The organism is Acinetobacter sp. ANC 5600 (assembly GCF_002018395.1).
In the GTDB taxonomy this organism is placed as follows: Bacteria; Pseudomonadota; Gammaproteobacteria; order Pseudomonadales; family Moraxellaceae; genus Acinetobacter; species Acinetobacter amyesii.
In genome coordinates this window covers 171,199-228,869 of the sequence record NZ_MVKW01000004.1, presented here as the reverse complement: position 1 = coordinate 228,869, position 57,671 = coordinate 171,199, and the positions used below count along the sequence as shown (strand labels likewise).

The 57,671-nt window shown below is 40.1% G+C and carries 55 protein-coding genes (1 of these 55 running past the window's edge); 29 read left to right on the top strand and 26 right to left on the bottom strand.

Annotated elements, in window-relative coordinates; genetic code table 11:
- Positions 1-102: 102 nt before the first annotated feature.
- Positions 103-696, bottom strand: coding sequence for a Maf family protein (locus tag B1201_RS10700; RefSeq protein WP_078193512.1), 594 nt, complete (start codon positions 694-696; stop codon positions 103-105).
- Positions 696-1,079, bottom strand: a complete 384-nt coding sequence (locus B1201_RS10695; RefSeq protein WP_078193708.1) for a DUF2237 family protein — start codon at positions 1,077-1,079, stop codon at positions 696-698. The genes B1201_RS10700 and B1201_RS10695 overlap by 1 nt, the downstream gene beginning before the upstream one ends.
- Before the next feature lie 140 nt (positions 1,080-1,219).
- Between B1201_RS10695 and B1201_RS10690 the strand changes: the two genes are divergently transcribed.
- The 4 genes from B1201_RS10690 to B1201_RS10675 all read left to right on the top strand — a co-directional run bounded on the left by B1201_RS10690 (position 1,220) and on the right by B1201_RS10675 (position 4,960).
- On the top strand, positions 1,220-2,407 hold the full coding sequence (locus tag B1201_RS10690) for a phosphoglycerate kinase (protein ID WP_078193511.1): 1,188 nt from the start codon (positions 1,220-1,222) through the stop codon (positions 2,405-2,407).
- Between the two features lie 151 nt (positions 2,408-2,558).
- Positions 2,559-2,834, top strand: coding sequence for a hypothetical protein (locus tag B1201_RS10685; RefSeq protein WP_078193510.1), 276 nt, complete (start codon positions 2,559-2,561; stop codon positions 2,832-2,834).
- A 122-nt stretch (positions 2,835-2,956) separates the two neighbouring features.
- The gene (gene fba / locus B1201_RS10680) at positions 2,957-3,994 is read left to right on the top strand and encodes a class II fructose-bisphosphate aldolase (RefSeq protein WP_078193509.1); all 1,038 of its coding nucleotides are present in this window, start codon (positions 2,957-2,959) and stop codon (positions 3,992-3,994) included.
- A 111-nt stretch (positions 3,995-4,105) separates the two neighbouring features.
- Positions 4,106-4,960 carry an EamA family transporter gene (locus tag B1201_RS10675; RefSeq protein ID WP_078193508.1) on the top strand — a complete coding sequence of 285 codons (855 nt, stop codon included), beginning with the start codon at positions 4,106-4,108 and terminating at the stop codon, positions 4,958-4,960.
- A 338-nt stretch (positions 4,961-5,298) separates the two neighbouring features.
- Here B1201_RS10675 and B1201_RS10665 read toward each other — a convergent pair whose 3' ends face one another.
- Both B1201_RS10665 and nfsB read right to left on the bottom strand, forming a co-directional pair.
- On the bottom strand, positions 5,299-5,532 hold the full coding sequence (locus B1201_RS10665) for a hypothetical protein (RefSeq protein WP_078188692.1): 234 nt from the start codon (positions 5,530-5,532) through the stop codon (positions 5,299-5,301).
- Positions 5,533-5,647: 115 nt separating this feature from the next.
- A complete protein-coding gene (gene nfsB, locus B1201_RS10660; protein ID WP_078193507.1) occupies positions 5,648-6,301 on the bottom strand; it encodes an oxygen-insensitive NAD(P)H nitroreductase in 654 nt (217 codons plus the stop codon).
- A gap of 252 nt (positions 6,302-6,553) precedes the next feature.
- Here nfsB and hpaI point away from each other — a divergent pair, with 252 nt between their 5' ends.
- Together hpaI and B1201_RS10650 are read left to right on the top strand one after the other, a co-directional pair.
- Complete coding sequence (hpaI, locus tag B1201_RS10655; protein ID WP_078193506.1) at positions 6,554-7,348, top strand: 4-hydroxy-2-oxoheptanedioate aldolase; 795 nt, start codon at positions 6,554-6,556, stop codon at positions 7,346-7,348.
- Between the two features lie 327 nt (positions 7,349-7,675).
- Positions 7,676-7,894 carry a transposase gene (locus B1201_RS10650; protein WP_078193505.1) on the top strand — a complete coding sequence of 73 codons (219 nt, stop codon included), beginning with the start codon at positions 7,676-7,678 and terminating at the stop codon, positions 7,892-7,894.
- Between the two features lie 51 nt (positions 7,895-7,945).
- Here the strand turns inward: B1201_RS10650 and B1201_RS10645 are convergent, their stop codons facing one another.
- Entirely contained in the window at positions 7,946-9,355 is a 1,410-nt protein-coding gene (locus tag B1201_RS10645; protein ID WP_078193504.1) for an LLM class flavin-dependent oxidoreductase, read from the bottom strand.
- A 303-nt stretch (positions 9,356-9,658) separates the two neighbouring features.
- Here B1201_RS10645 and B1201_RS10640 point away from each other — a divergent pair, with 303 nt between their 5' ends.
- A complete protein-coding gene (locus B1201_RS10640) occupies positions 9,659-10,906 on the top strand; it encodes an SfnB family sulfur acquisition oxidoreductase (RefSeq protein ID WP_078193503.1) in 1,248 nt (415 codons plus the stop codon).
- A gap of 12 nt (positions 10,907-10,918) precedes the next feature.
- Positions 10,919-12,178 carry an acyl-CoA dehydrogenase family protein gene (locus tag B1201_RS10635; RefSeq protein WP_078193502.1) on the top strand — a complete coding sequence of 420 codons (1,260 nt, stop codon included), beginning with the start codon at positions 10,919-10,921 and terminating at the stop codon, positions 12,176-12,178.
- Positions 12,179-12,412: 234 nt separating this feature from the next.
- On the opposite strand, the gene B1201_RS10630 is transcribed toward B1201_RS10635, so the two are convergent.
- Together B1201_RS10630 and B1201_RS10625 are read right to left on the bottom strand one after the other, a co-directional pair.
- Entirely contained in the window at positions 12,413-13,132 is a 720-nt protein-coding gene (locus B1201_RS10630; protein WP_078193501.1) for a UDP-2,3-diacylglucosamine diphosphatase, read from the bottom strand.
- Positions 13,133-13,270: 138 nt separating this feature from the next.
- Positions 13,271-13,780 carry a peptidylprolyl isomerase gene (locus B1201_RS10625; protein WP_078193500.1) on the bottom strand — a complete coding sequence of 170 codons (510 nt, stop codon included), beginning with the start codon at positions 13,778-13,780 and terminating at the stop codon, positions 13,271-13,273.
- A 168-nt stretch (positions 13,781-13,948) separates the two neighbouring features.
- Between B1201_RS10625 and B1201_RS10620 the strand changes: the two genes are divergently transcribed.
- Both B1201_RS10620 and B1201_RS10615 read left to right on the top strand, forming a co-directional pair.
- Positions 13,949-15,676 (top strand): glutamine--tRNA ligase/YqeY domain fusion protein, encoded by a 1,728-nt coding sequence (locus B1201_RS10620; RefSeq protein ID WP_078193499.1) that lies wholly within the window; start codon positions 13,949-13,951, stop codon positions 15,674-15,676.
- A 135-nt stretch (positions 15,677-15,811) separates the two neighbouring features.
- Positions 15,812-16,723 (top strand): bestrophin family protein, encoded by a 912-nt coding sequence (locus B1201_RS10615; protein WP_078193498.1) that lies wholly within the window; start codon positions 15,812-15,814, stop codon positions 16,721-16,723.
- A 9-nt stretch (positions 16,724-16,732) separates the two neighbouring features.
- Here the strand turns inward: B1201_RS10615 and B1201_RS10610 are convergent, their stop codons facing one another.
- Positions 16,733-17,656 (bottom strand): LysR family transcriptional regulator, encoded by a 924-nt coding sequence (locus B1201_RS10610; RefSeq protein ID WP_078193497.1) that lies wholly within the window; start codon positions 17,654-17,656, stop codon positions 16,733-16,735.
- Between the two features lie 96 nt (positions 17,657-17,752).
- On the opposite strand from B1201_RS10610, the gene B1201_RS10605 reads away from it, so the two are divergent.
- Both B1201_RS10605 and B1201_RS10600 read left to right on the top strand, forming a co-directional pair.
- Positions 17,753-18,817, top strand: a complete 1,065-nt coding sequence (locus tag B1201_RS10605) for an aldo/keto reductase (protein WP_078193496.1) — start codon at positions 17,753-17,755, stop codon at positions 18,815-18,817.
- A gap of 79 nt (positions 18,818-18,896) precedes the next feature.
- Positions 18,897-19,355, top strand: coding sequence for an SRPBCC domain-containing protein (locus tag B1201_RS10600; RefSeq protein WP_078193495.1), 459 nt, complete (start codon positions 18,897-18,899; stop codon positions 19,353-19,355).
- Between the two features lie 139 nt (positions 19,356-19,494).
- Here the strand turns inward: B1201_RS10600 and B1201_RS10595 are convergent, their stop codons facing one another.
- Positions 19,495-20,031, bottom strand: coding sequence for a lecithin retinol acyltransferase family protein (locus B1201_RS10595; protein ID WP_078193494.1), 537 nt, complete (start codon positions 20,029-20,031; stop codon positions 19,495-19,497).
- Between the two features lie 135 nt (positions 20,032-20,166).
- Between B1201_RS10595 and B1201_RS10590 the strand changes: the two genes are divergently transcribed.
- Positions 20,167-20,943 carry a phosphodiester glycosidase family protein gene (locus B1201_RS10590; protein WP_228144778.1) on the top strand — a complete coding sequence of 259 codons (777 nt, stop codon included), beginning with the start codon at positions 20,167-20,169 and terminating at the stop codon, positions 20,941-20,943.
- 56 nt (positions 20,944-20,999) lie between these two features.
- Here the strand turns inward: B1201_RS10590 and B1201_RS10585 are convergent, their stop codons facing one another.
- From B1201_RS10585 to putA, 4 genes are all read right to left on the bottom strand, one after another.
- Positions 21,000-21,248 (bottom strand): hypothetical protein, encoded by a 249-nt coding sequence (locus B1201_RS10585; protein ID WP_078193493.1) that lies wholly within the window; start codon positions 21,246-21,248, stop codon positions 21,000-21,002.
- Positions 21,249-21,511: 263 nt separating this feature from the next.
- Entirely contained in the window at positions 21,512-21,736 is a 225-nt protein-coding gene (locus tag B1201_RS10580) for a hypothetical protein (protein WP_078193492.1), read from the bottom strand.
- Positions 21,737-21,988: 252 nt separating this feature from the next.
- Positions 21,989-23,071 (bottom strand): tRNA (uridine(54)-C5)-methyltransferase TrmA, encoded by a 1,083-nt coding sequence (trmA, locus tag B1201_RS10575; RefSeq protein WP_078193491.1) that lies wholly within the window; start codon positions 23,069-23,071, stop codon positions 21,989-21,991.
- A 229-nt stretch (positions 23,072-23,300) separates the two neighbouring features.
- Positions 23,301-27,032 carry a trifunctional transcriptional regulator/proline dehydrogenase/L-glutamate gamma-semialdehyde dehydrogenase gene (gene putA, locus B1201_RS10570; protein WP_078193490.1) on the bottom strand — a complete coding sequence of 1,244 codons (3,732 nt, stop codon included), beginning with the start codon at positions 27,030-27,032 and terminating at the stop codon, positions 23,301-23,303.
- A gap of 133 nt (positions 27,033-27,165) precedes the next feature.
- Between putA and B1201_RS10565 the strand changes: the two genes are divergently transcribed.
- On the top strand, positions 27,166-27,660 hold the full coding sequence (locus B1201_RS10565; RefSeq protein WP_078193489.1) for an Lrp/AsnC ligand binding domain-containing protein: 495 nt from the start codon (positions 27,166-27,168) through the stop codon (positions 27,658-27,660).
- Between the two features lie 62 nt (positions 27,661-27,722).
- Here the strand turns inward: B1201_RS10565 and putP are convergent, their stop codons facing one another.
- Positions 27,723-29,225, bottom strand: coding sequence for a sodium/proline symporter PutP (gene putP / locus B1201_RS10560; RefSeq protein WP_078193488.1), 1,503 nt, complete (start codon positions 29,223-29,225; stop codon positions 27,723-27,725).
- 422 nt (positions 29,226-29,647) lie between these two features.
- Here putP and aspA point away from each other — a divergent pair, with 422 nt between their 5' ends.
- The 5 genes from aspA to B1201_RS10535 all read left to right on the top strand — a co-directional run bounded on the left by aspA (position 29,648) and on the right by B1201_RS10535 (position 37,602).
- On the top strand, positions 29,648-31,096 hold the full coding sequence (gene aspA, locus B1201_RS10555) for an aspartate ammonia-lyase (RefSeq protein ID WP_078193487.1): 1,449 nt from the start codon (positions 29,648-29,650) through the stop codon (positions 31,094-31,096).
- 317 nt (positions 31,097-31,413) lie between these two features.
- The gene (locus tag B1201_RS10550) at positions 31,414-31,770 is read left to right on the top strand and encodes a hypothetical protein (protein WP_078193486.1); all 357 of its coding nucleotides are present in this window, start codon (positions 31,414-31,416) and stop codon (positions 31,768-31,770) included.
- Between the two features lie 179 nt (positions 31,771-31,949).
- Positions 31,950-35,417 carry a transcription-repair coupling factor gene (gene mfd, locus B1201_RS10545; protein WP_078193485.1) on the top strand — a complete coding sequence of 1,156 codons (3,468 nt, stop codon included), beginning with the start codon at positions 31,950-31,952 and terminating at the stop codon, positions 35,415-35,417.
- A gap of 222 nt (positions 35,418-35,639) precedes the next feature.
- The gene (locus B1201_RS10540) at positions 35,640-36,074 is read left to right on the top strand and encodes an HIT domain-containing protein (protein ID WP_067762788.1); all 435 of its coding nucleotides are present in this window, start codon (positions 35,640-35,642) and stop codon (positions 36,072-36,074) included.
- 61 nt (positions 36,075-36,135) lie between these two features.
- Positions 36,136-37,602 carry an adenylate/guanylate cyclase domain-containing protein gene (locus B1201_RS10535; protein WP_078193484.1) on the top strand — a complete coding sequence of 489 codons (1,467 nt, stop codon included), beginning with the start codon at positions 36,136-36,138 and terminating at the stop codon, positions 37,600-37,602.
- A gap of 174 nt (positions 37,603-37,776) precedes the next feature.
- On the opposite strand, the gene fdx is transcribed toward B1201_RS10535, so the two are convergent.
- The 8 genes from fdx to B1201_RS10495 all read right to left on the bottom strand — a co-directional run bounded on the left by fdx (position 37,777) and on the right by B1201_RS10495 (position 43,951).
- The gene (gene fdx, locus B1201_RS10530) at positions 37,777-38,115 is read right to left on the bottom strand and encodes an ISC system 2Fe-2S type ferredoxin (RefSeq protein ID WP_078193483.1); all 339 of its coding nucleotides are present in this window, start codon (positions 38,113-38,115) and stop codon (positions 37,777-37,779) included.
- 16 nt (positions 38,116-38,131) lie between these two features.
- A complete protein-coding gene (hscA, locus tag B1201_RS10525) occupies positions 38,132-39,991 on the bottom strand; it encodes a Fe-S protein assembly chaperone HscA (protein ID WP_078193482.1) in 1,860 nt (619 codons plus the stop codon).
- 39 nt (positions 39,992-40,030) lie between these two features.
- Positions 40,031-40,546 (bottom strand): Fe-S protein assembly co-chaperone HscB, encoded by a 516-nt coding sequence (gene hscB / locus B1201_RS10520; RefSeq protein WP_078193481.1) that lies wholly within the window; start codon positions 40,544-40,546, stop codon positions 40,031-40,033.
- Positions 40,547-40,649: 103 nt separating this feature from the next.
- Entirely contained in the window at positions 40,650-40,970 is a 321-nt protein-coding gene (gene iscA, locus B1201_RS10515) for an iron-sulfur cluster assembly protein IscA (protein ID WP_078188668.1), read from the bottom strand.
- A gap of 37 nt (positions 40,971-41,007) precedes the next feature.
- The gene (iscU, locus tag B1201_RS10510) at positions 41,008-41,394 is read right to left on the bottom strand and encodes a Fe-S cluster assembly scaffold IscU (protein WP_078188667.1); all 387 of its coding nucleotides are present in this window, start codon (positions 41,392-41,394) and stop codon (positions 41,008-41,010) included.
- Between the two features lie 104 nt (positions 41,395-41,498).
- Positions 41,499-42,716: an IscS subfamily cysteine desulfurase gene (locus B1201_RS10505; protein WP_078193480.1), complete on the bottom strand. Its 1,218-nt coding sequence runs from the start codon at positions 42,714-42,716 to the stop codon at positions 41,499-41,501.
- A 1-nt stretch (position 42,717) separates the two neighbouring features.
- Positions 42,718-43,191: an Rrf2 family transcriptional regulator gene (locus tag B1201_RS10500; protein ID WP_078188665.1), complete on the bottom strand. Its 474-nt coding sequence runs from the start codon at positions 43,189-43,191 to the stop codon at positions 42,718-42,720.
- Positions 43,192-43,303: 112 nt separating this feature from the next.
- On the bottom strand, positions 43,304-43,951 hold the full coding sequence (locus B1201_RS10495) for a hypothetical protein (protein ID WP_078188664.1): 648 nt from the start codon (positions 43,949-43,951) through the stop codon (positions 43,304-43,306).
- Between the two features lie 205 nt (positions 43,952-44,156).
- On the opposite strand from B1201_RS10495, the gene B1201_RS10490 reads away from it, so the two are divergent.
- From B1201_RS10490 to B1201_RS10475, 4 genes are all read left to right on the top strand, one after another.
- Complete coding sequence (locus tag B1201_RS10490; protein WP_078193479.1) at positions 44,157-44,627, top strand: phasin family protein; 471 nt, start codon at positions 44,157-44,159, stop codon at positions 44,625-44,627.
- 166 nt (positions 44,628-44,793) lie between these two features.
- Entirely contained in the window at positions 44,794-45,066 is a 273-nt protein-coding gene (locus B1201_RS10485; RefSeq protein WP_078188662.1) for an HU family DNA-binding protein, read from the top strand.
- A 132-nt stretch (positions 45,067-45,198) separates the two neighbouring features.
- Positions 45,199-47,064, top strand: a complete 1,866-nt coding sequence (locus B1201_RS10480; RefSeq protein WP_078193478.1) for a SurA N-terminal domain-containing protein — start codon at positions 45,199-45,201, stop codon at positions 47,062-47,064.
- A 263-nt stretch (positions 47,065-47,327) separates the two neighbouring features.
- Positions 47,328-48,245 carry an alpha/beta fold hydrolase gene (locus tag B1201_RS10475; protein WP_373684742.1) on the top strand — a complete coding sequence of 306 codons (918 nt, stop codon included), beginning with the start codon at positions 47,328-47,330 and terminating at the stop codon, positions 48,243-48,245.
- A 76-nt stretch (positions 48,246-48,321) separates the two neighbouring features.
- On the opposite strand, the gene B1201_RS10470 is transcribed toward B1201_RS10475, so the two are convergent.
- Positions 48,322-49,191 carry a DUF2797 domain-containing protein gene (locus B1201_RS10470; RefSeq protein ID WP_078189198.1) on the bottom strand — a complete coding sequence of 290 codons (870 nt, stop codon included), beginning with the start codon at positions 49,189-49,191 and terminating at the stop codon, positions 48,322-48,324.
- Positions 49,192-49,225: 34 nt separating this feature from the next.
- Here B1201_RS10470 and B1201_RS10465 point away from each other — a divergent pair, with 34 nt between their 5' ends.
- Both B1201_RS10465 and B1201_RS10460 read left to right on the top strand, forming a co-directional pair.
- Positions 49,226-49,696, top strand: a complete 471-nt coding sequence (locus B1201_RS10465) for a DUF6231 family protein (RefSeq protein WP_078188659.1) — start codon at positions 49,226-49,228, stop codon at positions 49,694-49,696.
- Positions 49,697-49,807: 111 nt separating this feature from the next.
- On the top strand, positions 49,808-50,434 hold the full coding sequence (locus B1201_RS10460; protein WP_078193477.1) for a YidB family protein: 627 nt from the start codon (positions 49,808-49,810) through the stop codon (positions 50,432-50,434).
- A gap of 86 nt (positions 50,435-50,520) precedes the next feature.
- Here the strand turns inward: B1201_RS10460 and B1201_RS10455 are convergent, their stop codons facing one another.
- The 3 genes from B1201_RS10455 to B1201_RS10445 are packed head-to-tail and all read right to left on the bottom strand — an operon-like array spanning position 50,521 to position 52,476.
- Complete coding sequence (locus tag B1201_RS10455; protein ID WP_078193476.1) at positions 50,521-51,129, bottom strand: OB-fold-containig protein; 609 nt, start codon at positions 51,127-51,129, stop codon at positions 50,521-50,523.
- Between the two features lie 16 nt (positions 51,130-51,145).
- Positions 51,146-51,472 carry a Rieske (2Fe-2S) protein gene (locus B1201_RS10450; RefSeq protein WP_078188656.1) on the bottom strand — a complete coding sequence of 109 codons (327 nt, stop codon included), beginning with the start codon at positions 51,470-51,472 and terminating at the stop codon, positions 51,146-51,148.
- Positions 51,472-52,476: an adenosine kinase gene (locus B1201_RS10445; protein ID WP_078193475.1), complete on the bottom strand. Its 1,005-nt coding sequence runs from the start codon at positions 52,474-52,476 to the stop codon at positions 51,472-51,474. The genes B1201_RS10450 and B1201_RS10445 overlap by 1 nt, the downstream gene beginning before the upstream one ends.
- A gap of 277 nt (positions 52,477-52,753) precedes the next feature.
- On the opposite strand from B1201_RS10445, the gene B1201_RS10440 reads away from it, so the two are divergent.
- The 4 genes from B1201_RS10440 to B1201_RS10425 all read left to right on the top strand — a co-directional run.
- Positions 52,754-53,203 (top strand): GNAT family N-acetyltransferase, encoded by a 450-nt coding sequence (locus B1201_RS10440; RefSeq protein WP_078188654.1) that lies wholly within the window; start codon positions 52,754-52,756, stop codon positions 53,201-53,203.
- Between the two features lie 172 nt (positions 53,204-53,375).
- Positions 53,376-54,143 carry a hypothetical protein gene (locus B1201_RS10435; RefSeq protein WP_143221698.1) on the top strand — a complete coding sequence of 256 codons (768 nt, stop codon included), beginning with the start codon at positions 53,376-53,378 and terminating at the stop codon, positions 54,141-54,143.
- Positions 54,144-54,284: 141 nt separating this feature from the next.
- Positions 54,285-57,224, top strand: coding sequence for an insulinase family protein (locus B1201_RS10430; RefSeq protein WP_078193473.1), 2,940 nt, complete (start codon positions 54,285-54,287; stop codon positions 57,222-57,224).
- A gap of 18 nt (positions 57,225-57,242) precedes the next feature.
- Positions 57,243-57,671, top strand: partial view of a phospholipase A gene (locus B1201_RS10425; protein ID WP_078193472.1) — the 5' end (the start) only. It continues 729 nt past the right edge of the window; the window shows 429 of its 1,158 coding nt (coding positions 1-429); it begins with the start codon at positions 57,243-57,245; the stop codon falls past the right edge of the window.

Here is a 57,671-nt window from a genome sequence, read left to right as displayed (position 1 = left end):
TCAGTTCTTGGTTGTAATAAATAAGTAAGTGACTTTTTAATCATTAGCCCATAAAGAGCTAATGATTTGCTTATTATGCTGTAACAAATAAAGATTTTAAAATTATGGGACTAAGATCTTAAGCTCACGCAAAATATTGCAGAGTTTAATCATCGGCATACCCATGAGTGTAGTTTGGTCTTGCCCGATCATTTCTTCAAATAAGCTAATCCCTAAACTTTCACATTTAAAACTGCCAGCGCAGTGTAACGGTTGTTCAACCTGAACATAACGTTCAATTTCAGGCAAGCTAAGTTTGCGAAACTTCACTTTATAGTGCTCGACAAGGGTTTGTTCAAAACCTGTCGATTTTTGTTGGACACTGAGTGCCGTACTGAAATAAACGATTTTGTCAGAATTGGCTTGAAGCTGCTTAATGGCTTTTTCATCGCAAAGCGGTTTACCGATAAAAATATCTGGTGCGCCTTCGCGCCATGCGACTTGGTCAGAACCAATCACAATCGCGTCTGGGTGTTGGTTTGCAATTGCTGAAGCTTTTTCAAATGCCAGTCGCTTTGCCAACTCATCAGCGTGGTTCTCACCACGAGGTGTTTCGTCTATATCTGGTACGATTGAGAGGTAATCAATCCGTAAACGGTCCATTAGGTCTTTACGGGTTTGGCTGCTAGAAGCCAAAATGATTTTGGAAGTACTCATTACACTGCATATTCCATAAGTACATCAAGCGGTACATAAGACAGCACCGCTTGGTGACACGCTTGTATTTTAATAGGTGGGGCAAATCCTTCTTGATACGCTTCCACCCAGCGAGTCACACAGATACACCAGAAGTCACCAGGTTGTAGTCCTGGAAAACCAACTTCGGGTAAGGGTGTGATTAGGTCATTGCCAACTTTTTGGGAAAAGTTTAAAAATTCAGATGTCATTTGTGCACACATCGTATGCTGACCAAGGTCTGTTGTTGCTGTATGGCAAAAGCCATTTCTAAAATATCCGGTAATCGGATCAAAACAACAGCTTGCCAAGGGTTCGCCTAAAACATTTAAACGATTAATATTTGGGTCTGGATGAATCGACATAAGCGCTGAATCTTTATAAGGCTTTTCGCTATCATAACAAAACTTTGGCTCGACATAGCTTTTCTGCAAAAGAAGCTAACGTTTTTCTGCATAATCATTTAAAATCGTCGCGTTTTGATATCAATAAAAGAGAGTAATGCATGAACTTTCAGCGTATGACTGACCTAGATTTGGCGGGTAAACGTGTTCTGATCCGTGAAGATCTTAACGTACCAGTTAAAAATGGCGTGATTACAAGCGATGCACGTTTACGTGCGGCGTTGCCAACAATTAAAGCAGCTTTAGAAAAAGGTGCTGCTGTAATGGTGTATTCACACTTAGGTCGTCCTGTTGAAGGTGAGCCTAAAGCAGAACAGTCTCTAGCACCTGTAGCCGCTTATTTAACAGAAGCTTTGGGTCAAGATGTTCAATTGATCACTGACTATTTGGATGGTGTTGACGTTGTGCCAGGTCAAGTGGTTTTACTTGAAAACTGCCGTTTCAATGTAGGTGAAAAGAAAAACAATCCTGAATTATCTGCTAAATATGCAGCACTTTGTGATGTTTACGTTATGGATGCATTTGGTACGGCTCACCGTGCAGAAGCATCGACTGAAGGCGTAGCACGTTGTGCAAAAGTGGCTGCCGCAGGTCCTTTACTTGCTGCTGAGCTTGATGCGCTAGGCCGTGCACTTAAAACTCCTGCAAAACCAATGGTTGCGATTGTTGCAGGCTCAAAAGTTTCTACTAAATTAGATGTATTAACTTCACTATCTGACATCTGTGATCAATTGATCGTGGGTGGTGGTATTGCCAATACATTCTTAGCTGCTGCGGGCTTCAATGTTGGTAAATCACTTTGTGAAAATGACTTGATCGATACAGCAAAAGCCATTGCTGCAAAAGTATCAGTACCACTTCCAACAGATGTTGTTGTTGCTGATGCTGCTGAAATTGATTTTGCAGACTTCCTCGGTTCATTAGCTGCTGCTAAAGCTGTCGTGAAAAAAGTTGAAGATGTAACAGACAACGACATGATTTTGGATGTGGGCCCTGAAACTGCAAAAGCATTTGCTGAGATTTTGAAAACTTCAAAAACTATTCTATGGAATGGTCCAGTAGGTGTGTTTGAAGTTGATCAATTCGGCGAAGGCACTAAAGCATTGTCTTTAGCGATTGCTGAATCTGAAGGCTTCTCGATCGCGGGTGGTGGTGACACGCTTGCTGCAATTGATAAATATGAAGTTGCAGACAATATTGGTTACATCTCGACTGGTGGTGGTGCTTTCCTTGAATTCGTTGAAGGTAAAACTCTTCCTGCTGTAGCAGCGCTTCTTGACCGTGCTTAATTTAGTATTATTAATCAGATAGTACAGTATTAAAAAAGGTTGGCTTCGGTCAGCCTTTTTTTATCGCCCATTCATTTTGCCGTCATCAAAGTGCAATATTTCTGCAATAAAATTCATCGCAACACCTAATTCGCAGTAGTAGGAAACAACGATGAACTTAAAACTTGCACTTGCTGTACTTTTAATCGCACCATTAACTTTGACAGCTTGTGCTAAAAAAGAGTCTGCACCAACGGAATCAGAAGCATCTGCTGTTGCCGTAGACAATGCTCAAACAACGCCAGAACAACAAAAAGCCATTGATGAACTTGATAAGCCAGTATTGGATGAAAAGAACCAAGATGTTCCTGCTGAAATTGCAAATGCACCTGCAGACGAAGCAACAGCTGACGCTGAAACAGCCGCTTCAGCAGCAGCAGCTCACTAAGATTGTTGTCTTTATTTAAAAAGTCCCTGCAAATGCAGGGATTTTTTTTTAAATAGTGTTATTTGTTGCTGAATTGAAATGATTGAGCATGTAGAATATGCGGCATTACCTGGGAGGATATTATGGCTCTTATTTCATTGCGCCAGCTCTTGGATCACGCCGGCGAACATGCTTACGGCGTACCAGCATTCAACGTAAACAACTTAGAACAAATGCGTGCAATTATGCTTGCAGCAGATGCAACAAATTCACCTGTAATTGTACAAGCATCTGCGGGTGCACGTAAGTATGCAGGCGCTCCGTTCTTGCGTCATTTGATTTTGGCAGCAATCGAAGAATGGCCACATATTCCTGTGGTTATGCACCAAGACCATGGTACTAGCCCTGATGTATGTCAACGTTCTATTCAACTTGGCTTCTCATCAGTGATGATGGACGGTTCTTTAGGTGAAGACGGTAAAACGCCAACTTCATACGAATACAACGTAGACGTGACTCGTCGTACTGTTCAAATGGCACATGCGTGTGGCGTTTCAGTAGAAGGCGAAATCGGTTGTTTAGGTAGCCTTGAAACTGGTATGGCTGGTGAAGAAGATGGTGTAGGCGCTGAAGGCGTACTTGATCATTCTCAGCTTTTAACTTCAGTTGAAGAAGCGCGTTCATTTGTAGCTGATACCAATGTTGACGCACTTGCAATTGCAGTGGGTACTTCACACGGTGCGTACAAATTTACTCGCCCACCTACAGGTGACATCTTAGCGATTGACCGTATTAAAGAAATTCACGCTGCGTTACCAAATACGCATCTTGTAATGCACGGTTCAAGCTCTGTGCCACAAGAATGGTTAGCTGTAATTAATGAATTCGGTGGTAACATCGGCGAAACTTATGGTGTTCCAGTAGACCAACTTGTAGACGCAATCAAACACGGTGTTCGTAAAATTAACATCGATACTGACTTACGTCTTGCATCTACAGGTGCTATGCGCCGTATGATGGCTGAAAAACCAGCTGAATTTGACCCACGTAAATTCTTCTCTGCAACTGTTGATGCAATGAAACAAATTTGTATCGATCGTTATGAAGCATTTGGTACAGCGGGTAATGCTGACAAGATTCGTCCAATTTCTTTAGAGAAAATGGTGAGTCACTATAAATAATTTGTCTTGAGATAGATTATTTTTGAAGAAAAGCCCACAATTAAGTGGGCTTTTCTTTGATTTGAACTTAGAAATATTGCTTTAAATACAACTCAAGAATAAGAGCGTGTCATGGAATTGATCTTTGCTGCCGCGATTTGCAGTGTTCTCGTTTCAGTAATTCTAAAACTCTGTCGTGATCGGGGTTTTAACCCTGCACAAATGATCACATGGAATTATGCATCTGCGAGTATTTTATGTTTTCTATGGTTTAAGCCGGATCTAGCTCATATTTCGATTAATAAAACGCCGTGGGTTTTAATTGCGGCTTTGGGTGTATTATTGCCGACGATTTTTTATTGCTTAGCACGCTCACTGCAAACAGCAGGTATTTTAAAAACCGAATTGGCTCAGCGCTTATCTGTTGTGCTTTCTCTTAGCGCAGCCTATTTTATTTTCAGTGAATATTTTAATGCTATTAAGCTCATTGGTATTGCACTTGGTGTACTTGCGGTATTGCTGATTTTATTTTCACAGCGCAAGGGAAGCATTGATGGAAAGCAGGGGATTTTATTTTTATTAAGCGTTTGGGCAGGCTATGCACTGATTGATGTGCTATTAAAATTTGCTTCAGGTTTGGGCATGCAGTTTGCGGTGACTTTAAATTTGGTGTTTATTTGTGCATTTTTACTTTCGAGCATTTATAACATCGTACAGCACGGCAGTTTGGGGCAGACCAAAAATATCCTCGCTGGATTGGGCTTAGGTCTCTTGAACTTTGCCAATATCGCACTGTATGTGAAAGCCCACATGTTGCTTAAAGACACACCTGCAATCGTGTTTGCTGGAATGAATATTTTGGTCGTGGTTTTAGGTGTGGTTGCGGGCCTTATCATCTTTAAAGAAAAATTGAGAGTCGCAACCGTATTTGGTTTGATTGCAGGGATCATGAGTGTGGTTTGCTTAGCATATGCCATGTCTGTCTAAGATAATTTTTAGCAAAAACGATCGGGTGCTGTAGTACATCATCCCATTCAGCCAGGCCCATGAGCAGTCCTTGATCTCGACACGTTGGACACTCAGGGCAGTGGAGGTCGGTATATTGATAAGTATGCAGATACATTTGATGGCAATGACCGCATTCAAACTTCATCGGCATTTGTAGTAAATATGACATGTCCCACCTCTGCTTGATTTGTTGTTCTGATTCAATTTATTCAGCAAAGTTCAGACCAATTTATAAATTTTCTATTTTCACATTGTTGCTAAATATGTCGTTATTAAAAAAGCCCTCGTATTGAGGGCTTTTAGTTTTAGATGCTTAGTTAACGTGTGAGTTGTTGAAATCGTTGTAAGGTATTTTCAAAATAACATTTACCCACTGCAACGGGGTGTTTTAGGAAATCTTGAGTTTCAATCGTGCCTTGTAACTGACCCGGTTGTTTACAGTTTGGGCAGTTTGGATAGCTATGAAGCATATCGCCCGCATATTTTTGTAAATAAACCGTATTGCACGCTTCGCAATGAAATTTCATAGGTAATTTTATAGCTGTAGGCATAGGGAGAGACCTGAGTATATTTTGAGCAGAATATACTCGATAATTGTTTAAATAATAAGTCCCGAAATGACAAAAAAGAGGCAAAATTGCCCCTTTCGTCGGTTTTATGGAAAGCTTAGAGGTGTGTAAAAATTTCTTCAGCATTCAGACGTGATTTAGGTAATTTCGCATTGAAATCATTTTCGCTACGATAGCCTAAAGTCATCAGTACAGAAGGAATCAAGTTTTGTTCAACTAAGCCCAATTCTTCAGTGATGATCGCTTCGTCAAATCCACCAATTGGAGTTGCATCCACACCTTCAATGCCTGCTGCCAAAAGCATTTGACCTAAAGCAATAAATGTTTGGTTTTCAGCCCAACGTTGAATATCACCTTTTTCATTACGATAATAATCGACATAACCTGTACGACTGTCTTTTTGACCTTGTTTGGCTTTGTCATCTTTAAAGCGACCACTACGATCATCCTGATTTAAAAGATTATCTAAATGCTCTGCAGTAATGTCTGCTTTAGTACAGAATAAAATCGTATGTGATGAATCTAAAACTTTTGGGGCATTGTAGGCATATTTTCCTACTAAGGCTTTGGCAATGCGTTGCTTGGCTGCATCATGATCTGCAATAAAAAAATGCCAAGGCTGAATATTAATGGAAGATGGTGTTAAACGGAGTATTTGTAATAAACGCTCAAATTGTTCCTGTGGAATTTTTTTAGCAGGATCATATGCTTTCGTGGTATAGCGTTGTTTTGATACGTTTAACAGATCCATCGAATATCTCCAGATATAGTTTGCTGTAGTTTAGCGGATAAATGGCCAAATGGTCTAAGGAGAAAATTTTCCAAGGATAGATCTTAGTCGTATATGCTGGACTCAATGGCTAAAAATTAACAGATTTAAGCTGTATGAAGTGCGAATTAGAGTTATATAAAATCATAAGATAGATAAATGCTATTGGTAGTTTTTGCCAAAAGGCGTTTAATCAATTGTAGTTAATCATAGTTTAAGCATGAGACAGCAGCGATGGATTACACCAATCATTTCAAGAAAAAATTAAAAACCGAACAGCAGATTGGTTTGTGGGTCGGTTTAGCCGATGCTTATGGTACTGAAATAGCTGCAAATGCAGGTTATGACTGGTTGCTAATTGATGGTGAGCATGCGCCAAGTGACTTGCGGACGACATTGTCGCAACTGCAAAGTATTGCAGCATATCCTTCGCAGGCTGTGGTTCGCCCTCCAATTGGTAGTGTGCAACTGATTAAACAATTGTTGGATATCGGTGCGCAAACCTTGCTGATACCTATGGTCGAAACTGTTGAACAAGCTCAACTTATGGTTAAGGCAGTACGTTATCCACCCGAGGGTATTAGAGGCGTTGGTGCAGCATTAGCACGTGCAACACGTTGGAACAGTATTCCTGACTATTATGCAAATGCACATGAAAATATCTGTTTACTGATTCAGATTGAGTCAATTGAAGGGATTAAAAACTTAGATGAAATACTGAAAATTGATGGCATCGATGGGGTGTTTATTGGTGCCGTGGATTTGTCGGCGACGATGGGTTATCAAGGGAATCCGAATCATCCTGAAGTACAAAAAACCGTGATTGATGCGATTCAGCGCATACGTAAGGCGGGTAAAGCTGCAGGTATTTTGTCGACACAACATGATGTGACTCAGAAATATATCGAGTTAGGCACAGAATTTGTTGCCGTGGGTGTCGATACCAGTGTGCTCATGAATTCGTTACGTGAACTTTTATCGAAATACAAAAATGATACCCCAGTTACGAAAACAGAAGGTGGTTACTAAGCGATACAGCCTTCGTTATATTATTCACTGTATGGGTAATTAATTTACTCGATGGTTAAAATTTTAATTCAATAATTTTAGCAAAAGTAGTGGCTTAGAGTATATGTAAACTCTACTTTTGCTAATCAAAGCGCAATATTGTATACTTCTGCTTAACTCGAAGCGGGTAATGTTCCTGCTTATCTTTTTTATTTAGCTGATTGTGATTTATCTGTATTCAAGCTTCTGACTTGAATCTTATCTTTGTAACTACAGAATTATTATTCCAAACCCGATTGATTAATCTCTTTGTTCTGTCACAAAAAGCTCACATGTTGAGTAAATCTTTTGAATATTTTAAATACTTGGCAAACTGCCAAAGCTGTAAATGGCGATGAAATTAATGTGAAATTGGTGCCTTTGAAACGTCAACAAAATACCAATGCTGGTTTAATTTGGGTTGATGTTGGGCAAATGATTGAATTAGAATCAGGTGAGACATTTAACCTGAATCTAGATGGTAAAAGCTTCTATACTGGCCCAAACCAGCTATATCGCTTAGCCTGAAAGCAAAAAACAGCAGATCTTCTGCTGTTTTTTTTGCCTAAAAAAAGCGGCTTAAGCCATTTCAAAGTGTTGATGCTTGTTCGCAACTTGAGCGTGATTTTTATATCGGTATTGCGCCGCACGGTGGTTGTCGGGCAATTTCGCGCCTTGGCCGAAGAGTTTTTCACGCAAGGTTCCGTCAGCATATTCTGTTTGATATACACTACGACGTTGTAATTCTGGTACCACGTATTCCACAATATCTTCAAAACTCTTATGCGCCAATATGTAGGCTAAGTTAAAGCCATCGATACCAGTGTACTCAATCCACTCTTGTAAGCGGTCTGCCACGGTTGCTGGAGAGCCGACAATAACAGGTCCGTTACCGCCGACACTGGTCCATTTTGCAATTTCCTCAATCGTCCAAATTTTATCAGGATCTGCTTCTACATAAGATTGCAGCATAGATTGAATGGCATCGGTTTGAATGTATTCCACTTGATCTGTTGGTTTAAACTGAGAAAAGTCGACACCTGACCAGCCAGAAGCCAGGGTCAAGCCGCCGTCATAGCTGCCATATTGCTGATATTCACGGAACTTAGCTTGGGCTTTTTCATCGGTCTCATCAACCACTATGGCCAGCATGGTATAGATCAGGACAGAATGGGGATCTTTGCCTTCTTTTACTAAATTATGCCGAATACCATCGGCCAGTTTTTTTACTGCAATTTGAGTCGGTGCCGAGATGAAAACACATTCTGCATTTTGACTGGCAAACTGCTGTCCGCGTGCGGATGCGCCAGCTTGATATAAAACCGGTGTACGCTGGGGTGAAGGTTCGCAAATATGAATGCCAGGAACAGTAAAGTATTTTCCTTCATGTTGAATTGGATGCACTTTGCGGTGATCAGCAAAGATACCATTTTGTTTATCGCGCAGCACGGCATCATCTTCCCAAGAGCCTTCCCAAAGTTTATAGAGGACTTCTAAGTATTCATCTGCAATGTCATAGCGGTTGTCATGACTGACTTGGGTTTTTAGGCCTAAATTTTTAGAGCCGCTTTCTAGATATGAAGTCACAATATTCCATCCGGCACGGCCTTTCGTCAGGTGATCTAAAGTGCTCATACGTCGTGCAAAAGGATAGGGATGTTCAAATGAAATCGAAGTCGTGACACCAAAGCCTAAGTGCTTGGTGACAGCTGCCATTGCTGGAACAATTTGCAAAGGATCATTCACAGGTACTTGGACAGCGCCAGTCAGCGCATGTTCAGCAGAACCGTGGTAGACATCATAAATACCCAAAACATCTGCTATAAATACGCCATCAAATTTTCCGCGTTCTAAAATTTTAGCTAAGTCGGTCCAATATTCTAGGTTTTTGTATTCTGTAGAACGGTCTAATGGATGACGCCATAGACCGGGTGACTGATGTGCAATACAGTTCATTTCAAAGGCATTGAAGCGAATATTTTTAGACATGATTTTTTACTGGGTTATTTAATCTCTTGCATAAGAGGGTATATAAAAATACAGCTGCATTTATTAATAAAAAGTCAAAAACAAATCTGAATAAATGCTAATCATAATTTTTGAATACTTCATATATTCATATGGATAAGCAGATATTTTTTTGTTTGGTACGGCTTATAAAGATTTTGTTTGACAATTAAAAATGTAAATTCCATGTCATGAAAACTGATTTGTTTTGATGATAATTCTATAAATAATCAAAATAAAAAGTGCTAGCTTATTTGAATAATATCTAAACTGAGCATTTTAATAATGACTTCAAAAATTGAAATTAAACTAAAAGAGGCGCAAAACATTCCGCGCGATTTCTATCAATCTAACGGTTTAGCGCATATTATTCGATCTGATCAAGAAGCTATCGAGGTTGCTGAACAATTAGCAGTGGAATTTACCAAAGAATCAGCTAAACGCGATCATGAACGCCGCTTACCTTTACAGGAAGTACAGCAATATTCAGCATCAGGTTTGTGGGGCATTACTGTACCGCGTCAATTTGGTGGTGCAGGAGTGAGTTATAAAACCCTTGCAGAAGTGGTCAAAATTATTTCTAGTGCAGACTCATCCCTAGGACAAATTGCTCAAAACCATTGGGCCTTTGTCGAGCATATTCGTTTGGATGCAAATCCATCACAGCAAGAGTTTTTCTTTGATCAAGTCTTACAAGGTAAACGCTTTGGCAATGCATTTTCAGAAAAAGGTTCCAAAACAGTTGCAGAATTAACAACAGCCATTGAGTTTAAAGATGATCATGCGCTCATTAATGGTCAAAAATTCTTTGCAACAGGCGCTTTGCTTGCACATTGGATACCTGTTGTTGCTGTGAATGATGGAAAGCCTTATGCAGCCTTAGTACCCCAGCATACGCCTGGTTTAACCATTATTAACGACTGGAGTGGTTTTGGACAAAGAACGACAGTCAGCGGTTCTGTACTGTTAGACAATGTCAAAGTGGATTTAAATCACATTGTACCCATTCATCAAGCTTTTGAACGTCCAACGGCTGCGGGCGCTATTTCTCAATTCATTCAATCTGCTGTCGATGCTGGTATTGCGCGCGGTGCGATTAATGAAACGATTCAATATGTGCGCCAACATGCACGTCCTTGGATTGACTCAGGCTTAGAAACGGCGGTGCAAGATCCGTATACGATTGCCAACATCGGCGAGTTGAAAATTAAACTCCGAGCTGCAGAGGCAGTGTTGGCTTTGGCGGGTGAAGCGATAGACCGAGCCGTAGAGAACCCAACAGAAGAAACGGTGTCAGAGGCAACACTACTGACAGCAGAATCTAAGGTCCTGACGACTGAAATTGCGTTACTTGCGGCGAATAAACTATTTGAACTCTCAGGCACACGATCAACGTTGTCTGAGCTGAATTTAGACCGTCATTGGCGTAATGCGCGCACGCATACTTTGCACGATCCCGTACGTTGGAAGCTGAATATTGTAGGCAACTACTATTTAAATGATGTACCACCGCCGCGCCATGCTTGGAGTTAAGAGGAGAAGATTATGACGATTCAAAATAATAAACAGCCCTTATCTTTAGGTGCTGACTATGATCAAGTGGCCGCTAAGTTCCGTCCGATTTTTCAGAGAATTGCAGAAGGCGCTTTGGCGCGGGAACAAAATAGGAAACTGCCGTATGATGCAATTTCATGGTTAAAACAAGCTGGATTTGGTGCGGTCCGTGTACCCGTGGCTTTTGGCGGTGACGGGGTTTCACAAAAACAGTTGTTTCAGTTGTTAATTGAATTGGCTAAGGCCGATTCTAATGTTGTACAGGCATTAAGAGGTCATTTTGCTTTTGTAGAAGACCGTTTAAATGCGCAAAAAACACAAGATCAAACGGTTTGGTTTAAACGCTTTCTGCAAGGCGATTTGGTCGGTAATGCTTGGACAGAAATCGGAAAAGTTGAAATTGGAGATGTTGTTACCCGAGTTACTGAAAATGCGCAAGGTCAGCTAAGGGTCAATGGTCAAAAATACTATTCTACCGGAACAATCTTTGCAGATTGGATCGATCTATTCGCTTTAGATGAAACAACGAATCAACATGTTATAGCCGCAGTTTCAACACATGACGCTGGCATACAAGTATACGATGACTGGGATGGCTTTGGCCAAAAAACCACAGGTAGCGGCACACTGAATATTCAAGATGTCAGTATTGATCGTGATCATATTTTGCCATTCGATCAGCGCTTTAAATATCAAACGGCGTTCTATCAGGTCGTGCATTTGGCAACGCTGGCAGGTATAGCACAAAATGCTGTGGACGTTTTCAGTAATGAAGTCCGTGAACGCACACGTATTTACAGCCATGGTAATGCTGATTTAGTTCGAGATGATGCACAAATTTTACAAGTGATTGGTAAGGCGTCGGCACAGTCTTATGCAGCTGAAGCAATTACACTTCGTGCAGCAGAAGCTTTAGATGTCGCATATTTAAGTCATTTTCAGTCTGATACCCAGTTGGATCAGCAAGCGAATGACCGTGCGGAGCTAGAATCCTCTAAAGGGCAAGTGGTCATATCAGAGTTGGTACTAAATTTGAGTAGTGAGTTGTTTAATGCCTTGGGCGCTTCAGCAAGCTCGACAACTAAACAGTTAGACCGCTTTTGGCGTAATGCTCGTGTAGTGTCATCGCATAATCCACTTATTTATAAACAGAAAGTCATTGGTGATTGGGAGATTAATCAAACGCCGCTACCATATGTATGGCAAATTGGTAATAGTCCAGCAGTTGAGCAACCTGTCATTGCTGCTTAATTAATATCTGAAGATGTTCACTGTGGATGAAAGTAGTCCATAGTGAATTCCTCGTGAAATTATTTTTAAGTTTAAACCTTGTTTTTTTAAGATTTTAAATGACGTTGATCTGCTATATGTAGGATGCAGTTCAATTGATAATCTTTTGAGATAGTCTGGTAAAAGGCTATGTCTTGATATCTGGATGTGTTGTTTTAACCAAATATGACGACAGGATTAACTAAAGTCTAAGGGTTAGTAAGACCATTTTTTTAATTTTAAATCACTCACAGATGGGTTTTCACCAACCTCTAATATTTGAGCTTGTTCTGCGCGCCAGTCCCCTAAAACGATACGTAGTTTGCCATGCACATCATGTATTTGGGGCCGGTGGGTATGTCCATGAATCAGTAGATCGGCTTCGTCTAAAGCTTTTTCTACAGCTTCAGCATTTACATCCATGATTGCATAAGATTTAACTTGCTTAGTTTCTGTACTTTTTTTGCGGAATCCATTGGCGATTTTTTGTCGAATGCTAAGCGGTAAGCTTTTTAAGAAACCTAAAAGCAAAGGATTACGAATCACTTTACGAAACTTTTGGTAAGACACATCATCGGTGCAAAGTAAATCGCCATGTTCGAGACGAATTTTATAGTTGCCAATGTGGAGATAATCAACGTCTTGTAATAATTGACCGTGAAATTTATTTAAAAACTTTTGACCCAATGCAAAGTCACGATTACCCACTTGGAAATAAATTTGATTTCCCAAAGAAGTAAAATCTTTAAGCGCTGCAATGATTTCGTCTAACCATGGGGCAGTAAAGTCATCACCAATCCAAGCATTAAACCAATCACCTAAAATATACAGCTGGGTATTTTGAGTTTTGTATTGTTCTAACAAAGCTAAAAACCCCCGAACGAGTCGAGGGTGTTCAGGTGACAAATGTAAATCAGCGATAAACAGATAGGTCACGAATCTTTTCCTTATTCTAAAAATCCCTCCCAGCCTCCCTTTAGAAAAGGGAGGAGTTCCGACATTTATTTCATATTGAAACTCCCTCCGTTATTAAAGGGACTTGCGCAGCAATGCTACTCAGGGAGGATTTAAAAATTACTCAGAAATGATTTTAGCTGATTCGATTACAACGTTCTCTAGAGGAACGTCTGCGTGGTAGCCACGGTTACCAGTACGAACGCTTTTGATTGCGTCAACAACGTCAAGACCTTCAACTACTTTACCAAATACTGCATAGCCCCAACCTTGCGCTGTTTTACCAGTGTGGTTAAGGAAGGAGTTGTTTTTCACGTTAATGAAGAATTGAGCTGAAGCAGAGTGAGGTGCTTGAGTACGTGCCATAGCGATCGTACCAACATCATTGCTTAAACCGTTGTCAGCTTCGTTTTCAATAGAATCACGAGTTGTTTTTTCTTTGAAGTTTTCATCCATGCCGCCGCCTTGGATCATGAAACCATCAATAACACGGTGGAAAATCACGCCGTCATAGAAACCATCGCGAACATACTGTAAGAAGTTTTCAGCAGTTTTAGGTGCTTTTTCAGTGTTAAGCTCAAGAACAATACGACCTTTATTGGTGTTTAATTCGACTTGAGGAAAACTCATTGTGTAATCTCCTGTACATGGACATGAAAGCCATGGGTTTTTTGGTTGTGAGAAGCATAAGCAAACTGTAAACTACAAGGCAAGTAAAAACGTTACTTTCTTTGTTAAAAATAAAGAAAAGCGTTTTAATTATCCTAATTTTATCTTTATAGAAGTGATTTTATTACCATGAAGCCAAACGATGTTGTTTCATCCCTGCCTAACAATCCGACAACCAAGAACAATGCCCCTGTCGAAGCTGCGCAGCAGGAACAACAGCCAGGCTTAGATTTTGTACGTCAAGTCATTACAGATGATTTATCTGCAGGTCGTACCGAACAAGTTGTAACACGTTTCCCACCAGAGCCAAATGGCTACCTACATATTGGTCATGTAAAAGCTATTTGTCTAAACTTTGGTATTGCTCAAGAATTCGCAGGTCTATGTAACCTCCGTTTTGACGATACAAACCCGGATGCCGAAGAGCAAGAGTATGTAGACGGTATTGCCAATGACGTGAAATGGCTAGGTTTTGAGTGGAACGGCGAGCCACGTTATGCATCAAGCTATTTTGATCAGCTTTACACTTGGGCAGTGCAATTGATTGAACAAGGTGATGCTTATGTGGATTTGCAGAGCCCTGAAGAAATCAAACTAAACCGCGGTAATTTTGTGGAGCCGGGTAAAAACTCGCCGCAACGTGATGCTAGCGTAGAAGAAAACTTAGCGCGTTTTGAACAAATGCGTAATGGTGAGTTGGGAGAAGGTCAGGCAGTACTACGTGCCAAAATTGACATGACTTCACCTAACATTCATATGCGTGATCCTATTTTGTATCGTATTTTGCATTCTGAACATCACCAAACTGGTGATAAATGGAAAATGTACCCAATGTACGATTATGCGCATCCATTATCAGATGCCATTGAAGGGGTTACGCATTCACTGTGTACACTAGAGTTTGTTGATCACCGTCCATTTTACGACTGGGTTGTCGAGAAAGTTAAATCACCATCTGTACCACATCAGTATGAATCAAGCCGCCTAAATGTAGATTACACCATTACCTCTAAACGTAAATTACGTAAATTGGTTGAAGGTGGATTTGTGAATGGTTGGGATGACCCGCGTATGCCTACCGTTGTGGGTATGCGCCGTCGCGGCTTTACCCCAGAAGGTCTGCGTGACTTCTGTAAACGTGTTGGCGTAACTAAAGTCGATGGTAGTATTGTTGATGTTGCAATGCTTGAATACTGCATCCGCCAGTCTCTAGAAAATACTGCTTCGCGTGGTATGGCAGTGTTGAATCCACTCAAAGTGACTTTAACTAACTTGCCTGAAGCAATGGATTTAGTGCATGCACGTCATCCAAATGTAGACATGGGTGACCGTATCATTCCGTTGACTCAAGACATTTACATTGATCGTAAAGACTTTGAAGAAGTTGCGCCTAAAGGCTTTAAACGTCTGATTCCGGGCGGTGAAGTGCGTTTACGTCATGCGTATGTCATTAAGTGTGATGAAGTGATTAAAGATGAGAACGGTGAAGTGGTTGAATTGAAATGTTCAATCGACCCTGAAACTTTAGGTAAAAACCCTGAAGGCCGTAAAGTGAAAGGTGTTGTACATTGGGTTTCTGCAAGCAAGGGTATTGCTGCGGAAGTTCGTATCTACGACCGTTTATTCACTGAATCAGACCCTGAAGTGGGTGATGACTTCCTTGCAAACTTAAATCCAGAATCACTTAAAGTGGTTCAAGCGGTCATTGAGCCTGCATTGGCAGAAGCAAAACCTGAAGATCGTTTCCAATTTGAACGTGAAGGTTACTTTGTTGCAGATCAGTTTGATCATACAGCTGAAAAACCAGTGTTTAACCGCATCTTAGATTTGAAAGACAGTTTTAAACCGGGTAAATAAAATCTTAGTTTTTAAAGGGATTCATCTTTGAATCCCCAATAGGTTAAGATCAAGTAGGTTAAGATTAAGCTCAACTTCGGTTGGGCTTTTTTCATGCTTGAGATGGTTCATTAAGGCAGTACAGAGGGGAAATAAGTGATCATTCGAAATAAAAATAATAGCTTTAAACTTTTATTTGCATGGCATGGCACGATACTCCCAAAAGTCATGCCTGCGTTGGCTGTCGTCGTGAGTTTGTCGGCGATTTTGGTGTATCTAAGCGCTGCACACTACCTGAATACGCCTGAAGTTCCAGCCATCGGATTTACCATCTTTGGGGTGATTCTGTCGATTTTTTTGAGCTTTCGAAATACTGCCTGTTATGACCGTTGGTGGGAAGGGCGCAAGCTTTGGGGCTCATTGATTGCCAATACACGCCACATGATTCGTGATAGCCATGTCCTTGAAGATGAGCAAAGAACCGTGTTGATGTACCGCATCATGCTGTTTTGCAATTTGTTACGTGATCGCTTACGCCATGAATCACAAGATATTGCACATTTTAAAGACGGCGTAGCTTTGATGGATCAGCAATGGCAGCAATGCCGAGACAATATCAATGCACCACAGTATTTACTTGAAATTATTCAAAAAGATTTAGTCAAAACCTATAAACAAGGTCAGATTACAGACATTATTTACAGCACGCTCACACGTCATACTGTAGCGATGGGTGATATCCATGCAGGCTGTGACCGTATCATGACCACGCCATTACCATTTTCCTATTCGGTGCTTTTGCATCGCGCAGTGTATTCATTTTGTCTGATTTTGCCATTTAGCCTAGAGGCCAGTTTAGGGATATGGACAACTGTCATTGTGGCTTTGATTGCATATTTATTTTTAGGTTTGGATGCGTTAAGTGCAGAACTGGAAGAGCCTTTTGGCTTGCAGGAAAATGATTTACCGCTGGACTCGATTGTACGAAACATTGAGCGTGAAATGTATAGCAGCTTAGAAGTTGAACTTCCGCCGCTGATTAAGACTTTTAACAGTAATTTAAGATAAATTTTTGGCCTAATTTTCAGATAAATTCGGCGATACGTACCAAGCATATTGATGCTGAAAATAATCGTCCAAGTGTCGCATAAAAGCCTGTACTTTAGGCGGAACAAAATGTCGATGCGGAATTACCACATAGATTGCAGTACTTTGAACAGGGATCTTGGGTAGAACTTGGATAAGTCGGCCAGAGAGTAGATCGTCCTCCACATGCCAGATGGAGTGGTTTGAGATGCCTAAACCTGCAAGTGCTGCTTGGCGTACGCCTTCACCTGAGTTGATATGAACTTGTCCTGAAACAGGTATATTTATGTTGTGTTGATCTTGGACGAATGTCCAAAGCTGCGAAACACCCTTAGGGTATTTCTGTAAAATGCATTGGTGTATAGAGAGCTCTTCTAGGGAGTGAGGTTCGCCATGTTGTTCGATATAGCTAGGCGAGGCACACAAAATACGACGGTTTAAGCTGAGCGGTTTAGCAATCAGTGATGAGTCTTCTAACTGTCCAATACGTATCGCAACATCTAAACCTGCGGAGACCAAATCTAAATTTTGATCGGTCTGTTCAATATCCAAAGTCAATGTTGGATGCAACTTGGCAAAGGCTGCAAATACTGGCCCTAAAATACGATTTCCAAAAACTTCTGAACATGTGATTTTTAATACGCCGCTGAGTTGTTGTGGTTCAGGCTGAAATTGGCTCAGGAGAGAATTAAATTGTTCGAATAAGGGAAAACCTTGCTGCAATAAAACAGCACCTTCCTGTGTTAAATGTAGCTGCCGTGTAGTGCGATGAAATAAGCGCAGCCCTAAACTTTGTTCGAGTCTGTGTAGACGGCTACTAGCGACAGAAACAGAGAGATTGGCCTCTTTAGCGGCTTGACTGATTGAACCCAGTGTCGCCATTCGTGTGAATAACTCGAAATCTTCAGTTAGCATTATCAATATAATCAAGAAAGTCTTTCTTGATATTCAGGGTTTTTCTGATAAATATCTGTGCCTATTCTGTGTATAAATCAAACACAGGAAATATCTATGAACTATCACAATCTAGGGCAATCTGGCTTACAAGTTTCAGAGTTCGGCTTTGGTGCAGGTACATTTGGCGGGCAAGGCCCAATTTTCTCTGCATGGGGGCAAGCGAGCTTAAATGAAGCTCAGCGCATGATTGATCTGTGTATTGATCAAGGCGTGAATTATTTCGATACCGCAGATGCTTATTCTAATGGTGCCTCTGAGCAGATGCTCGGTGCATTACTTCAATCAAAACGCCAAGAGGTGATTATTTCCAGCAAAGTGGGTATTCGATTGAATGATGGAATCAATCAAGGTGGATATTCTAGAAACTATTTAATACAAGCCGTGGAGGCGAGTTTAAAACGGTTAGGCACAGATTATATTGATGTGCTGCAGCTGCATCAGTTTGATAGCACGACGCCACTTGAGCAGCTGATGCGCAGTTTAGATGACTTGGTAGGTAGTGGAAAAGTTCGCTATATCGGTGCATCGAATTTTTCAGGCTGGCAGCTTATGAAAGCACAGTCGATTGCCCAACAGCATGGCTATGAAAAGCTAAGTGTGCATCAAGTCTATTATTCTTTGATTGGACGTGACTATGAATGGGAGTTGATGCCTGCGCAGCATGATCAACAGATTGGTGCAGTGGTTTGGAGTCCGCTAGGCTGGGGGAGATTAACAGGAAAATTTGATCGTGAGCATGCGATTCCAAAGCAAAGTCGGCTGCATGAAACAGCACAATTCGCACCGCCAGTTCGACATGAAAAGTTATTTGCAGTGTTAGATGTAATGCAAGAAATTGCCATGGAAACAGGGCACTCTATCCCGCAGATTGCATTGAATTGGCTGAAAACCAGACCGACTGTGTCTAGTATTTTGATAGGCGCACGCAATGAACAGCAACTGTTGGATAACCTTGCGGCGAAGGAATGGTCATTAAGCGTAGAGCAGTTAGCCCGATTAGACGCAGTCAGTGCAGTGTATCCACCTTATCCATATTATCCCTATTGGAATGGGCAATTTACAGAGAAGAATCCCACGCTAGTGACATCAGCCTTTATTTCAGAACATACAGCAGAATAGGGCAATAACAATTCAGTGGTAGGCAATGATCAGTTCTCTGTGCTATCACTGAATAAAATTAAAATATGAAGGAATGCTGATGAGTGTCGTGATTGAAACCCAGATGTTAATTCGTAAGTCCATCAATATCGTATTTAATGCTTTTGTTGATCCTTTAATTACACAGCATTTTTGGTTTAGTGCATCGAGTGGCTATTTAGAAGAAGGTAAAACCGTGCAATGGACTTGGCAAAAATATAATGCAGTCGCCAATGTAGACGTACTGAATATTAAGGAAAACCAATTAATTCAAATACAGTGGGGAGAACCAAAAACTCAGGTCGATTTTATTTTTGAGCAAATTAGCCCGATGGAAACCTATGTCCGCATCAAAAATTCAAAGATTCCTCTGCAAGGTCAGGCATTGATTGATTTTATTATTGATAGTACAGGGGGTTTTACAACGGTTTTGGATGCAGCCAAAATTTATTTAGAACATGGCCTGCAAAGCAATTTGGTTGAAGATAAATTTCCACCTTTTAGCAATGCGAACTTTTAGTAATGTGAAGAGTGACCAAAATTAAGCATGACATCTGATACGCCGTAAGGAAAAGCTTGTGTATTAGCGCAGTATTTCTAAGCAATGTGCTGATGTATTGAAATTTGATAAAGCCACGGTTCAATGCTGCTGCAGTGAATTAACGATTTTTATGTTCTTCACGCTTTAAATAGGTATAAACCGGCATTTGCATTTTGGCTTTTTCGCGCAGTTTCTTTTTGATATAGAACACCAGTGCAAAGCAAGTGGTGGTCACGGTCAGCATCATACTGCTCATAAAACTCATCAGAGAACTGACATAGCCAATCGTGGTGAGTCGGTTCATCATACGGAACACTTGAGGACTACTTTCAACGCCGGTAATAGCCCATGTGCATAAGTGTTCACAGTTATTAATAATCAGATGATAGTTGTTTTCATGCATGCGAGAGCGCATACGACGCACCACTTTACGACCTTTAAATTTTGGATTGCTATATGACTGAACGATAATTTTTTTGCCGTGGCTGAATTTTTCGATCGAAGTCATTTCAATTGGATGTTTTTTGAAAAGGTGTGCAAAACCCGAGTAGTGAATGACTCTACCGCGGCCGGCATATATGCCATGATGGCTATAACCGAAGTGTTTAACAATCAGATGTGTTCCAAGAGGAAAACCATCTTTCTGCACGTGCATGAATTTACCAGTCCTACTTTAAATCCGAATTATTTTTAAAGATTAGTCTACTTTTAATCTGTGAATTAATCGACTATTTTAGCGATGATTTAGCTAAAATTTGTTCGATTTTTAACGTGCACTATGGATAGGGTCATGCTTGGTCTTCAATCAACCTCAATGTTTAAAAAAATGCGCTTTATGATGCTGCTTGGTCTGATTTTCTCACCGACTATTTCCTATGCCAAGATTCAAGCGAAACGTGTCAGTCAGCCCATTGCCGTGGATGTGGTTGAAATTTCGGATCTGAGTCAACTAAAGCTCTATTTATATGATGCAGAGCAGCAGCCATATCGAGACTTACAGCGTTTAAAGCAGGCATTAGCGCGTAAATGTAATACGATGAACTTCGCAATGAATGCAGGGATGTATCATGCAGATTTAGCGCCTGTTGGTCTTTACGTTGAAAATGGGCTGCAGAAAAAAGCCTTGAATCGTGCAACACGAGGCTTTGGTAATTTTTTAATTCAGCCGAATGGTGTTCTAGCATGGAATGACAAGCAAGCGGTGATATTAACTACACAAAAATATGCTTCCACAAATTTTAATGCACGTTATGCGACGCAGTCAGGCCCGATGCTGGTGGTAGATGGAAAAATCAATTCAAACTTTATCCCACAGTCAGATTCATTGAAAATCCGCAATGGTGTGGGGATCAAAAACGGCAAGTTGTATTTTGTGATCAGTCGTGAAGGCGTGTCATTTTATGCATTTGCACAATATTTTAAGCAGCAATTATCGATTAACAATGCCTTGTATTTAGATGGATCTGTGTCTAGTGCAGATATCCAAGCGTTGAATAGACATGATTCAAGTTTGAAACCTTTAGGGCCAATTGTAGCGTATACAACAGCATCTCAATGCAAACAATAAAAGCCCGAATGGTCAGGCTTCATGTATACAGTCTTTAGATTGATAGCAACTACTGTTTATTTGCCAACTAAACCTAAAAAGGTACTTTGGGTTTGGCACATTTGAATGGCTTGTTCTTTAGATTGTTTTTTAATACTGTCTTCAAACTGTTTTTTCTGTTCTTTGATTTGCTCTTCGTTTAAGCCCATTTGTTTCGATAAGGCTTCGAGTTTGTCCCAAGATTCTTCGCATTCTTTGGGAATTTGGCTACAAGCACTTAGACTAAGTATGCAGCAGGCGATTAGGCAAATTGTTAATTTATTCATGTTCATTCCTTTAGTTTTTATATCAATCCAGTTTAGTGGTTATCTGCTTTTTATTTGATGCAATATTAGGTTTTATTGTCGTGTGTTTAAAAATTAGACATCACTGAGTTGCCTTGGAGCATAGCATAAAAGCTGTAAATAGCGATGTGGCCAATCCACAAAACCTGATCTGTAAATAAGCGGCATACTTTTGATTAGACTAAAAAATGAAAAAGGCACTCTGTAAAACAGAATGCCTTGTTTGAACATTGAATGTTCAGACTCTACTGTAGAGGTAGATGCTGGATTTCATTTAATTCCTTACGGCTATAACCGCGCGAAGCGAGTACTTTTTTGATACCGAGGATAACATCTTCATCCGTTGCCTTTGTAAGAGCAGCAATAAGCTGTTCATTGGTTTTACAAGAGCAATCATTTTCAACACAGGCAATTTGATTCTTATGCCCGTTTTGCTGTTCTGTAGCGAACAACTTATGCCAAAAACTCATAGAGCCTTCATTTGCGACCTAACATAGGACGAAATATAACCAATCCAATAAATAAAGCAAGACTACTAAAGTGATATTTTAGCCAGTTGAATGATCATTTTTTCGATTGGACTTTTAGAATCTTTGCCTAATTGATATAAAAAGGTATCCATTGCACTGCATGTGGCGAGAAAATAAAGCTTTTTTAGCATATAAAAAAGGAGCTTTTAGAAAGCTCCTTTTATGACAACAACATGACTTGAAATAATTTGTTTAAATCTTCTCAAGAAACACACCAGACTCTACATGGTGTGTATAAGGGAATTGATCAAACAAGGCAAATTTACTGATTTTATGCGTTTGTGAAAGCAGTTTAAGATTGTCATGTAAAGTATCTGGGTTGCATGAAATATAGATAATGCGTTCAAAACGTTGCAACAGTTTTAGTGTTTCATCATCGATACCTGCACGCGGTGGATCGACAAATACCGTATCGAAGTTATAGCTTGAAATTTCAATCTCAGCTTCTTCAAGGCGGCGGAATGTACGTTCAGCATTGTAGGCTTGGGTAAACTCTTCAGCTGAAAGACGAGCCACTTGGATATTATCAATACCATTTTGCTCAATATTCCACTGCGCGGCATAAACTGAAGACTTGGCTAATTCGGTTGCCAAAACGCGATTAAAGCGTGTTGAAAGAGGCAGTGTGAAATTACCATTACCACAGTAGAGCTCAAGTAAGTCTTTGTCTGAGTGATCCGCAACCTGACACGCCCATTCCAGCATTTTTTGACATACGCCGGCATTTGGCTGTGTGAAGCTACTTTCAATTTGTTTATACTGATATTTACGGTCAAATACTTGGAGTTCTTCAACCACATAGTCATCAGTTAAAATCACGCGCTGACCACGACTACGACCATAAATCTTGATATTGAGCTTTTCAGACAGCGCTTTGGCAGCAACTTCCCATTCAGCATTGAGCGGGCAGCGGTAAACCAATGAAACCAGCATTTCACCTTTCAGCGTTGCTAAGAAATGAACCTCAAATAATCGGCTAGATAAGATCTCTTGTGCCTTGAGTTCATTTAATAATACGGGCATTAAATCATTAATGCTTTTATCTGCAATCGGGAAATCTTTAATTTCGACAACTTGTTTTTCATTGTCTGCATTGCGTTCAAACATTGCATAGAACATATCATTTTCAGTATGCCAAATTCGGAATTCCGCTCGCATACGAAAGTTTTGTTCAGCAGAAGGAAAAACTTCTAAAGAGGGAGGGTTGTATTCTGAAAATTGAGCCGTAATGCGGGCAACTTTGGCATCAAGTTGTTGCTGATAAGTTGAAGTCATATGCAGTAAAAAATCGCAAACATATTAAAAAAAGTCATGTTAGCAAAATTCACCTTATAAGACTAAATTAATTCCACTTTTGGCTGTATTTATCTGTCGAGAGGATGAGTCTGAATGCGCTAAACAGAATATTTATCTAGGGGTAGTTAAAAAAACGCTCAATCTTTATGGAACATTCATAAAGATTGAGCTAAGTGAGGAACTGATTAGTTGGAGTTCAATTCAGTGTTTAATTCATTGTCATTAAGCTGGCATTACCACCGGCTGCCGCTGTATTGACACTGATTGCCCGTTCAATCACGAAACGTTCTACAGGGATGTCATATTGGCCTGAAGCTAAATGTGTAATGCCAATAATTGCACCTTCACGAGACGCGATGACTTGTTGAATTTTTAATAACTCAGCTTTTTCACCATGATGTAAAACCGCATCAAAATTACCATGATAAAGATCCGTGATCACTTTAAATTGGTCCACGAGGATTTTCGGCATGCTATTTAAGTGTTTCAACACAAAAGTATTGTCTGCAAGTACGACGAGTTCACTACCCACCGATAAAATCGCAGCAATTTGATTCAGTTGATCTGCATCATTATTAGCCAATGAAAGCACACCTTTACGTGCCAAAATGGCATATTGGTTGTTTTCACCAGTTGGGCCTTGCAGTTCAAAACTTTGTCCTGCAGCTATGGCCTGCGGTGTTTGAATAGCAATGCCTGCAAAATGTTGCTTCGCCCAAGTGTTAAAAGCTTCATATGCAGGGAAGTGTGCAGCTTGTGTTTCTGCCTGAGCCGCATAAGGTGTAGCCAATTTTTTCTCAGAAACTTGATGCATTAAACGGTAAAGATATAAAGGACCGCCCGCTTTTGGACCAGTACCTGATAAGCCTTCGCCGCCAAAAGGTTGTACACCGACCACTGCACCTACAATATTACGGTTAATGTACAAGTTGCCGACTTCTGCATGACCGATGACTTTTTGAATCGTGTCATCAATACGTGTATGCAAGCCCATGGTTAAACCATAACCTTTGGCATTAATTTGTGTTAATAGGTTTTCAATCTCACCATATTTGTAGGTAATTAAATGCAATACTGGCCCAAAAACTTCGCGTTCTAAATCATTTAAATTTGGCAGTTCAATCAAAGTTGGTGCAACGAAAGTTCCCGTACTTAAGGCATTGCTATCAGCATTAAACATGATTTGATGTACTGGATAGCCTTTGCTACGCATCTTCTCAATATGTTTTTCAATATTTTGCTGTGCTTCAAGGTCGATCACTGGGCCAATGTCAGTTGCTAAAAGTGCAGGATTTCCGACACGAAGTTGCTTCATCGCACCTTGTAACATGGTACGGACAACGTCCACATTATCTTCTTGTACACAGAGAATACGTAGGGCAGAACAGCGTTGACCTGCACTGTCATAGGCAGAGTTAACGACATCCAATACCACTTGTTCTGTCAATGCTGATGAGTCAACAATCATGGCATTTTGACCACCAGTTTCAGCAATCAATACCACGCTCTCGCCAAATTGGTTTAAGCGCTGTGCCACGGTTTTTTGCAAGATACGTGCGACTTCCGTTGAACCTGTAAACATGATGCCTTGGACACGTGAGTCCGCGCTGAGTTTGGCACCAATGGTTTCGCCACGGCCAGGAAGGAGTTGCAATACATCAAACGGAACACCTGCTTCCCATAAAATATGTACAGCTTGAGCAGCAATTAGCGGTGTTTGTTCAGCAGGCTTGGCAATCACGGTATTACCTGCAACCAAGGCCGCCGCAATTTGACCTGTGAAAATAGCCAACGGGAAGTTCCACGGGCTAATGCACAGCACAGTACCAAGGGGTTCAATTTGCGTATTTTCAGCTAGATCAATCATTTGAGCCGCATAATAACGTAGAAAATCTACAGCTTCACGGACTTCAGCAATAGCATTGGCATAAGTTTTACCGCTTTCACGTGACAATAACACCATCAGAGATTGCAATTGTGCTTCCATTAAATCTGCCGCACGGTTTAAGCATGCTGCACGCTGGTCTTTGGCTAAAGTTTTCCATGAAGCTTGGGCATTGACCGCATTATTGAGAGCGATTTCCGCTTGTTCTAAACTGGCTTCACTGACACTGCCAACCACATCACTACGGTTTGCAGGGTTTGTAATGTTGATACTTGCAGTATGAATTTCTTCTAAATTAGCACCCATTGCACTAGCATGCCACTGGGTATGTGCATGCTGTGCTGCCGTGGTGTTGAGCTGAGATAAGTCGCGATCATTGGCTAAATCGAGTCCTTTTGAGTTGCGACGTTCTGTGCCATACAAATCTTGCGGAAATGGGATAGAAGGATGCTTAGCGCCAATGATACCTTCTTTTTCAGCCGTCGCTAATATCGTCTGTCTTGGATTTTCAATTAAATCTTCAATTTTTAAGTTTTTATCTGCAATACGGTTGACGAAAGAGGTATTCGCACCATTTTCCAGTAAACGTCGAACCAAATAGGCCAATAAGGTTTCATGGTTACCCACTGGTGCATAAATACGACACGGCACCCCCAGTTTGTTGTCAGACTTCGAACCGACCACTTGTTCATAGAGGGGTTCACCCATGCCGTGCAGGCACTGGAATTCATACTGGCCTGGATAGTAAAGCTCTGGCTGTGCTAATTGGTAGATCGTAGCAACAGTTTGCGCATTGTGTGTTGCAAACTGAGGATAAATTTGCTCAGGTGCTGCCAAGAGTTTTTTAGCACATGCAATATAAGATAGGTCGGTATGAACTTTGCGCGTAAATACAGGATAGTCACTCATACCTTCAATTTGCGCTTTCTTAATTTCGCTGTCCCAGTATGCACCTTTCACTAAGCGGATCATTAAACGTTTTTGGCTACGCTTAGCGAGGTCAATAATATGGTCGACCACATAGAAACAGCGTTTTTGGTAGGCTTGAATCACAAATCCAATACCTTTCCAGTCCGCTAATTTAGGCTCAAAACATAGGCGCTCAAGTAGTTCCAAAGAAATTTCAAGGCGGTCAGTTTCTTCAGCATCAATGTTTAGACCAATATTGTAATGCTTGGCTAATACAGCAAGTTCAAGCACTTTGCCATAAAGTTCGTTATGTACACGGTCGATCTGTGAGCGTTGGTAGCGTGGGTGTAGGGCAGATAATTTGATTGAAATACCTGCACCGTTATAAACATCCTTACCTTCAGAAGCTTGTCCAATCGCGTGGATCGCATCGGTATAGTCTTGATAATAACGTTCTGCATCAGGTTCAGTTAATGCTGCTTCACCCAACATGTCATATGAATAGCGGAAGCCTTTATCTTCTAAAATTTCTGCATGTTTAAGCGCTTCATTGATGGTTTCGCCTGTAACAAACTGTTCGCCCATCATACGCATAGCCACGTCGACAGCTTTACGGATAATGCCACGACCACTGCGTGCTAAAATACCCGTCAATAGACTAGACAGACTTTTTTGTTGAGGGGTTTCCATCAGTTTGCCTGTCAGCATTAATCCCCAAGCAGCAGCATTAACGAACATGAGGCTACTTTGGCCAACATGATCTTTCCAGTTACCTTGGTTGATTTTATCTTTGATCAGTAAATCACGTGTTGCTTTGTCTGGAATACGGAGTAGCGCTTCAGCTAAACACATGAGCGCGATGCCTTCCTGAGAAGACAATGAAAACTCTTGTAGCAAGCCTTGCACAATGCCTGCTTTACCTGTACCGCTTTTACGTTCACGTAATGAGTGGGCTAAGTCAAAAGCCAATTGTTGAATTTGATCGCTGATCGGGGAAGGGATTTCACTGTGTGCTAATAAGTTATCAATACACTCAGTTTCAGCACGACGCCATGCTGTATTAATCGATTGTTCAAAGCTATTCTTGTCTTTAAATTCAGTGATGTAGTCATCGCTTCCCGTGACTTCAAATACTTTTCCATTCATGTTTCAATTTTCCGTGTCAAAGTTCTATGACGAGCAAATAAATCTTGAGCTTGATCCTTTATTTAATTTATCATCACAGAATATTTAGCGAATAACTCACTATAGTTTTAATAATATTTAGAGAAAAATTCAGATGACTAGCCCATATTTGAGCTTAGACCGTATCGATATTCGAATTTTAGAGCTGTTGCAAGTAGACGGAAAATTGTCCAATATTAAGCTTGCGGAAATGGTGAATTTATCACCCACTGCGGCGTTGGCACGTGTGCAAAAATTATCGAAAGAGGGCTTTATTTTAGGCTATGAAGCACGTTTAAATCCGGTCTTACTCAACAATGGATTTGTGGTTTTTGTGGAGATTTTACTAGATAAAACCACACCCAATGTATTGGAAGATTTTTCGGATGCAGTGCGTCAAATTCCAGAAATCGTAGAATGTCACATGATCAGCGGTGGTTTTGATTTTGTGGTGAAAATACGCTGCGCAAATATGGAAGAATTTAGAAAAATTTCAGGGCAGGTGCTTTGGCAATTACCTGGTATCAAGGAAACGCGTAGTTATCCTGTGATGGAAGTAATTAAAGAAAGTATGCAAATTAAACTGAAACCTGCGGCTCGGCCGAAGTAGCTAATCATCAATAATTGAGTACTAAAAAGGGGCATTTAGCCCCTTTTTTAGTGTCAAAAATTTTAGATTTCAGACATTTCTTTTTGATATTGCGCTTCGGCTTTTTCAAAGCGTTCAACCACATCCGCCTCTGGTGCTTTGCCCAATAAGCTCACCACAACGATACTGATCGCAGAGAAAATAAAGCCTGGAATGATTTCGTATAAACCAAGGTGGCCTAAGTAGTTTTTCCACACGATGACAGTCACAGCACCTACGATCATGCCAATGATTGCTCCGTTAAGCGTCATACGTTTCCACAGCAATGAAAGAATAATCAGTGGGCCAAATGCAGCACCGAAACCTGCCCATGCATAAGCCACTAAGCCTAAAACTTTACTTGCAGGGTTCATTGCAAAGGTGATTGCAAATACGGCAATTGCCAAAACCATCGCACGTCCAATCCAAACCAATTCTTTTTGCGATGCGTTTTTACGAATAAACCCTTTGTACAAATCTTCCGTCAAGGTTGTTGAACACACCAATAACTGACAGCTAAGTGTGCTCATCACCGCAGCTAAAATTGCGGCTAAAATAATCCCTGCAATCCACGGATTGAATAGAATTTTAGTCAATTCCATGAATACCGTTTCAGGGTTAGCATTAACGACGCTTGCTAGTTCTGGGTGGACTTGGAAGTATGCAATGCCGATATAACCCACTGCTACAGCACCGCCTAGACACAGGATCATCCATGTCATACCAATGCGTCGTGCATTCGGAATGGATTTAACAGAATCGGCTGCCATAAAGCGAACCAAAATATGCGGCTGACCAAAATAGCCTAAGCCCCATGCCATGCTGGATAAAATCGCAACTGTACTTAAACCTTCAAATAAATTAGAAGCTTGCGGGCGAGCTGTTTCCAAAATAGCAGCAAGATTTTGACTGTTATCACCTAAAGCAAGGTAGGCGATGATCGGTGTGATCAGTAGTGCAAAGATCATCAGACCCGCTTGGAAAGTATCGGTCCAACTGATCGCTAAGAATCCACCAATACAGACATAGCTGATGGTTGCAATTGCACCAATCCACAGTGCTGTTGTGTAGTTCCAACCGAATAAACTTTCGAAAAGTCGTGCGCCAGCCACCATGCCAGAAGCACAGTAAATCGCAAAGAAAACTAAAATCACTACAGCTGAAATGATACGTAAAATCTTTTTACGGTCTGCAAAACGGCTTGTGAAATAATCGGGCAGGGTCAGGGCATTATTTTGATATTCGGTATGAACACGCAAGCGACCTGCAACGATCAGCCAGTTCAACCAAGCACCGATAATTAAGCCGATTGCAATCCAAGCTTCAGAAAGACCAGATAGATAAATTGCACCAGGGAGACCCATGAGTAGCCAACCACTCATGTCGGATGCACCTGCTGAAAGTGCGGTCACAACACTTCCTAAACTTCGTCCACCTAAAATGTATTCGTCAAAGTTATGCGTAGCTCTGTAGGCATACAAACCAATGGCAAGCATTGCAAGAATATAAAAAATAAAGGTGACTAATGTCGGGTTTAAATGGCTCATAGGCGGTTCGTCCTTAATGAAAGCAAATCATCTCTGTCCTAGATGAAAATTTGTACTTCTGTCGTAAGTCGCAGATTCAAGCACGATTTAAAAATTACACTCTGTAACCTTTAAGCATATTTTATGTATATTTTGTGTAAACACTATTTTTTCTTATTACAAATCGAATTTTTTATTGTACTGCTGAAATGTTGTCCAGAAGGGAATTTAAATTTTGTTAAGTAAATCTACCTAAGACTTCTCATCACAAAAAGAGAACTAATGAAAATAGGTAAAATTACACAATGTTACATAGTGAACAAGAAATGTGCATTTGAAATATTTGGTTGCAAATGTGCATCACATCATCTGTAGTGAGATGATTTGAACAGGTCGAATATGAGGTATGCACAGTCTTGGTGCGTAATTAGAGGGAATGCGCAGTGACAACGGTTCAAATGGAAAAAACGAGAATAGAGCATGATTTATTGGGGGATAAAGCAGTCCCGCAGTCATGTTATTACGGCATACATACATTACGTGCCATCGAAAACTTTCAAATATCAAAACAGCATGTCGGACAAAATTTAAACTTTGTACGCGCTATTGCTCAGGTAAAAAAAGCGTCAGCAGAAACCAATTATCAATTTAACTTAATACAAGATGATATTCGCCAAGCGATTCAGCAGGCGTGTGATGCATTGATTGATCATCCTGAACAATGGGCAGATTCATTTCCAATTGATATTTATCAAGGTGGAGCAGGCACTTCTATTAACATGAATGCCAATGAAGTCATTGCCAATATTGCCCTTGAGTCGCTCGGAGATGCGAAAGGCAGTTATCAACGGATTCATCCAAACGATCATGTTAATAAGTCACAATCCACCAATGATGTCTATCCAACAGCGCTGCGTCTAGCAACATTTAGCGCTTTTGATGCTTTATTTGTGGTTTTAAATCAGCTAATTGGAAGCTTACATATTAAAGCCGATGAGTTTAAACATGTCATCAAAATGGGGCGTACACAGTTACAAGATGCTGTTCCGATGACTTTGGGGCAAGAGTTCCGAGCATTTGCAACATTATTAAAAGAAGATTTGAAGTTGATTGAGCAAAATCGACAGCTTCTATTGGAAATTAATTTAGGTGCGACGGCAATTGGCACTGGCGTGAATTCTCCTGCGGGTTATGCAGCGAAGGCCGTTGAAAATCTAGCTCATTTGACCGGTCTAAAATTGCAAGGTGCAGAAGACTATGTCGAAGCAACCAGCGATTGTGGCGTATTTATTTTATTATCAAGCTGCTTAAAACGTTTAGCTGTCAAACTTTCTAAAATTTGTAATGACTTACGTCTTTTAAGTTCGGGGCCACGAACAGGTTTTGCGGAAATTCATTTACCTGAGTTACAAGCAGGTTCGTCCATTATGCCTGCAAAGGTCAATCCTGTGATCCCTGAAGTGGTCAACCAAATTGCATTTCGAGTAATGGGGAATGATTTAACCATAACTTTAGCCGCAGAAGCAGGGCAATTACAATTAAATGTCATGGAGCCGGTCATTGCATTGTCCATGAATGAATCGATTGAGCTTTTGGTGAATGCCGTAAAAACATTAGATAGCAAATGTATCCAAGGAATTCAGGCAAATGAGCAAGCATGTTTTGATGCTGTGATGCGTAGTGTAGGAATTGTGACCTTACTCGATCCATATTTAGGTCATGCAAAATGTGATGAAATCGGTAAGCAATGTATTGCCGAAAATAAAACCATTCGCCAAGTGGTTTTAGAGCAAGAGTTGTTAACTGAAAGTCAATTGGATGAAATTTTCTCGATTGAAAATTTAGTTTCTGAAGTGACACCATTTAGTATGCCACTCGCTCAAGTGAGTTAAATGCTTATTTAAGACTTTTAAATAGCCCCATGATGAGTAAATGACGAAGGTTAATCCTTCGTTTTTTATTTGAAGAAATCAGTGGTAAATCTAGAAAACTAATCTGATGGCAGTGATGTTTTAGATTTCTAAAAGAAAGTATTGGGTTGAAAATAAAACGCTATATTTGCTTAAGATCGTAATTATAGTTCTATATATAGTCATGAAGGTTTGGATGAAAAAATTAGCGCATAGATAAAGTCAGAAATACTTTAACTTGCCCAAAAAAGGATGTAATCGAAGTACAATAGGTTTTTTATCATGTTGTAGATAGTCAGATGTTTAATAAGTTAGTCGATTTATTCAAAGGCGCTAAAGAGTCGCCTGAGCAACTTTACTTAGAACAACACCACATTCAATATGATGAAACACAGGGCTATATCATTGAAGGCGTAGTTTTAAATACATTGTCTGAACGTATGGAATATCTGTCGAATAGAAAAATGACAAATTTCGATGATTTAAAACAGCTCTATGCAACTGCAATGATTATCAATGAAAAAATAGACTTGGAAATTGCAAGTCAACGCTTTGTTGCACGATTAGGCAATACTGAAGAAAATCTGTTGCAGTTTAAACTCTATGTCAAACTATTGAATGATTATTATCGTCAATTCATCCGTGATCGTAAGTAAGTGAATGGACTGTAGTGTTTGAGTTTGATGGGTGCGTTAATGGTACTCTTCAATAGAAAATAAAATCGCAAATCCATATTGGTTAAAACACTGTATATAGTTGCTTAAATCTCGGAATGTAAAAAGCATCGTGTTAATATGATCACTAAGTGATTAAAACATTAAAAGCTATTTACATCATGTTCCAGCAAGAAATTTCACAACTCAATCTTAAACAGCTCAAAGCTGGCGAAAAGCGGTGGGTCGGAAACTTACAAGGCTCATCTGCTGCATTATTATTTAAAGAAATTAGCAAACAATCCAAACAGTTGTTTGTAATTGTAGCACGTAATAATCAGCATCTCGGGCAGTTAGAAAGTGAGCTGGAATTTTACGGAATTAAACCGACTATTTTCCCTGATTGGGAAATTTTACCTTATGATCGCCTATCGCCACATCAAGACATCGTTTCTGAGCGCTTGGCGATTTTGTCCAATATGCCACAGCAAGGCGTGTTGTTGGTTTCAGCAACAACTTTAGCGCAGCGAGTTGCGCCTGCATCTTGGGTATTAGGTGAACACTTTGATATTAAAGTAGGTCAAAAATTTGATATCGAACAACAAAAATTAAGATTAGTACAAGCGGGTTATCACTTGGTGGATACCGTTTATGATCATGGTGAATTTGCAGTACGCGGCAGCATCATGGATATTTACGCTTCGGGGCAAAGTTCACCGATTCGTATTGACTTATTTGATGATGAAATCGATACCCTCAAATTCTTTGATTCTGAAACTCAGCGAACCACCCAAAACTTAGATCATTTTACGGTTTTACCTGCAAAAGAATTTCCATTAAAAGAAGCGCGCTCACTGTTTCGTAATCGATATGCGGAAAATTTTCCGACGGCAAATCCAAAGAAAAATCCAATTTATCAGGATGTACAAGATGGCATAGCTTCACCGGGTATTGAGTTTTATTTTCCGTTGTTCTTCTCTGAACAAGCCATGAGAGAGCAAAGTACGCTATTTTCGTACTTACCAGAGAATGGCATTGTCATTACAGATAAAGCTATTGATGACACATTGATTCAGTTTTGGTCAGACATTGTGCGTCGTTATGAAGACCGTCGTCATAATGTCGACCAACCGATTTTGCCGCCAGAGCAGATTTTCCTACAACCAAATCAAGTGTTAGAACAATTAAATCTTTGCCGTCGTATCGTGGCTTCACCTGAGGCTTTTGATGAACGCAATGGCGTGATCAATCTTGCAGCTGAGATTCCACCCCGTTTACCTGTCGATCCAAAACGTGAAAAGCCATTTTATGCTGTTAAGCAATATATCGATGCGGCAAATTATCCAGTGCTTTTGGTGGCTGAAAGCGCTGGTCGACGTGAAACTTTAAAAGATGCATTGCGTCCAAGTTTGGGTGATATCCCAACGGTCGAAAGTTTTGATGATTTTATGCATTCTATGCATGCGATTGCGATCACCAATGCGCCCTTAGATCGTGGTTTATTGCTAACTGACAAACTCAGTGTAATTTCTGAAAATCAGCTTTATGAACACCGTGTGGTTCAACGTCGTCGTAAACGCCAACAGGAAGTATCAGAAGAGTTCCTTGTTCGTAGTTTAACCGAGCTAAGTATTGGCGCACCTGTGGTTCATATTGATTATGGTGTGGGGCGATATGCAGGTTTAATTACCTTGAGTATCGATGACCAAGACCATGAGTTTTTGCAGTTAGACTATGCCGATGCAGCTAAGGTGTATGTCCCTGTAACAAACCTGCATTTAATTAGCCGATACAGTGGTGGTGACCCAGATCTAGCACCATTACATAAATTGGGCACAGATGCATGGTCTAAAGCCAAACGCAAGGCTTTAGAGCAGATCCATGATGTGGCGGCAGAACTTTTACATATTCAAGCCCGTCGTCACTCGAAGCCGGGTTATGGATTTGAACTGGATCAAAGTCTCTATATGCAGTTTGCCAGTGGCTTCGCCTATGAAGAAACTTTAGACCAAGCCAATGCTATTGAAGCGACACTCTATGACATGCAACAAGCGAAGCCGATGGATCGCTTGGTTTGTGGTGATGTCGGTTTTGGTAAAACAGAAGTGGCCATGCGTGCTGCATTTGTGGCAGTACAAAATAACAAACAAGTGGCTGTACTTGTTCCAACCACGTTGTTGGCGCAGCAGCACTACGAGTCTTTCAAAGATCGCTTCGCGGATTGGCCTGTACGTATTGAAGTCCTTTCACGCTTTGGTTCATCAAAATCACATACCAAAACCATTGAAGACCTCGCAGAAGGCAAAGTGGATATCGTGATTGGCACACATAAAATCTTGCAGGAAAGTGTGCAATTTAAAAATCTCGGCCTCATGATCGTGGATGAAGAGCATCGTTTTGGTGTACGTGATAAGGAGAGAATTAAAGCCTTACGTGCCGATGTAGATATGCTGACGCTAACTGCAACGCCTATCCCACGTACGCTGAATATGGCTTTTAGTGGTATGCGTGATCTATCTATTATTGCAACGCCGCCTGCACGTCGTCTTGCTGTGAAAACCTTTGTGCAAGAACACACTGGAGATTCGATCAAAGAAGCCATCTTGCGTGAATTGCTACGTGGTGGACAAGTGTATTTCTTACACAACGAAGTCGAGACCATTGAACGTACGGCAGAAACCTTACGGGAATTGGTCCCTGAAGCACGTGTTGCGGTTGCTCATGGTCAAATGCGTGAGCGTGAACTAGAGCAAATCATGCAACAGTTCTATCATAAAGAATATAACGTGCTGGTGTGTTCAACCATTATTGAAACTGGGATTGATGTGCCAAACGCCAATACCATTTTGATTGAACGTGCAGATAAACTGGGGCTGGCGCAGTTGCACCAATTACGTGGTCGTGTCGGCCGATCGCACCATCAAGCATACGCCTATTTACTTGTACCTTCGCTCAAAGGCTTAAAGGGTGATGCTGAAAAACGCCTAGATGCCATTTCGCGTGCATCAACTTTGGGCGCGGGTTTCATGTTGGCTACAGAAGACTTAGAAATTCGTGGTGCAGGTGAGTTGCTGGGTGAACAGCAAAGTGGCTCAATGCAAACCATCGGTTATAGTCTATATATGGAAATGCTTGAAAAAGCCACCAAAGCCATTCAAAAAGGCAAAACACCTAATTTTGACTCACCATTGTCATTAACGGCTGAAATTAGCATGCATATGCCAGCCTTAATTCCAGATGATTATTTGGGTGATGTACATCAACGGTTATTGTTCTATAAACGCATTAGTAATACGGATACTCAAGAGAAACTCGATAACATTCGTATGGAGTTAATCGATCGTTTTGGCTTGCCGCCGCAAGCAGTCAAGCAGTTATTCTCGGTCCATCAGTTGCGTTTAAAAGCGGAACAATTGGGTATTACAAAAATTGATATCAGCTCCCATGGCGGCAGTATTGAGTTCTCACCAGATACACCTGTTCAAGCCATATCCATCATCCAAATGATGCAAAAGCATCCGACTTTCTTCCGAATGGAAGGTGGACAGCGTCTAAAAGTGATGGTCATGCTCGAAGAATATGACAAACGCATTCAATTTATAAATGACTTATTAGACAGTTTACTGAAGGAGTTAGCGCCAAATCACTAGATTTGGCGTATAAATTGCTTGTTTAGAATGAGTAGATTTTATGCGTGTTTTTTATATAGAAGAAACGCTTGATTTTTTTGAAAAATTTATTAGAGTCATAAGCAAGCAACGTTTTATTCAAATGCGGTTTATTTGTAATGAAACGTTCTGTACAGAATATTCACACCCATAAGGATGTGATAGTATTAGCCATCATTCTAATTTTGCATCATTTATAAAGATATGTTTAGTTTACATCCACAACTTGCTCAAGATACGTTTTATGTAGGCGACTTTCCTCTGTCAACATGTCGTTTGATGAATGATATGCAATTCCCGTGGCTTATTTTGATTCCACGTGTTCCGGGAATTACAGAGCTTTATGAATTAAGTCAGGCAGACCAAGAGCAGTTTTTACGTGAGTCAAGCTGGTTATCAAGCCAATTGTCACGTGTATTCCGTGCAGACAAAATGAATGTAGCTGCATTGGGTAATATGGTTCCACAATTACATTTTCATCATGTTGTTCGTTATCAAAATGATGTGGCTTGGCCGAAACCAGTTTGGGGTACGCCAGCAGTTCCTTATAACAATGATGTCTTGGCACACATGCGCCAAACACTGATGCTTGCACTACGTGGTCAAGGTGATATGCCTTTTGATTGGCGTATGGACTAATCCCGATTTACGGACAATATCAGGATAGTAGAAGAATGAGTGTCCGTATGGGGGCGATCGAGTGCCGTTAGACAATTTAATCAGCAAAGAGCCTAAACAGTTTGAATATTTTCATCGTTTGATGGGATATATCATGCTGTCTTTGGTGATTGTTGTCTATCATTACACTCAGCCAGATACGCAATATCAAATCTATATTCCTGCATTTTTATTTTTTCTGATTTTAGTCGTTCCTAAGTTTTCTCATTGGTTAATTTATCGATATAGCAATCAAGTTAAGCGTAATGTGCTTTTTCTGATCGATATCATAGTAATTGCTGTACTGATGTCTGCAGTACATTTAAGCCTTGTTTTAACCTTTCTTGCGGTCTTTGCGCTGCTATATACAACCATTTATAACAAAATTAATTTCTTAATGATGTCCTTGGCCGGGATTGTAGGCGTCACTGTATTTTATTTATGTAATATTTATGTCTTTGGTTTTCAAGAATATTTTGAGTCAACCAGCAGTGAGTTAACCGTTCTAGGTTTTTTGTGCCTTATTACGTATTTCAGTGTGGGGACTTTTTATCAACATACCCAAGTTCAGTCTTTAAGCAATAAAAAGAACCATTATTATGATCAGATGAATCGTTATATGGAATTCGCTAATCAATTGAGTCGTTATGCGCCAATGCAGCTTTGGCAATCGATTATGAAAGGTGAGTCTGAAGCTAAAATCGAATATAAACGTAAAAAACTCACGATTTTCTTTTCAGATATCCAAGGGTTCACAGAACTTTCTGAAACATTAATCCCAGACGATTTAGCATTTCTACTCAATGACTATTTGAGTCATATGACTGAGATTGCCAAACAGTATGAAGCGACTGTCGATAAATTTATGGGGGATGCAATTCTAATCTTCTTTGGTGATCCACATAGCCAAGGCGTAGAGCAGGATGCAAAAACCTGTTTAGAGATGGCAATGGTCATGCGTCAGCAAATGAAGTTGCTGCGTGAACGCTGGATTAAAATGGGTTATCCGCCGCTACACATTCGTATGGGTATTTCTACAGGGTATTGCCACGTTGGGAACTATGGTGCAGCTCACCGTATGGCATATACCATCGTGGGTCGTGATGCGAATTTGGCTGCACGATTGCAAAGTGCTGCTGAAGTCGACGAAATTTTGATTTCAGACGATACGCATCATTTAGTGAAAAATGACTATTTATGTGCTCCAAAAGCACCAATCTTCTTAAAAGGTATCAAAGGCCCAGTACGTACTTGGCAAGTGATGGAAAAATACACCTCGCAGAAAACAGATTATCAACGTTGGTTTGACTACGAATATAAAGGCTTTAATCTATTGTTGAACTTAGATGAAGTACAAAACTTTGAATATCCTGAACTAATACATGTTTTAGAACGTATGATTCAACGCTTACAAACTCAGCAAAAAATGACCAACTCTGCTGGTATTGTTAAACTGAATTTAGAAGACGAAGTGATCGAAGAAGTCAAAAAAACTGAATCTCACTCTTAATTTCACATATACATTATAAAAATTAGATCTAATCGTATTGCCTTAAATTGTAAAAATAACTCAATTCATTCTTTTATCAAAACGTCTTCTTTTTTTGAATTCTTGAATAAATTTATGCATAAAAAAGCCAGTTACGATGAACTGGCTTTTTGATTATAGAAAATATTCTATAAATTAATGATTTTCTGAAGCATGGTTGATGGTGTATTTAGGAATTTCAATTTCCAAATCTTCATCTTCAATTTTTACTTGGCATGACAGGCGAGAGTCTGGTTCTAATCCCCAAGCACGATCGAGAAGATCTGCTTCGACATCATCCATTTCATCTAGACCATCAAAACCTTTACGTACAACCACATGGCAAGTGGTGCACGCTTTAGACATATCACATGCATGCTCAATTTTGATGCCGTTTTTTAACATGCTTTCGCAAAGGTTAGCATTTGATTCGACTTCAAACTCAGCGCCGTTTGGGCAGATTGTTGCGTGAGGCAGTACTTTAATACGTGGCATAATCTTGACCTATAAATTAATTTGAGTTTGACCAGTCATCGAGTTTTGTGCCTTTCAATGCGGCATCAATGTGCTGATTCATACGAGCTGCAGCAAATGCATCGCTATGTATTTTAAGCTGTTCTACAGCATGTTCAATAGCTTTGATATCTGTCGTTTCAAGTGCAGCATCTAAAACAGTGCGTGCAGCAGTGAGGGAATTGTATTGCTCTTGGTTGAGGAGTTGAGCATCCACTTTAAGTGCTTGATCAAGTGCTTCAAGTTCACGTTTTGCTTCCACTTTGGTTTCTTGAAGATGACGTAAGTTTTTATCTTCTTCAGCAAACTTATAACCATCAATAAGTAAGCGTTCAGTATCGGCATCAGATAAACCATAAGATGGTTTGATGTCAATTTGAGCATGCACACCAGAAGTGGTTTCTTTGGCTGACACAGTTAGTAAACCATCAGCATCGACCTGGAAAGTCACTTCAATACGCGCTTGACCCGCAGTCATCGGTGGAATACCACGAAGCACGAAACGACCTAGACTACGGCAATGTTCAACCAGATCACGTTCACCTTGTACAACATGAATCAACATCGCTGTTTGACCATCTTGATAGGTTGTGAATTCTTGGCGACGCGCCACTGGAATGGCTGTATTACGCGAAATAAGGCGCTCAACCAAACCGCCCATGGTTTCTAAACCTAAAGAAAGCGGCGTGACGTCTAAAAGCAATGAACCATCTTTAGAGTTACCAATAAGTTGGTTTGCTGTAATTGACGCGCCAATGGCCACAACTTCATCAGGGTTAATGGTGCAAAGTGGTTTTTGATTGAAGACTTCTTGAACAGCTTTTTGCACAGCATATGAACGGGTAGAACCACCGACCAATACCACATTTTGAATATCGCTAAGCTCAAGCTTGGCATCACGCATGACACGTTTACAAACGCTGATGGTTTTATCTAAAGCAACTTTGATGATGGATTCAAAAGTAGGGCGGTCTAAAGTCAATGATTGATCAAGAACTTTAAGCTCTACAGATTCAGCCTCGGTTAGAGCTTCTTTTGCTTTACGAGCAGAAACGATGAAATGTGCATATTCAGCATCATCTAAAGTTTCAATATTCAGTTGTTTTTTTGCCCATTTTACAATCAGACGGTCTAAGTCATCACCACCAAGCGCCGTATGGCCACCCGTTGCTAGAACTTCAAAAACACCTTGAGAGAAACGTAAAATTGAAACGTCAAAAGTACCACCACCCAGATCATAGATCACATAGTTTTGATCATGTGCAAGATTGGTGTCTTGGTCTAAGCCATAAGCCACTGCAGCAGCAGTCGGTTCATTTAATAGACGTAGTACATTTAAACCTGCAAGCTGAGCCGCATCACGCGTTGCTTGACGCTGTGCTTCATCAAAATAGGCAGGTACAGTAATCACAGCACCATTAACAGGATTATTTAAGCTGCTTTCTGCAAGGTCTTTAAGCTGTTTTAAAATTTCTGCAGAAATTTCAACGGGTGTTTTACGACCTTGTGCAGTTTCAAAAGCAGGCATTTCATTCGCTTCACCGACTAAGTTGTACGGGTGTTGGAATTTGATATCTGCTTTAGAGCGACCCATAAAGCGTTTTACAGAAACGATGGTGTTTTTAGGATCAGTCGTTAAGAATGCCTTTGCGTCGTCACCATATTGCGTAGTGGATTCGCCATAGTGTGCAATAGAAGGGAGTAACACACGACCATGTTCATCGTTAAGCACTTTCGCTTTACCAGAAAGTACCGTGGCTACTAAAGAGTGTGTAGTCCCAAGATCGATACCAATTGCGATGCGGTGTTCATGCGGCGCACTTGATTGACCAGGTTCTGCAATTTGCAAGAGAGCCATGTGTGTTACATCCTTTGAACGTCAAATATAAAAAATAAATTAAAAATCATCGTCTAAATCAAAGCTATCGTCGTCTAAGAAGCGATCTTCAGCTTTATCGATGTCAGCCATTACTTTTTGGAAGAAGCGTAATTTACGTACGGTATCACGTGCTTCAGCCCAGTCTTCGTCGTCATAATCAATTTTAAATTCACGAACCAAACCGTCAATCCATTGCTGAACTTCAGTTTTAAGTGAAGTGAGGTCATCAGCAGAGCCTGCCTCATCTAACTGTTCACGAATTTCTAAGGCATCTTGTAGGAACTCAAAATCACTAATCGATTGATCAAGGTGATAATCTTGTTTTTTGAGACTTAAAAGATATGCAGCGCGGCTATCAACATTGGATAAAACTTTAAATGCTTGATTAATCTCACTAGATTTTATCAGGGCTAGATCTTTGTCTTCGGCTTTATCTGGATGATATTGTTGCTGCAACTTTAAAAATTCAGCTTTTAAAACTGCTAAATCAATATCGAGTGCTACAGGTAAGTTAAACAACTCAAAATGATTCATGGGAGATGGTGTCCGCAATAGAGGTGCAAAAAGTGTTGCTTTAAATGCAATTAAAACAGTGAATTTTACACTGTTTTAATGCGAAAAGGAGCGTGGAAATGACTTAAACCGTAAACGATTCGCCGCAGCCACATTCGCCTTTTTTATTTGGGTTATTAAATTCAAAACCTTCGTTTAAACCATTTTTCACATAGTCCATCTCCATGCCTTCAAGATAAACTAAGCTTTTTGGATCAACGAATACTTTTACGCCAAACTGATCGAATACTTGGTCATGCGTGTCAATATCATCGACAAACTCAAGTACATAAGCTAAACCAGAACAGCCAGAAGTTTTCACGCCAACGCGAATACCTTCACCCTTACCGCGATTCTTGATGTAATTGCTGATATGAGTTGCAGCATTTTCAGTTAAATGAATCATGAAAACTCCGTTAATCTTTTTTAAAACACGTAAACAATTAAGCTTTTACTTTCTTGCTACGGTAGTCTTCTACAGCAGCTTTGATTGCATCTTCAGCAAGTACAGAGCAGTGTACTTTTACTGGTGGAAGTGCAAGTTCAGTTGCAATATCAATGTTCTTAATTGCTTGAGCTTCATCAAGAGTTTTGCCTTTTAGCCACTCTGTTACTAATGAGCTAGATGCAATTGCTGAACCACAACCGTAAGTTTTGAACCGAGCTTCTTCAATTACGCCGTTGTCATCAACTTGGATCTGTAGACGCATAACATCGCCACAAGCTGGTGCACCGACCATACCTGTACCAACATTTTCTGCATTTTTGTCCAAAACACCAACATTACGAGGGTTTTCGTAATGATCAATTACTTTTTCGCTATAAGCCATGATGCTTCTCCAAACCTCGGGGTCAGCCTTAAGATTAATATGGGGGTGAAATTACGTAAATCAATGAGATAGCCTTAAAATAAAAGCTATCTCACCGGGATGAATTAGTGTTCAGCCCATTCTACAGAATTAAGGTCGATACCTTCTTTGTACATGTCCCAAAGCGGTGAAAGATCACGTAGTTTTTCAACTGCTGCTTTGGTAATTTCAAGTACGTGGTCAATATCGGCTTCAGTGGTGTATTTACCAAAGCTGAAACGAATCGAGCTGTGAGCCAATTCGTCTGAAAGACCCAATGCACGAAGTACATAAGATGGTTCTAAAGTTGCTGATGTACATGCAGAACCAGAAGATACTGCGCAATCTTTAAGTGCCATCATTAACGATTCACCTTCAACAAAGTTAAAGCTGACGTTTAGATAGTTTGCAACGTTGTATTCTGGATGACCGTTGAGGAAGACTTGTTCAAGATCTTGCAAGCCATTCCAAAGTTTGTCACGAAGTACACGAATACGAGTTTGTTCAGCATGCAGGTTTTTGCCGGCAAGTTCGAACGCTTCGCCCATACCCACGATTTGGTGAGTCGCTAACGTACCTGAACGCATGCCACGTTCATGACCGCCACCGTGCATTTGCGCTTTAATACGTACACGTGGTTGACGACGTACATAAAGAGCACCAATACCTTTAGGACCATAGATTTTGTGGCCAGAGAAACTCATCAAATCAACTTTCATTGTTGAAAGATCAATTTCTACTTTACCAGCAGCTTGCGCAGCATCTACATGGAAATAAGTTTTGTTTGCACGAGTCAATTCACCGATTGCAGCTACATCTGTAGTTGTACCGATTTCATTGTTCACCATCATCAAAGATACAAGAATTGTATCTGGACGAAGGGCAGCTTGAACCATTTCAGGTGTAATTAAACCAGTTTTTGCTTCTGGCTCAAGATAAGTAATTTCGAAGCCTTCTTCTTCAAGCTCGCGGCAAGTATCAAGAATTGCTTTATGTTCAATTTTACTTGTAATAATGTGCTTGCCTTTAGATGCATAGAACTGAGCAATACCTTTAAGCGCAAGGTTGTCAGATTCAGTAGCACCAGAAGTCCAAACGATTTCGCGTGGATCAGCTTTTACTAGATTAGCAACTTGTTCACGTGCATATTCTACTTTTTCTTCTGCCTGCCAGCCGTAAGCATGAGAACGAGAAGCTGCATTACCAAAAGTACCGTCAAACGTTAGACATTCCATCATACGTTCTGCGACTTGAGGGTCTACAGGTGTAGTTGCTGCATAGTCAAGATAAATAGGACGCTTCATGTCAAATACCTGTAACCGATAAAAGGGCTGAATCAAAGTTTGCTGAATTTTGACGAATTGATACGGTTTGAACGTTATCGCGTGCTACAAGGTCAGCAAGGGTGATTTTTGCAAGATAATCGGCAATGTGGTGGGAGAGTTCCTGCCATAAATCGTGAGTCAAGCACATTGCACCATTTTGGCAGTTGCCTTTGTGGTCACAACGGGTTGCATCAACTGTTTCATTTACAGCTTCAATAATTTCCAAAACAGTGATGTCTTCAGCACTACGAGCAAGGTGGTAACCACCGTTAGCTCCACGGATGCTGGAAACTAAGCCGTGACGCTTTAATTTTGCAAATAACTGCTCAAGATAGGCCACTGAAATGGTTTGACGAGCTGCAATTTCTGCAAGAGTGATCGTTTGTTCAGTTGGCTGCAAAGCTAGATCAAGTAGAGCAGTCACTGCGTAGCGACCGCGAGTTGTTAAGCGCATGATTCGATACACATGTTAAGTCTAGATGTGCAGATTTTATGAATCCTGACTAAAATAGTCAAGTTTTTTTGAGATTGTTTATTTGTTTTATTTTGTCTGAAAAATTATGTATTTATTTGAACCACACATTATACACTAATAACGTTATTAAAAGAACAGATATTAGACTAAAAGCGATATTAATCCGCTTTTGACGACGTTCGATACGCTTAATACGGTTTTTGTATTGTTTAACTTCAACTTGTAGCGTGTTTATTTTAGAGCGTTGCTGTTCAATTTTTTCTAAAAGTGGGGCAATACGTTTTTTAGATGCAACGATATCGTTTTCTTCGACAGGTTCAGACAACCAGTGTTTCCAGTCAGATAAAATTTTCGGCACACTAAATAAAGAAACCAAATCACGAAATTCATCTTTTAGAACCACATCGCCATCGATACGCATGGTTTTGATGCTTTTGCGATTACCAAATACAAAAATTTTAACCAAATCCATTAATGTCGTACGGACATCAAGGTCGATGGCTTTATCTGGAGATTTCGTGTCGAACAGAATGCCGTGCTCAGTAAACTGAACATAAAAGTCAAAATAAGGGATGTAGCTATTTATTTTTAGTGCGACTTTTTGATCAACAAATTTTTTAGCTTGTAATGCTACAACACGGTCATGTTTTAAAATGAAGGTAAAAATCGTTTCTAAAACAATCAGGGTCATAGTAAGCAACAAATGTGGTTGAGCTTGTGTTTGTTGCGTATCGCTCATAAAAAATGTCCTTGTTAAAATCTGAAAGCACTGGAAACTGAGCGTCCTGCTCTAGAGGAACTTAGAATATACCAAAAAGTTGGTAATTCACTAGCTTTGTAGAACAGTTTAATCAATCTATCAAGTTATATGTTTGCTATTATGTTGTTAAAATGAAGAATCACGTGTTGATGTGCACATAAAATAATCAGGAGAAGTGCGGATTATGGAAAATAAAGAAAGCATAATTGACGATGCACAGGAAACATCAGAAAAGCTGGCTAAACCTCGGGTACGTAGTCATTCTGATCGTCGCTCTAAAATGGATTTTCGTAAATATACCAAACAGATTTGGTTGGCTGGATTAGGTGCTTTTTCACGTGCTGAGGGAGAGGGAAATAAGCTTTTTGACTCTTTAGTCAAAGTTGGAGAGGAGCTTGAGTCCAAAACGATTGATATTGCAGATCAAACTGTCGAAAAAGTTTCAGAAAAAGCCAAGGAATCTGTAACCGATACGAAAGATAAAGTAGAAAAAATTTTAGATAATAGTGTTAATCATTCTTTAAACCGTTTAGGATTGGTGACTGTAAAGGATTTACAGCACTTAGAAAGGCTTATACTTCAATTACATACTAAAGTTGACCAATTGGCCGAAGAGAATGCCCAACTGAGGGCCGAAATATTAAAAAAACACTAACTTTTTTAATATTATCGAATTTTCAAGGTTTTTTTCGTCAAAAAATTCTATAAAAAGAGGTTGAGGAGTATTGCGTTTAACCCTAAAGCATTGCTATAAAGGCGTTATGGCGTTTTATACAAATTCTTGAACCTTAAATAAACGATATTAAGAGGACGTAATTTTCATGAATAAATCAGAATTAATTGATGCAATTGCCGAAAATGGGGGATTATCTAAGGCCGATGCCGGTAAAGCTTTAGATGCTACAATTGCTGCAGTTACCAATGCATTAAAAGCTGGTGATACAGTTACTTTAGTTGGTTTCGGTACATTCAGCGTTAAAGAACGTGCTGCACGTACTGGTCGTAACCCACAAACTGGTGCGACTTTAGAAATCAAAGCAAGCAAAGTTCCTAGCTTCAAAGCGGGTAAAGGCTTGAAAGATTCTGTAGCTTAATCTTATTAAGCACATGAGACGCGCCATAAATTGGCGCGTTTTTTATTGGTAAATGTGATTAATTGATATATCGCATTCATTCATCTCGGGTTTTCGGTTAAAATTCACCGCAAATAAAATATTGGAATACTTATGGAATCGTTTCGTAAAGTCATTAAGGGTTGGCTGGGCAAGGTCTTGCTCGTTTTGTTTTTGACCCCTTTAGCACTTGTAGGTATTGAAGGATATTTTAGTGGTGGATCTAAAGATGCAGCAAAGACTGTAAACGGTACTGAAATTTCTCAAAAAGAACTCGAAGCACTGACGAACTCATTAAAAGAACAATATCTGGCATATGCTCAGGGTGATGAAACATTATTGAATCAAAATTTCATTAGCAATAAAGCGATGGATACTTTGGTTTCACGCCAATTGTTATTGCAACAAGCTGATAAATTAGGCATTAGCTTGAGTGATGCACAAATTGTGCAAATGATTCATCAGCAGCCAAGCTTTCAAGTCAATGGTCAATTTTCTGATGAAGCGTTTGCGCGATACCTCGAATCGATTGGTATGACGAATCGCACATTCATTGATAATTTACGTAAAGACCATGCTTTAAAAATGTTGTCTACAACATTTATGGAATATGCATTGGTGAGTAAGCTTGATATCTTGCAAATTGCGAACTTACAAACGGAACAACGTAGTATTCAGTTGGCGAGCATTAATCTTGAAAATTACAAGAAAAATGTAAAAGTATCTGATGCTGAAATTGCGGCTTATTATGAGCAGCATAAAAACAAATTTAAGCAAGCAACCAGTGTTGATGCAGATTTTGTCGTATTAACACCTGCCAATATTACTGCACCAGTAGAAGCTGCAACTGATGCTGAACTGAAAGAAGCGTATAACAGCTTTGTTGAGAATGCACAGAAGTCAGTTAAACCTATCGTTAAGCACATCATGATCACTGCGGACAATCGTTCAGATGCCGAAGCTAAAAAACTGGCTGAAAGTGTTCAAGCTAAAATTAAAGCGGGTTTAAGCTTTAACCAAGCTGCTGCGCAATTCTCTGAAGATCCTGAATCTAAAGCAAAAGGTGGTGAACTGGTTGCTTATGAAAAAGGTGTGTTTGGTGATGCGTTTGATGCAGCAGTTGAAGGTGCTCAAGCTGGTCAAGTGACTGCTCCAGTGAAAACAGACAGTGGTTATCACTTGATCGAAAAAGTGGCGCCAGCTGTAAAAGTGGCTTCATTTGAACAAGAAAAAGCACGTCTGCAAGCAGAAGTCGCTGCTTCGAAAAAAGCCAATGTTTTTTCTGACACTGTAAACAGCCTCAATGATATGGTGGTGAGCAGTGATGCCCTCGATGTCGTGGGTCAAGAAGTGAAAGGCGTAAAAGTACAATCTTTGAATGGTTTAACATTAGCATCGCAACATCCAGTTTTAAGTGATGCAAACGTCAAAGTTAAATTGTTTAACGATGATGTTAAAAATGGTGAACGTAATGTTTCATCGAGCATTCAGTTGAAAAACGGTGATGTAGTTTGGGTAAAAGTGCGTAACTATCATGCTGCAGGTGTTCAAACCTTAGCTGAAGCGAAAGCGCATGTGAAAACTCAGCTGATTGAAAAGAAAGCGTCTGATGCTGCAAAAGCCCAGATTCAAGCGACATTGAAAGAGTTTGCTGCAAAACCTGCTGCTTCAGTCGCGAAAGGCAATTTAAACTTTGAAAATGCGGGTACCTTCACTCGTGCTGATGGTTTGTTGAAACGCGAAATTCAACGTGCTGCATTTAGTGTAAAAGCGCCGAAAGCAGGTCATTGGTCTGTTACGACCACAAATCTACCAAATGAGTTGGTTGTGGTTGCTGTGACTGCAGTGAACAAACAATCTGATGCGGCATTAACGGGTGAGCAGTTAGATGAGTTAAAAAAACTTTATCAACAGCTTCGTGGTCAGCAAGAATTTGATGACTACACACGTTATCTAAAAGATCATGCCAAAATTAAATAATTAAGGCAGCTTTAAAAAAACCAGCTTCTGAGCTGGTTTTTTTTGACTTAAATTGACAGATATAATTTTTATTTAAAAGATTTGGCAAATGAAATATCGGCTCTAGCATCGTAGATTGGTGTTCTCAAAAAAATAATATGAAGAAGAAATAACTCATCACGACAAGGATTAAGCGGATGATATATATGTATATGCCTCAATTTAAACGTTTAAAGAACCCGTTATTGCGATGGATAGATCAATATTTTAAGCACATGATACTGATGCTATTAACCATTTGTGTTGCGAGTAGTATTCAAGCTGCAGAACTGAACTTTCAAAAAGTTCTAGAGCAGGAAAGAGCTTGGGCGGGCTTGACTAGTAAAAAAGTCAAAAATAATGAAATCGAGTGGACATATAGTGAAGGGGGAAATCCACAAAAACCGACGCTGTTGTTGCTGCATGGTTTGTCAGGCACGCGTGATAATTGGAACCGCGTTGCCCGTTATTTAACGCCCAATTATCATGTCATTATTCCAGATCTGCCAGCACATGGAGAAACTATTGTCGCAGATCAATTTGATCTATCGATTCCAAATTTAACTGAAAAATTACGACGATTTATTGATGCTACAAAGTTAGATCCAAATTTACATATCGCAGGGCATTCGATGGGTGGTGCAATTGCCATGCTCTATAGCGCTCAGTATCCCTTAGAAGTGAAATCTTTATTGTTGGTGGATTCGGCAGGTGTCTTTAAGTCGAGTAATACAGCGTATCTAAAAGATACGGCAAAGCTTGCAGAGCTAGTGGTCAGAAAAACTGGTGATTTTGATCGCGTGATGAAGATCGTGATGCAATCCCCGCCTTTTATTCCACAAGAATTAAAAATTGGGCAAGAAAAGTTGATGATAGTTCAGTCTAAACAAACCAATAAAATGGTGGAGCAACTGCAAAAAATGGCCACCTTGTATACGCCGGAGTCCTTTGCTTTGGCTGCACGAGGCATTGATGCACCTGTGTTCATTATCTGGGGGAAGCAAGATCAGATTATCAATGTTGAAGTAGCAGAAGAATTGAAAAGCTTATTTAAAAAAGTCGAAAAACCGCTGGTATTAGACCATGTTGGTCATATGCCTATCTTAGAAGCGGAGCAGTTAATGGCGTTGCCATATTTAAAGTTTCTTTCAACTGTTCAATGAATAAAATCGGTAAAATAGGTGTAAAAAAGCGAGAAATATCTCGCTTTTTAAACTTAATTAGACACTTTGAGTTGATTTAAGTACGTACTTTAATTTCATAGCCCGTGTATTTTCGAATATTAATCACACCGGTATCCAAAATCAGATACTGACCTTTAATCCCTTGTAATTTTCCTCGAATAATTGGGGTTTTGTCCAAATTATGCGATTTGATTTTTTCAGGATATTCATCTACTGGGTAGATAAATTGGCGTGGCAATTCATCTTCTAGTAGTTCAACGGTTTCATTAAACTCTAAATTTTGGCTAAATTCTTCACGAATGGTCTGAATTTTTGGTGCAAATTCTTCCACCAATTGGTCGCGAATTTCGATCAGGTTGATGGGTTCTGCTTCACCTTTGAGCAATTTACGCCAATCAGTTTTATCGGCCACTTGCGTTCCAAACATGACTTCAAGCTGACCAGATAGACGACGTGAACCAACTTTCATAATAGGCAAAGCTTGCGTCGCACCTTGGTCCAGCCAACGTGTAGGCATTTGACCAAGTCGAGTAATCCCCACTTTTAAGGCACTCGAATTAGCTAAATAGACAATATGCGGTTGAAAGCAAACTTCATGGGCAAAATCATCTTCACGGCAAGTCCCGAGATGATAATGGCAGGTTTCAGGCTTCATAATGCACATATCACAAGAAGCCTTAGTCTTCATGCATTTGAAGCAATGACCTTGTGAATACGATTTAGGCGTTTTTGCGCCGCAAGAAATGCAGTAGATATTTCCAGTGGCTTCAATTTCAATTTCTTGGCCAAGGCTAAACGGTAGATCAACTTCTGAGCGATCTAGAATAAATTTATACTCAACATTTGCCTTGTGTGTATGTTGATCAGTTACACTAAGGTCTTTAAGACCTGCATGCATTTTATGGCAAATGCCTTGTAGTTCCATACGAATACTCACTTCATTATTAAGGATGCGGTCAATGGCTGAACAAAATGTCATCACTTCTATGCTAGACGATTTGTCAAAAGAGCAGCCCATTTCAACCGCAATCTGTATTGGTCAGGATCTTGAGCAATACAATCAATTTCATCCAATTCAATGGCAACATTTTAACGTAACTGAGTTTTTAAATCTGCCTTTTACCCAGCGTTTTGACCTTGGATTTGTGATTCTTGATACTGAAACCATGTTGAGTTTGGATCAGCAGCAGAAAACTCAGATGTTGGTAAAATTGCGTGACCTATTTGCCAAACGCATCGTGGTGGTGAGTAAGTTACACGATGAACAATTATTACGTGCTTTAGGCTTTACTCAGCTCATTGATAAAACCACGCATGAAAGTGATTTTGCTTTATGGCAGTTTAATATTTTGACTTATAAACATATTCCAGATTGGTTTAACTCTAAATTTTGGGCGAATCCTGAAAACTGGGATAAATTCCGTTGGTAACAAATACTTAGCCTGCGAGAAATTGCAAAAATTAACAAACATTTATGATAAATCTGTGTTTTCCCACGTATGCTGTAATGAATTTATCTAGGTTTCACTGGGAAAAATAAAATGACAAATTTAAATAATATTGTTGAGATTTTAGCAAAGCAGGCCCTTGGTGGTGCAAACAATCAAAATCAACAAGGTGGTCTGGGTGGTATTTTAGGTTCGGTGCTGGGTCAATTGGGCGCAAATGCAGGCACTCAAAATAACCAAACCAATGCTCAAAACCAAGCGGGTGGTTTGGGTGGAATTTTAGGCTCTGTGTTGGGCCAACTGGGTGGTGCAGCGCAGCCGCAGCAACGTAGTAGCGGTGGTAATGCGTCAACCATTTTAGTAGCAGTGTTACCTCTGGTGCTGGCTTGGATTCAAAAACAAGGTGGCCTACAAGGTGCTTTGGATAAATTACGTGGACAGGGCTTGAGCAGTCAGGTTGATGATTGGGTATCTACAGGCCCTGGTGATAATGCTGCTGTGACAAATCAACAAATACAAAATTTATTTGATGATGCCGAAGTGGAGCAAGTTGCACAAGAAACACAAACTCAGAAACAAGATGTATATAGCGCAATTTCAAGCGTATTGCCGCAAATTATTGACTCATTGACGCCACAAGCTGGACAAACCAATCAGCAAGAAGCGAATGCTGATATTCAACAAGTGATGAATTTGGTCTCAGGTTTCCTGAAGCATTAATCAAAATATCGATTTAGGTATTTGATTAAATACAAGCCAGTGAACACTGGCTTTTTTATGATTTGAAAAATGATAACAATGTGACGCTAAGATGGATTAAATAAACGGTTCGACACACTGATTTTTTTGCCAATATAGTGTGATTTTTTTTGACGAATCAAAATGATTTTCGACTGAAACTCTAACTCACCAAACTCTGGCTCAACTTGCACATAATGTAGTTGACCAAACTCATCACGTACACGCGCTTGAGCCGAAAAGCCGGGACGGGCATTTCCACTTGAAATGGTGGCTAGACGACCGAGTAAATTAACCGTTTGTTTTTTATATTTGGGTGGGACAACCTGATCCAAACAATGAATCATAAATACCGTAAAGAATATGGCAATGATCAACGCAGGTAAAATTAAATAATAAGCGGGAACGAATTGACCTTCTTTGGCATGGATGCAAAACTGAAGTACATAGCCTGCAAAGCTAAAATTCATCAGTAAGAAGAACAAAATCAGAGTCTTGGAAAATTTGACATTCAATAATGCCAACTCTTGTATGCGCTGAGGAGCGATTCTTTTTAAAACTTGGCTAGGACTAATATTGATATAGTAGCCAATGGTTTCAACCATGCCCAATAACAGTACGGCCAATAAACTTAAATGAAAGGGTATTAAGTTATAGTCTGTTAAAAATCCGGACATGGTTGTATTCCAGTGTTTATTCTTCTGTGAGGTAGATTCCACCATCAGAATGCACGTTAATGTTCACTTTTTCAAGGGCTTGACCTTGGCATGGGCCAGAAATACATTCCCCAGATTCGACCATAAACAGTGCGCCATGTGTTGAGCACTCAATAAATTCTTGGTCACGATCTAGAAACTGATTTTCTAGAAACTCAAGTTCTACGTGCAAGTGTGGGCAGTTATTTTGATAAGCGTAAAACATGCCATCACGTTGGGTGATAAAAATCGTTTCACCTTCAGGCGTTTCGAATGATCGTGCTTCACGTTCTGGCACATCATCCGTCATGCAAATTTTAAACATTAAGCACATTCCTTTTGAAATGATTGTAAAAGCTGAGCATAGTCTTCAACTGCTAGGCGTGGACCAAACTGAGCCACAACTTCACTTGAAATCAAGATGGCAAGTTCAGCAGCCGTTTGATAGTCATGACCTGCATTCAGTGCATATAGGAAAGCACCAGCAAATGCATCACCTGCACCATTGGTATCTACTGCGGTAACTTTACGACCTGGCACGGTAAATGTTGCTGCTTCATTATGGATTAAGGCGCCTTTGGCACTTAATGTAATGACAATGTGTTTGCTTAGTGATTGCAATTTAGCAAGTGCAGCATCTAAATGATCTGTTTCTGTGTACATCAGCGCTTCTTGTTCATTACAGAACAATAAGTCTACGCCATCATCGAGTAACTCATCTAGACCTTGACGTGCATATTGCACCATTGCTGGATCAGATAAGGTCAATGCAATTTGTACACCATTGGCTTTGGCGATTTGACGTGCTTGTTTTACCGCAAGACGCGCGCTATCTGATGTTGAAAGATAACCTTCGATATATAACCATTTCGCAGTATTTAAGCTGCCAAAATCAATTTGGCTATCAGTTAATTCAGCAGTAATACCGAGGTAAGTATGCATCGTACGTTCAGAATCAGGGCTGACCAATACCATACATGTGCCGGTTACACCTTCACTGATTGATTGATTTGCAGTTTGGATACCTGCGTCGTTTAAACCATTTAGGTAAATTTGACCTAAGTCATCATTGCCGACACGACAACCATAAAATGCAGTTCCGCCTAAAGCACTAAAAGCAACCGTTGTATTTGCTGCAGAACCACCAGAAGCTTGACCTTTATATTCTTGAGTCGCTTTTAGATTGTTATAAAGGGCTGCTTGAGTATCACCATCAGTCAGTTGCATCGTACCTTTTTGCAGATTGTGTTGAATTAGGAATTCGTCAGAGACTTTAAATTCTTGGTCAATAAGTGCATTACCAATTGCAAAAAGGTCAACAGTTGCCATGTTGTATAATCACATCAAAAAAATGAAAGTGCTAAGTTTACACGAATGCTCAGGATTGCTGTAGTTTGTTGAAGAAAATTCAATTAAAAGACAGGTGTGTATAAAAATCGGGCAAATCTATTATATTTTTACATTTTTTTTGAATTAGTTGCCGTTTTAATCAGCTTTGCTATTGTGCAAATCGAAAAATTTTACTTTTATAGAGCTATAGGGTGTTCAGACTGAATCAAGATGATTTGGTCATCATAAATAGATAACAGATTAAAAGTGTGAATATATGGAAATTACGATTCGTCCAGCAGAGCAACTTCCTGCTCAAATCGAAAATATTGCTGCTTTGGCGCAGCATGAAGGCTATACATTTATACACCGTTTAATTGAAGAATATCAAAGTGGTAAAAATCGTTTTGACCAAACGGGTGAGCAATTATTGCTTGCTTATGATGGCGATAAATTGATTGCTTGTGGCGGTTTAAATCAGCAATGGGGTGATACTGGTGTAGAAGAACGGATTGGACGAGTTCGCCGTTTCTATGTGCATCCGCAGTACCGTCAGCATGGCGTGGGTAAGCAGCTATTGGTGGAATTGGAAAAGGGTGCGAAAAAGCATTTTTCTGCACTGTGCTTAAATACAGAGCTTAAAAATGCTGCAAAATTCTATCAAAAACAGAATTATGTCTATGTTGAAAGCCATCCAAATTATAATTATTTCAAATATCTGGTTTAGTTTTCAATCCAAAAATAGACAGTAAACACTTTAAATGAAGCATCCGATATCGGGTGCTTTTTTCTTGTGATAATTCTAAAAAGAGCGCCTTATTTTAAGCAAATTTTTAAGCAAAAATTCATTTTAGTTATCGAAGATATAAGCATCAAAATAACTGCATAGAGTGATGCATATGCAAGTGTCTGAGCTACAAGACTACGTTAAAAAAGTCCCTGAGATTACCGCACTGTTTTGGTTGACCAAAATTTTTGCGACCACCTTTGGTGAAACCAGTGGTGATGCATTGTCCATGTCCTTAAATTTGGGCTATCTACTCAGTACCTTTATTTTCGCAGGCATATTTATCAGTTTGCTGTATTTTCAAATAAAGTCCAAAGCCTATAAACCTTATTTATATTGGGCCACCATTATTGCCAGTACAACGGTAGGTACGACTTTAGCGGATTTTGTAGATCGTTCTTTAGGGATTGGCTACTTGGGTGGTAGTTTGCTGTTGCTGAGTTTGGTGCTCATATCGCTTTTTAGTTGGTATCGAGTCGAAGGATCGATCAATCCAAGTGTAGTGAATTTGCCGCGAACACAGATCTTTTATTGGTTGACGATTACATTTTCTCAAACATTAGGTACGGCTTTGGGGGACTGGACTTCCGATAGTGCAGGATTAGGCTATAGCGGTGGCATTTGGCTATTTGGTGGTTTAATTCTATTGATGGCGTTGTTGTACTTTTTTAGTCGGGTCTCAAAGACGTTTATATTTTGGGCTACTTTTGTTTTGACACGTCCATTGGGCGCTGTTGTTGGTGATTTTTTAGACAAGCCAATCAGTTCAGGTGGATTGGATCTAAGTCGCTTTATGGCTTCTTTTGTATTGTTGTTGGCGATTGTGATTTGTGTCTATTGGTCAACACGAAATGATAGGCAATCCATAAAACCAGTTTAAATGTTTTAGTGCGAAAACAAGTGATTTTTAAAATTAAAGTTCAAGTTGATTAAAACAGTTGGAAATGTCGTTTTGGTGAATCTAGTTGTGATTTTTTAAGGTATACTTTGCCTAATTTAAATGAATAGATTAGGAGCACACATGACTGTAGATGTCACTGAAACCATTTCTCAAACTGTACATCCCGCGTTTCAGTTGATTCGTCAACATCATGTTGAAGCTTTAGACATTTTAGTGTCTGAATATAAACACAAAGTGACTGGCGCAGTGCATTATCACTTAGCCACAAACCATGACGAAAACGTATTTTTAGTTGCCTTCCGTACGCAGCCGATGGATTCAAAAGGTGAGGCGCATATTCTTGAGCATACGGCACTCTGTGGTTCAGAAAAGTTCCCTGTACGTGACCCATTCTTTTTAATGATTCGTCGTTCACTCAATACGTTTATGAATGCGTTTACCGCAGCGGATTGGACGGCATATCCATTTGCAACGCAAAACAAAAAAGATTTCCAAAACTTGTTAGAAGTTTATATGGATGCTGCTTTTGCTGCGAATTTGAACCCGCTTGATTTTGCGCAAGAAGGGATTCGTATTGAGCTAGAAAATGGAGAAGCTGTATATAAAGGCGTGGTATTTAATGAAATGAAAGGTGCAATGAGTTCACCTTCAGATCAGTTGTATCACCAACTTGCCCATCATTTATTCCCAGAAACGACATATCACTACAACTCAGGTGGTGATCCGAAAGACATTCCTGACTTAAGCTATGAAGAGTTGGTCAGTTTCTACAAATCACATTATCACCCAAGTAATGCGGTGTTTATGACCTTTGGTAATGAGCCTGCATATAATTTACAAGAACAGTTTGAAACGCTTGCTTTGTCTAAATTTGAAAAAGGTCAAACGCTGTATTCAAAACCTGAACGTCGTTTAACTGCGCCTGTAACTGTAACTGAAACGTATGCAGTTGATGCTGAAGACCTCAAAGACAAAACCTATCATGTGCTTTCTTGGTTATTGCCAGAAGCAAGTAATATCAAATTACGTTTAGGTATGCGTTTGGTTGAGGGGGTATTGCTTGAAGATTCTGCTTCGCCATTACGTCATTACTTAGAAACCTGTGGTTATGCACAGTCTACTGGTCCATTCATGGGCGTAGATGACTCAAACTATGAAATGACGTTCTACTGTGCAATTCAAGGTTCAAACCCTGAGCATGCAGAACAATTTAAAGATGGCGTGTTTAAAGTATTAGAAGACGTTGCGGCTAAGCCTGTTGACCCGGCTTTAGTTGAGGCGATTTTGCATCAAATTGAATTGCATCAGCGTGAAATCAATGGTGATGGTACACCATATGGCCTAAGCTTAATTCTGAATGGTTTAAGCAGTGCGATTCACCATTCAGACCCTGTGGATGTTTGGGATGTGGATACGGCCATTGAACAAGTGAAGGAAGAGTTGAAAGACCCAATGTGGTTATCTAACTTAATCAAAACTTACTTGCTTGATAATCAACATCGTGTGCAATTAACTTTGGTTCCAGATGCTGAAAAAAATGCGTTGGAAGCGGCAGCAGAAAAAGCACGTTTAAAAGAAATTGATGCGAACTTAACTGAAGCGCAAAAGGCAGAGATTATTGCGCAGACTGAAGCACTGAACATTCGTCAAGATACCCCAGATGATTTGAATCTATTACCTAAAGTAGGTTTAGAGGACGTTCCTGCACAATTACAGATTGTACAAGGTCAATTACGCGAAATTATCAGTAATGGCTTGGATACGCCGTTAAATCTTTACCACGCAGGCACCAATGGTCTTTACTACCAACAAGTTTTGATTCAGATTCCTGATGAAGTGGTGCAATCGCCGTATTTCAACCTCTTATCGATTTTGATGGGTGAAGTTGGTGCAGGTGAATACGACTACTTAGAGCTACAACAATTGCAAACAGCTGTGAGCGGCGGTTTAGGTATGGGTGCGTCGCTGCGTTCAAAAGTGGATGATAAAGGTCAAATCAGTGCTTGGCTGACTCTAACCACCAAATCATTGGTTAATAATCTTGAAGCCATTCGCTTATTGAAATTGGCTTTTGAACAGCTACGTTTTGATGAGAAAAACCGTATCGTGGAGTTATTGCAACAACGTAAAGCACGTTGGCAGTCACGTGTTTCTGGCTCTGGTCATAGCTATGCAATGCAAATTGCAGGTCGTCAACATAGTGCATTGGCGTTACGTGATTATCATAATACAGGCCTAGGCGCGCTGAACTGGTTGTCAGAACTTGTCAGCAAAATTGAGCAAGACGACACGGCTTATAATGCCTTGATTGATGAGCTTAAGTTAATTCATAACCGTTTGCTTAAAGCACCAAAACAATTCTTGGTGGTGTGTGAAGAACATCATTCAGACCGATTGGTTGAGGAAGTTCAAACCATTTGGGATAAAGTGGCGATTGATGATAACCCACATGCTTTAACTCAAGTGAATTTTGCAGATAACAACAATGACGAAGCTTGGCTCATTCAAGCCAATGTTCAGTTCTGCGCTTCAGCATATCCTGCGGTGGAAGTGTCGCATCCTGATGCAGCACCTTTAATGATTTTGGCGGCTTATTTGCGTAATGGCTTCTTGCATAGCGCGATTCGTGAAAAAGGTGGTGCTTATGGTGGTGGTGCAAGCTATGACGGCAATGCATGTTCATTCCGTTTCTATAGCTACCGTGACCCACGTTTAGCTGAAACGTTTAAAGATTTTGACGCAAGTGTGCAGTGGCTACTGAATGCTGAACAACAACCTCATCAGCTAGAAGAAGCGATTTTGGGTCTAATTGCCAGCATGGATAAACCGGGGTCACCAGCGGGTGAAGCCATTACAGCTTGTTATGCTTTATTGCATAAACGCACGCCAGCTTTCCGTCAAATGTTACGTGAACGTCTGTTGAATGTGACTTTGGAAGATCTAAAACGTGTTGCTGTGGCGTATTTGGTTGAACAACAACCGACAAAAGCTGTGGTTGCACCGGTGGCTAAGCGAGATGCTTTGGTTGAGCTTGGTTTCGAAATAAAACAAGTGAATTAAAACAAAAAAGGGGTTTTTATGGCGTTCAAATCTCTTGAGCGTACGACATTGCAACTGAGCCTCATTGCGCTCAGTTCAATGTATGTCAGTACTGTAAATGCACAAAATGCGGATGTGGCTGTTAAACCAGCTACCGCTGAAGCATGTGTGGCACTTGAGTCAAATGCAGAGCGATTATCGTGTTATGACGCTTTGTTTAAAGTGCAACCTGGTGAAAAAGAAATGTTGGTTTCTGAGCGCCAAGCCGCCCAAGAAATTAAACCTGAGCCGACTGAAAAGCTGACTTTGAAAGAAAAAGTCAGTCATGCGTTTACGGACCGTTTATTTGCTGTAGAAGCACCGAACCTCAATCCAAATCTTTCATTATTGGATAGTCGTTGGGAGCTTTCTCCAGAAAGTAAATTGGGAACATGGAATATTCGCGGCTATCAACCTGTGTATTTAATG

What these genes read in the sequence shown, in the direction of transcription:
- B1201_RS10480 (WP_078193478.1), top strand. Translation starts at nt 45,199, where the DNA reads ATGGAATCGTTTCGTAAAGTCATTAAGGGTTGGCTGGGCAAGGTCTTG.
- mfd (WP_078193485.1), top strand. Translation starts at nt 31,950, where the DNA reads ATGTTCCAGCAAGAAATTTCACAACTCAATCTTAAACAGCTCAAAGCT.
- nfsB (WP_078193507.1), bottom strand. Translation starts at nt 6,301, where the DNA reads ATGGATCTGTTAAACGTATCAAAACAACGCTATACCACGAAAGCATAT.
- putA (WP_078193490.1), bottom strand. Translation starts at nt 27,032, where the DNA reads ATGAATGGAAAAGTATTTGAAGTCACGGGAAGCGATGACTACATCACT.
- B1201_RS10455 (WP_078193476.1), bottom strand. Translation starts at nt 51,129, where the DNA reads ATGTCCGGATTTTTAACAGACTATAACTTAATACCCTTTCATTTAAGT.
- hscA (WP_078193482.1), bottom strand. Translation starts at nt 39,991, where the DNA reads ATGGCTCTCTTGCAAATTGCAGAACCTGGTCAATCAAGTGCGCCGCAT.
- B1201_RS10445 (WP_078193475.1), bottom strand. Translation starts at nt 52,476, where the DNA reads ATGGCAACTGTTGACCTTTTTGCAATTGGTAATGCACTTATTGACCAA.
- B1201_RS10490 (WP_078193479.1), top strand. Translation starts at nt 44,157, where the DNA reads ATGGAAAATAAAGAAAGCATAATTGACGATGCACAGGAAACATCAGAA.
- hscB (WP_078193481.1), bottom strand. Translation starts at nt 40,546, where the DNA reads ATGAATCATTTTGAGTTGTTTAACTTACCTGTAGCACTCGATATTGAT.
- B1201_RS10505 (WP_078193480.1), bottom strand. Translation starts at nt 42,716, where the DNA reads ATGAAGCGTCCTATTTATCTTGACTATGCAGCAACTACACCTGTAGAC.
- trmA (WP_078193491.1), bottom strand. Translation starts at nt 23,071, where the DNA reads ATGACTTCAACTTATCAGCAACAACTTGATGCCAAAGTTGCCCGCATT.
- B1201_RS10550 (WP_078193486.1), top strand. Translation starts at nt 31,414, where the DNA reads ATGTTTAATAAGTTAGTCGATTTATTCAAAGGCGCTAAAGAGTCGCCT.
- B1201_RS10695 (WP_078193708.1), bottom strand. Translation starts at nt 1,079, where the DNA reads ATGTCGATTCATCCAGACCCAAATATTAATCGTTTAAATGTTTTAGGC.
- B1201_RS10665 (WP_078188692.1), bottom strand. Translation starts at nt 5,532, where the DNA reads ATGCCTACAGCTATAAAATTACCTATGAAATTTCATTGCGAAGCGTGC.
- B1201_RS10625 (WP_078193500.1), bottom strand. Translation starts at nt 13,780, where the DNA reads ATGAGTTTTCCTCAAGTCGAATTAAACACCAATAAAGGTCGTATTGTT.
- B1201_RS10595 (WP_078193494.1), bottom strand. Translation starts at nt 20,031, where the DNA reads ATGCACGTGCAGAAAGATGGTTTTCCTCTTGGAACACATCTGATTGTT.
- B1201_RS10460 (WP_078193477.1), top strand. Translation starts at nt 49,808, where the DNA reads ATGACAAATTTAAATAATATTGTTGAGATTTTAGCAAAGCAGGCCCTT.
- B1201_RS10675 (WP_078193508.1), top strand. Translation starts at nt 4,106, where the DNA reads ATGGAATTGATCTTTGCTGCCGCGATTTGCAGTGTTCTCGTTTCAGTA.
- putP (WP_078193488.1), bottom strand. Translation starts at nt 29,225, where the DNA reads ATGAGCCATTTAAACCCGACATTAGTCACCTTTATTTTTTATATTCTT.
- B1201_RS10635 (WP_078193502.1), top strand. Translation starts at nt 10,919, where the DNA reads ATGACGATTCAAAATAATAAACAGCCCTTATCTTTAGGTGCTGACTAT.
- B1201_RS10495 (WP_078188664.1), bottom strand. Translation starts at nt 43,951, where the DNA reads ATGAGCGATACGCAACAAACACAAGCTCAACCACATTTGTTGCTTACT.
- B1201_RS10485 (WP_078188662.1), top strand. Translation starts at nt 44,794, where the DNA reads ATGAATAAATCAGAATTAATTGATGCAATTGCCGAAAATGGGGGATTA.
- B1201_RS10580 (WP_078193492.1), bottom strand. Translation starts at nt 21,736, where the DNA reads ATGAGTTTTTGGCATAAGTTGTTCGCTACAGAACAGCAAAACGGGCAT.
- B1201_RS10440 (WP_078188654.1), top strand. Translation starts at nt 52,754, where the DNA reads ATGGAAATTACGATTCGTCCAGCAGAGCAACTTCCTGCTCAAATCGAA.
- fba (WP_078193509.1), top strand. Translation starts at nt 2,957, where the DNA reads ATGGCTCTTATTTCATTGCGCCAGCTCTTGGATCACGCCGGCGAACAT.
- fdx (WP_078193483.1), bottom strand. Translation starts at nt 38,115, where the DNA reads ATGCCACGTATTAAAGTACTGCCTCACGCAACAATCTGCCCAAACGGC.
- B1201_RS10475 (WP_373684742.1), top strand. Translation starts at nt 47,328, where the DNA reads ATGCTATTAACCATTTGTGTTGCGAGTAGTATTCAAGCTGCAGAACTG.
- B1201_RS10645 (WP_078193504.1), bottom strand. Translation starts at nt 9,355, where the DNA reads ATGTCTAAAAATATTCGCTTCAATGCCTTTGAAATGAACTGTATTGCA.
- B1201_RS10690 (WP_078193511.1), top strand. Translation starts at nt 1,220, where the DNA reads ATGAACTTTCAGCGTATGACTGACCTAGATTTGGCGGGTAAACGTGTT.
- hpaI (WP_078193506.1), top strand. Translation starts at nt 6,554, where the DNA reads ATGGATTACACCAATCATTTCAAGAAAAAATTAAAAACCGAACAGCAG.
- B1201_RS10450 (WP_078188656.1), bottom strand. Translation starts at nt 51,472, where the DNA reads ATGTTTAAAATTTGCATGACGGATGATGTGCCAGAACGTGAAGCACGA.
- B1201_RS10540 (WP_067762788.1), top strand. Translation starts at nt 35,640, where the DNA reads ATGTTTAGTTTACATCCACAACTTGCTCAAGATACGTTTTATGTAGGC.
- iscA (WP_078188668.1), bottom strand. Translation starts at nt 40,970, where the DNA reads ATGATTCATTTAACTGAAAATGCTGCAACTCATATCAGCAATTACATC.
- B1201_RS10435 (WP_143221698.1), top strand. Translation starts at nt 53,376, where the DNA reads ATGCAAGTGTCTGAGCTACAAGACTACGTTAAAAAAGTCCCTGAGATT.
- B1201_RS10565 (WP_078193489.1), top strand. Translation starts at nt 27,166, where the DNA reads ATGACTAGCCCATATTTGAGCTTAGACCGTATCGATATTCGAATTTTA.
- B1201_RS10470 (WP_078189198.1), bottom strand. Translation starts at nt 49,191, where the DNA reads ATGGAACTACAAGGCATTTGCCATAAAATGCATGCAGGTCTTAAAGAC.
- B1201_RS10610 (WP_078193497.1), bottom strand. Translation starts at nt 17,656, where the DNA reads ATGCTAACTGAAGATTTCGAGTTATTCACACGAATGGCGACACTGGGT.
- B1201_RS10430 (WP_078193473.1), top strand. Translation starts at nt 54,285, where the DNA reads ATGACTGTAGATGTCACTGAAACCATTTCTCAAACTGTACATCCCGCG.
- B1201_RS10685 (WP_078193510.1), top strand. Translation starts at nt 2,559, where the DNA reads ATGAACTTAAAACTTGCACTTGCTGTACTTTTAATCGCACCATTAACT.
- B1201_RS10700 (WP_078193512.1), bottom strand. Translation starts at nt 696, where the DNA reads ATGAGTACTTCCAAAATCATTTTGGCTTCTAGCAGCCAAACCCGTAAA.
- B1201_RS10605 (WP_078193496.1), top strand. Translation starts at nt 17,753, where the DNA reads ATGAACTATCACAATCTAGGGCAATCTGGCTTACAAGTTTCAGAGTTC.
- B1201_RS10600 (WP_078193495.1), top strand. Translation starts at nt 18,897, where the DNA reads ATGAGTGTCGTGATTGAAACCCAGATGTTAATTCGTAAGTCCATCAAT.
- B1201_RS10640 (WP_078193503.1), top strand. Translation starts at nt 9,659, where the DNA reads ATGACTTCAAAAATTGAAATTAAACTAAAAGAGGCGCAAAACATTCCG.
- B1201_RS10500 (WP_078188665.1), bottom strand. Translation starts at nt 43,191, where the DNA reads ATGCGCTTAACAACTCGCGGTCGCTACGCAGTGACTGCTCTACTTGAT.
- B1201_RS10620 (WP_078193499.1), top strand. Translation starts at nt 13,949, where the DNA reads ATGAAGCCAAACGATGTTGTTTCATCCCTGCCTAACAATCCGACAACC.
- iscU (WP_078188667.1), bottom strand. Translation starts at nt 41,394, where the DNA reads ATGGCTTATAGCGAAAAAGTAATTGATCATTACGAAAACCCTCGTAAT.
- B1201_RS10465 (WP_078188659.1), top strand. Translation starts at nt 49,226, where the DNA reads ATGGCTGAACAAAATGTCATCACTTCTATGCTAGACGATTTGTCAAAA.
- B1201_RS10585 (WP_078193493.1), bottom strand. Translation starts at nt 21,248, where the DNA reads ATGAATAAATTAACAATTTGCCTAATCGCCTGCTGCATACTTAGTCTA.
- B1201_RS10590 (WP_228144778.1), top strand. Translation starts at nt 20,167, where the DNA reads ATGCTTGGTCTTCAATCAACCTCAATGTTTAAAAAAATGCGCTTTATG.